This window comes from Glaciecola sp. SC05 (genome assembly GCF_041380235.1).
GTDB lineage: Bacteria > Pseudomonadota > Gammaproteobacteria > Enterobacterales > Alteromonadaceae > Glaciecola.
The window spans coordinates 57,672-114,285 of the sequence record NZ_JBGIYY010000015.1; the positions used below are offsets into that span (position 1 = coordinate 57,672).

Annotated in this window: 58 protein-coding genes (1 of these 58 running past the window's edge); 16 read left to right on the forward strand and 42 right to left on the reverse strand. The window is 42.1% G+C overall.

The annotated features are described in order from the left end of the window. Positions 1-111 carry the 5' portion of a DUF4440 domain-containing protein gene (locus tag AB9H30_RS13990; RefSeq protein ID WP_371195313.1) on the reverse strand. Its footprint begins 384 nt before the window's first position, so only the first 111 of its 495 coding nucleotides appear in the window; it begins with the start codon at positions 109-111; the stop codon falls past the left edge of the window. 643 nt (positions 112-754) lie between these two features. On the opposite strand from AB9H30_RS13990, the gene AB9H30_RS13995 reads away from it, so the two are divergent. Then, positions 755-1,168: a helix-turn-helix domain-containing protein gene (locus AB9H30_RS13995; RefSeq protein WP_371195314.1), complete on the forward strand. Its 414-nt coding sequence runs from the start codon at positions 755-757 to the stop codon at positions 1,166-1,168. A gap of 202 nt (positions 1,169-1,370) precedes the next feature. On the opposite strand, the gene AB9H30_RS14000 is transcribed toward AB9H30_RS13995, so the two are convergent. From AB9H30_RS14000 to rpmH, 26 genes are all read right to left on the reverse strand, one after another. Further along, positions 1,371-1,646 carry an addiction module antidote protein gene (locus AB9H30_RS14000; RefSeq protein WP_371195315.1) on the reverse strand — a complete coding sequence of 92 codons (276 nt, stop codon included), beginning with the start codon at positions 1,644-1,646 and terminating at the stop codon, positions 1,371-1,373. Positions 1,647-1,649: 3 nt separating this feature from the next. After that, entirely contained in the window at positions 1,650-1,949 is a 300-nt protein-coding gene (locus AB9H30_RS14005) for a type II toxin-antitoxin system RelE/ParE family toxin (protein WP_371195316.1), read from the reverse strand. 133 nt (positions 1,950-2,082) lie between these two features. Beyond that, positions 2,083-2,358 (reverse strand): hypothetical protein, encoded by a 276-nt coding sequence (locus tag AB9H30_RS14010; RefSeq protein WP_371195317.1) that lies wholly within the window; start codon positions 2,356-2,358, stop codon positions 2,083-2,085. A gap of 64 nt (positions 2,359-2,422) precedes the next feature. Beyond that, on the reverse strand, positions 2,423-2,998 hold the full coding sequence (locus AB9H30_RS14015) for a biotin transporter BioY (RefSeq protein WP_371195318.1): 576 nt from the start codon (positions 2,996-2,998) through the stop codon (positions 2,423-2,425). 209 nt (positions 2,999-3,207) lie between these two features. Then, a complete protein-coding gene (locus AB9H30_RS14020; RefSeq protein WP_371195319.1) occupies positions 3,208-3,621 on the reverse strand; it encodes a F0F1 ATP synthase subunit epsilon in 414 nt (137 codons plus the stop codon). Positions 3,622-3,669: 48 nt separating this feature from the next. Then, positions 3,670-5,061 carry a F0F1 ATP synthase subunit beta gene (gene atpD, locus AB9H30_RS14025; protein ID WP_371195320.1) on the reverse strand — a complete coding sequence of 464 codons (1,392 nt, stop codon included), beginning with the start codon at positions 5,059-5,061 and terminating at the stop codon, positions 3,670-3,672. Between the two features lie 63 nt (positions 5,062-5,124). Then, positions 5,125-5,985, reverse strand: coding sequence for a F0F1 ATP synthase subunit gamma (gene atpG / locus AB9H30_RS14030; RefSeq protein ID WP_371195321.1), 861 nt, complete (start codon positions 5,983-5,985; stop codon positions 5,125-5,127). A gap of 55 nt (positions 5,986-6,040) precedes the next feature. Next, positions 6,041-7,582, reverse strand: coding sequence for a F0F1 ATP synthase subunit alpha (gene atpA / locus AB9H30_RS14035; RefSeq protein WP_371195322.1), 1,542 nt, complete (start codon positions 7,580-7,582; stop codon positions 6,041-6,043). A 13-nt stretch (positions 7,583-7,595) separates the two neighbouring features. Continuing rightward, the gene (gene atpH, locus AB9H30_RS14040; protein WP_371195323.1) at positions 7,596-8,129 is read right to left on the reverse strand and encodes a F0F1 ATP synthase subunit delta; all 534 of its coding nucleotides are present in this window, start codon (positions 8,127-8,129) and stop codon (positions 7,596-7,598) included. A gap of 11 nt (positions 8,130-8,140) precedes the next feature. Further along, entirely contained in the window at positions 8,141-8,611 is a 471-nt protein-coding gene (gene atpF / locus AB9H30_RS14045; protein WP_371195324.1) for a F0F1 ATP synthase subunit B, read from the reverse strand. 43 nt (positions 8,612-8,654) lie between these two features. Beyond that, entirely contained in the window at positions 8,655-8,894 is a 240-nt protein-coding gene (gene atpE / locus AB9H30_RS14050) for a F0F1 ATP synthase subunit C (RefSeq protein WP_040521001.1), read from the reverse strand. A 54-nt stretch (positions 8,895-8,948) separates the two neighbouring features. Next, the gene (gene atpB, locus AB9H30_RS14055; protein WP_371195325.1) at positions 8,949-9,782 is read right to left on the reverse strand and encodes a F0F1 ATP synthase subunit A; all 834 of its coding nucleotides are present in this window, start codon (positions 9,780-9,782) and stop codon (positions 8,949-8,951) included. A gap of 56 nt (positions 9,783-9,838) precedes the next feature. After that, positions 9,839-10,222 (reverse strand): ATP synthase subunit I, encoded by a 384-nt coding sequence (locus tag AB9H30_RS14060; protein ID WP_371195326.1) that lies wholly within the window; start codon positions 10,220-10,222, stop codon positions 9,839-9,841. Between the two features lie 203 nt (positions 10,223-10,425). Then, the gene (locus tag AB9H30_RS14065; RefSeq protein WP_371195371.1) at positions 10,426-11,337 is read right to left on the reverse strand and encodes a ParB/RepB/Spo0J family partition protein; all 912 of its coding nucleotides are present in this window, start codon (positions 11,335-11,337) and stop codon (positions 10,426-10,428) included. Continuing rightward, entirely contained in the window at positions 11,334-12,146 is an 813-nt protein-coding gene (locus tag AB9H30_RS14070) for a ParA family protein (RefSeq protein ID WP_371195327.1), read from the reverse strand. The genes AB9H30_RS14065 and AB9H30_RS14070 overlap by 4 nt, the downstream gene beginning before the upstream one ends. Positions 12,147-12,157: 11 nt before the next feature. After that, complete coding sequence (rsmG, locus tag AB9H30_RS14075) at positions 12,158-12,796, reverse strand: 16S rRNA (guanine(527)-N(7))-methyltransferase RsmG (protein ID WP_371195328.1); 639 nt, start codon at positions 12,794-12,796, stop codon at positions 12,158-12,160. Next, entirely contained in the window at positions 12,796-14,697 is a 1,902-nt protein-coding gene (gene mnmG / locus AB9H30_RS14080; RefSeq protein ID WP_371195329.1) for a tRNA uridine-5-carboxymethylaminomethyl(34) synthesis enzyme MnmG, read from the reverse strand. Before mnmG ends, rsmG begins: the two co-directional genes overlap by 1 nt. A gap of 535 nt (positions 14,698-15,232) precedes the next feature. Continuing rightward, on the reverse strand, positions 15,233-16,063 hold the full coding sequence (locus tag AB9H30_RS14085) for a DnaA ATPase domain-containing protein (protein ID WP_371195330.1): 831 nt from the start codon (positions 16,061-16,063) through the stop codon (positions 15,233-15,235). Continuing rightward, a complete protein-coding gene (locus AB9H30_RS14090) occupies positions 16,063-16,707 on the reverse strand; it encodes a DnaT-like ssDNA-binding domain-containing protein (RefSeq protein WP_371195331.1) in 645 nt (214 codons plus the stop codon). The genes AB9H30_RS14085 and AB9H30_RS14090 overlap by 1 nt, the downstream gene beginning before the upstream one ends. Further along, the gene (locus tag AB9H30_RS14095) at positions 16,704-17,135 is read right to left on the reverse strand and encodes a flavodoxin domain-containing protein (RefSeq protein ID WP_371195332.1); all 432 of its coding nucleotides are present in this window, start codon (positions 17,133-17,135) and stop codon (positions 16,704-16,706) included. The genes AB9H30_RS14090 and AB9H30_RS14095 overlap by 4 nt, the downstream gene beginning before the upstream one ends. A 49-nt stretch (positions 17,136-17,184) precedes the next feature. Beyond that, a complete protein-coding gene (mnmE, locus tag AB9H30_RS14100; RefSeq protein WP_371195333.1) occupies positions 17,185-18,561 on the reverse strand; it encodes a tRNA uridine-5-carboxymethylaminomethyl(34) synthesis GTPase MnmE in 1,377 nt (458 codons plus the stop codon). Between the two features lie 13 nt (positions 18,562-18,574). Further along, on the reverse strand, positions 18,575-19,057 hold the full coding sequence (locus tag AB9H30_RS14105) for a YajQ family cyclic di-GMP-binding protein (RefSeq protein ID WP_371195334.1): 483 nt from the start codon (positions 19,055-19,057) through the stop codon (positions 18,575-18,577). A 121-nt stretch (positions 19,058-19,178) separates the two neighbouring features. Beyond that, the gene (yidC, locus tag AB9H30_RS14110; protein WP_371195335.1) at positions 19,179-20,873 is read right to left on the reverse strand and encodes a membrane protein insertase YidC; all 1,695 of its coding nucleotides are present in this window, start codon (positions 20,871-20,873) and stop codon (positions 19,179-19,181) included. Between the two features lie 21 nt (positions 20,874-20,894). Continuing rightward, entirely contained in the window at positions 20,895-21,167 is a 273-nt protein-coding gene (yidD, locus tag AB9H30_RS14115; protein ID WP_371195336.1) for a membrane protein insertion efficiency factor YidD, read from the reverse strand. Further along, positions 21,158-21,517 (reverse strand): ribonuclease P protein component, encoded by a 360-nt coding sequence (gene rnpA / locus AB9H30_RS14120; RefSeq protein ID WP_371195337.1) that lies wholly within the window; start codon positions 21,515-21,517, stop codon positions 21,158-21,160. Before rnpA ends, yidD begins: the two co-directional genes overlap by 10 nt. A 16-nt stretch (positions 21,518-21,533) precedes the next feature. Beyond that, the gene (rpmH, locus tag AB9H30_RS14125; RefSeq protein ID WP_371195338.1) at positions 21,534-21,668 is read right to left on the reverse strand and encodes a 50S ribosomal protein L34; all 135 of its coding nucleotides are present in this window, start codon (positions 21,666-21,668) and stop codon (positions 21,534-21,536) included. 519 nt (positions 21,669-22,187) lie between these two features. Between rpmH and dnaA the strand changes: the two genes are divergently transcribed. From dnaA to gyrB, 4 genes are read left to right on the forward strand one after another with little or no spacing between them, the layout of a single operon-like run. Beyond that, a complete protein-coding gene (gene dnaA / locus AB9H30_RS14130; protein WP_371195339.1) occupies positions 22,188-23,606 on the forward strand; it encodes a chromosomal replication initiator protein DnaA in 1,419 nt (472 codons plus the stop codon). A gap of 20 nt (positions 23,607-23,626) precedes the next feature. After that, the gene (dnaN, locus tag AB9H30_RS14135; protein WP_371195340.1) at positions 23,627-24,754 is read left to right on the forward strand and encodes a DNA polymerase III subunit beta; all 1,128 of its coding nucleotides are present in this window, start codon (positions 23,627-23,629) and stop codon (positions 24,752-24,754) included. Between the two features lie 11 nt (positions 24,755-24,765). Then, positions 24,766-25,860: a DNA replication/repair protein RecF gene (recF, locus tag AB9H30_RS14140; protein ID WP_371195341.1), complete on the forward strand. Its 1,095-nt coding sequence runs from the start codon at positions 24,766-24,768 to the stop codon at positions 25,858-25,860. A gap of 2 nt (positions 25,861-25,862) precedes the next feature. Continuing rightward, a complete protein-coding gene (gyrB, locus tag AB9H30_RS14145) occupies positions 25,863-28,277 on the forward strand; it encodes a DNA topoisomerase (ATP-hydrolyzing) subunit B (protein ID WP_371195342.1) in 2,415 nt (804 codons plus the stop codon). Between the two features lie 107 nt (positions 28,278-28,384). Here gyrB and AB9H30_RS14150 read toward each other — a convergent pair whose 3' ends face one another. Beyond that, positions 28,385-29,602, reverse strand: coding sequence for a cation:proton antiporter (locus AB9H30_RS14150; protein ID WP_371195343.1), 1,218 nt, complete (start codon positions 29,600-29,602; stop codon positions 28,385-28,387). A gap of 271 nt (positions 29,603-29,873) precedes the next feature. Between AB9H30_RS14150 and AB9H30_RS14155 the strand changes: the two genes are divergently transcribed. Beyond that, complete coding sequence (locus AB9H30_RS14155; RefSeq protein WP_371195344.1) at positions 29,874-30,533, forward strand: DUF1707 and DUF2154 domain-containing protein; 660 nt, start codon at positions 29,874-29,876, stop codon at positions 30,531-30,533. A gap of 18 nt (positions 30,534-30,551) precedes the next feature. On the opposite strand, the gene AB9H30_RS14160 is transcribed toward AB9H30_RS14155, so the two are convergent. The 7 genes from AB9H30_RS14160 to AB9H30_RS14190 form a co-directional block, all read right to left on the reverse strand. After that, positions 30,552-32,381, reverse strand: a complete 1,830-nt coding sequence (locus AB9H30_RS14160; RefSeq protein WP_371195345.1) for a cation:proton antiporter — start codon at positions 32,379-32,381, stop codon at positions 30,552-30,554. Beyond that, positions 32,381-32,827 (reverse strand): hypothetical protein, encoded by a 447-nt coding sequence (locus tag AB9H30_RS14165; RefSeq protein WP_371195346.1) that lies wholly within the window; start codon positions 32,825-32,827, stop codon positions 32,381-32,383. The genes AB9H30_RS14160 and AB9H30_RS14165 overlap by 1 nt, the downstream gene beginning before the upstream one ends. Before the next feature lie 28 nt (positions 32,828-32,855). After that, a complete protein-coding gene (gene glyS, locus AB9H30_RS14170; protein WP_371195372.1) occupies positions 32,856-34,943 on the reverse strand; it encodes a glycine--tRNA ligase subunit beta in 2,088 nt (695 codons plus the stop codon). Between the two features lie 10 nt (positions 34,944-34,953). Then, a complete protein-coding gene (gene glyQ, locus AB9H30_RS14175; protein WP_371195347.1) occupies positions 34,954-35,886 on the reverse strand; it encodes a glycine--tRNA ligase subunit alpha in 933 nt (310 codons plus the stop codon). A 159-nt stretch (positions 35,887-36,045) separates the two neighbouring features. Beyond that, the gene (locus AB9H30_RS14180; RefSeq protein WP_371195348.1) at positions 36,046-36,486 is read right to left on the reverse strand and encodes a DUF2489 domain-containing protein; all 441 of its coding nucleotides are present in this window, start codon (positions 36,484-36,486) and stop codon (positions 36,046-36,048) included. A gap of 9 nt (positions 36,487-36,495) precedes the next feature. Continuing rightward, the gene (yihI, locus tag AB9H30_RS14185) at positions 36,496-37,002 is read right to left on the reverse strand and encodes a Der GTPase-activating protein YihI (RefSeq protein WP_371195349.1); all 507 of its coding nucleotides are present in this window, start codon (positions 37,000-37,002) and stop codon (positions 36,496-36,498) included. Positions 37,003-37,412: 410 nt separating this feature from the next. Continuing rightward, a complete protein-coding gene (locus tag AB9H30_RS14190; protein ID WP_371195350.1) occupies positions 37,413-38,036 on the reverse strand; it encodes a cytochrome c in 624 nt (207 codons plus the stop codon). A gap of 173 nt (positions 38,037-38,209) precedes the next feature. Here AB9H30_RS14190 and yihA point away from each other — a divergent pair, with 173 nt between their 5' ends. After that, on the forward strand, positions 38,210-38,830 hold the full coding sequence (yihA, locus tag AB9H30_RS14195) for a ribosome biogenesis GTP-binding protein YihA/YsxC (protein WP_371195351.1): 621 nt from the start codon (positions 38,210-38,212) through the stop codon (positions 38,828-38,830). A 150-nt stretch (positions 38,831-38,980) separates the two neighbouring features. On the opposite strand, the gene polA is transcribed toward yihA, so the two are convergent. Beyond that, entirely contained in the window at positions 38,981-41,767 is a 2,787-nt protein-coding gene (gene polA, locus AB9H30_RS14200) for a DNA polymerase I (protein ID WP_371195352.1), read from the reverse strand. Between the two features lie 462 nt (positions 41,768-42,229). Between polA and AB9H30_RS14205 the strand changes: the two genes are divergently transcribed. Beyond that, positions 42,230-43,681, forward strand: a complete 1,452-nt coding sequence (locus AB9H30_RS14205; RefSeq protein ID WP_371195353.1) for a TrkH family potassium uptake protein — start codon at positions 42,230-42,232, stop codon at positions 43,679-43,681. Between the two features lie 17 nt (positions 43,682-43,698). On the opposite strand, the gene trkA is transcribed toward AB9H30_RS14205, so the two are convergent. The 4 genes from trkA to def are packed head-to-tail and all read right to left on the reverse strand — an operon-like array spanning position 43,699 to position 47,937. Beyond that, positions 43,699-45,078 carry a Trk system potassium transporter TrkA gene (trkA, locus tag AB9H30_RS14210; RefSeq protein ID WP_371195354.1) on the reverse strand — a complete coding sequence of 460 codons (1,380 nt, stop codon included), beginning with the start codon at positions 45,076-45,078 and terminating at the stop codon, positions 43,699-43,701. A 33-nt stretch (positions 45,079-45,111) separates the two neighbouring features. After that, positions 45,112-46,473 carry a 16S rRNA (cytosine(967)-C(5))-methyltransferase RsmB gene (gene rsmB, locus AB9H30_RS14215; RefSeq protein ID WP_371195355.1) on the reverse strand — a complete coding sequence of 454 codons (1,362 nt, stop codon included), beginning with the start codon at positions 46,471-46,473 and terminating at the stop codon, positions 45,112-45,114. Continuing rightward, positions 46,474-47,400 carry a methionyl-tRNA formyltransferase gene (gene fmt, locus AB9H30_RS14220; RefSeq protein WP_371195356.1) on the reverse strand — a complete coding sequence of 309 codons (927 nt, stop codon included), beginning with the start codon at positions 47,398-47,400 and terminating at the stop codon, positions 46,474-46,476. Positions 47,401-47,424: 24 nt separating this feature from the next. Then, positions 47,425-47,937: a peptide deformylase gene (gene def, locus AB9H30_RS14225; protein WP_371195357.1), complete on the reverse strand. Its 513-nt coding sequence runs from the start codon at positions 47,935-47,937 to the stop codon at positions 47,425-47,427. Between the two features lie 211 nt (positions 47,938-48,148). Here def and AB9H30_RS14230 point away from each other — a divergent pair, with 211 nt between their 5' ends. The 8 genes from AB9H30_RS14230 (at position 48,149) to aroE (ending at position 54,938) form a co-directional block, all read left to right on the forward strand. After that, on the forward strand, positions 48,149-49,249 hold the full coding sequence (locus AB9H30_RS14230; protein ID WP_371195358.1) for a LysM peptidoglycan-binding domain-containing protein: 1,101 nt from the start codon (positions 48,149-48,151) through the stop codon (positions 49,247-49,249). A gap of 23 nt (positions 49,250-49,272) precedes the next feature. Further along, positions 49,273-50,409, forward strand: a complete 1,137-nt coding sequence (dprA, locus tag AB9H30_RS14235) for a DNA-processing protein DprA (RefSeq protein ID WP_371195359.1) — start codon at positions 49,273-49,275, stop codon at positions 50,407-50,409. Between the two features lie 2 nt (positions 50,410-50,411). Beyond that, positions 50,412-50,891 carry a DUF494 family protein gene (locus tag AB9H30_RS14240; protein ID WP_371195360.1) on the forward strand — a complete coding sequence of 160 codons (480 nt, stop codon included), beginning with the start codon at positions 50,412-50,414 and terminating at the stop codon, positions 50,889-50,891. Positions 50,892-50,897: 6 nt separating this feature from the next. Continuing rightward, positions 50,898-51,473 (forward strand): topoisomerase DNA-binding C4 zinc finger domain-containing protein, encoded by a 576-nt coding sequence (locus tag AB9H30_RS14245; RefSeq protein ID WP_371195361.1) that lies wholly within the window; start codon positions 50,898-50,900, stop codon positions 51,471-51,473. 14 nt (positions 51,474-51,487) lie between these two features. Beyond that, the gene (locus tag AB9H30_RS14250) at positions 51,488-52,042 is read left to right on the forward strand and encodes a Sua5/YciO/YrdC/YwlC family protein (RefSeq protein ID WP_371195362.1); all 555 of its coding nucleotides are present in this window, start codon (positions 51,488-51,490) and stop codon (positions 52,040-52,042) included. Further along, on the forward strand, positions 52,039-52,968 hold the full coding sequence (gene hemF, locus AB9H30_RS14255) for an oxygen-dependent coproporphyrinogen oxidase (RefSeq protein ID WP_371195363.1): 930 nt from the start codon (positions 52,039-52,041) through the stop codon (positions 52,966-52,968). Before AB9H30_RS14250 ends, hemF begins: the two co-directional genes overlap by 4 nt. Before the next feature lie 256 nt (positions 52,969-53,224). Further along, positions 53,225-53,932: an OmpW family outer membrane protein gene (locus tag AB9H30_RS14260; protein WP_371195364.1), complete on the forward strand. Its 708-nt coding sequence runs from the start codon at positions 53,225-53,227 to the stop codon at positions 53,930-53,932. Between the two features lie 130 nt (positions 53,933-54,062). Then, positions 54,063-54,938 carry a shikimate dehydrogenase gene (aroE, locus tag AB9H30_RS14265; RefSeq protein ID WP_371195365.1) on the forward strand — a complete coding sequence of 292 codons (876 nt, stop codon included), beginning with the start codon at positions 54,063-54,065 and terminating at the stop codon, positions 54,936-54,938. Between the two features lie 40 nt (positions 54,939-54,978). Here the strand turns inward: aroE and AB9H30_RS14270 are convergent, their stop codons facing one another. Both AB9H30_RS14270 and AB9H30_RS14275 read right to left on the reverse strand, forming a co-directional pair. Beyond that, complete coding sequence (locus tag AB9H30_RS14270) at positions 54,979-55,521, reverse strand: gamma carbonic anhydrase family protein (RefSeq protein WP_371195366.1); 543 nt, start codon at positions 55,519-55,521, stop codon at positions 54,979-54,981. Positions 55,522-55,583: 62 nt separating this feature from the next. Next, positions 55,584-56,204 (reverse strand): LysE family translocator, encoded by a 621-nt coding sequence (locus AB9H30_RS14275; RefSeq protein WP_371195367.1) that lies wholly within the window; start codon positions 56,202-56,204, stop codon positions 55,584-55,586. Positions 56,205-56,614: the final 410 nt, after the last annotated feature.

A 56,614-nucleotide genomic window follows, 5' to 3' on the forward strand; every position in this document is an offset into this window, starting at 1 on the left:
CTCTTTTGACGACGCTTTGATATCATTTAGATCCTGTGCTGATAACTCAGCTGAGCTTGATTGAAAAGCTATAATGAACGACAAAATTATCATTAGTATTGAAGCCTTCATTAGAAATTCCTTTTTTTCTGCAAAGTAAGTGATGTGTGAGTATGCTTAGATTAAAAATCTGTAGCAACTGATTAATTCAGAAGTATTGGCCATAAGTCATTGTGGTTCGCGTTATTCTGAAATTTAGAAGTTCTCAAACCGCATGCTTTTGCAGCCTAACCATCGATATGATGTATTCAGTTTGGTCATCAAGAATCGCTTGAACAAGATTAATTTACCGAAAACCGGCACGCCTCCTTACTTACATTTTCTCTTGATCAACTTGGACTCAAATACGGCAATTGCGGACGTACGAGCATGATTATATCAAATGAGCGATTAGTGCCAGGAGCCGACATATCACCGTCCGATAATACGAATCAAAAATTGATAGCGGACATTTAAATTTTGCCACTTGACTGTCTCTTTTGAGAGCGAAAGCGGAAGTACAAACACCCGTCATGACGTCGAAGGACGGCATCTTTTAAACCTACCTCTGAAAGTCAGTAGTGAGAGCGAAAAGGGGCGTTGGTTATAGCCTTGATGTTTGATTGGACAGAGAATAGTATAAATCTATAGTGTCGCGTGCGTGTCGCCCTAGTTTCGTCACCGACAAATAAAGTTTTTAGTTAGAGTTTGTTATCTCAAACACTAGGAGTGATAAATGATTATAAAAAAATTGCGAGAAAAGAAAAACTGGTCTCAAGAGCAATTGGCTATTATGTGTGGTTTAAGCACACGTACAATTCAACGTATTGAGTCTGGTAATAACGCTAGTATTGAATCTTTAAAATCACTTTCCGCTGTTTTTGAGGTAGATATTCAAACTTTAACAAAGGAAATTACTGTGATAGATAAAGAATCAGCAGCTTGGAAAGCTGAGCCTCTATGGTTTCGATATCAGTTTTTTGGAATCAAAACTAAGCGCCATGCTCAAATAGGCGAATTTGTATTGATAGCATTGGGGTTATATTTGGCCTATTTCAGCACAACTCATCACATTGCGTGGGTTGCATTTGCTGGCGCTTATATTTTTAGCAAATTATTCCATAGAATGGATATTAAGAACTTATGGTAAGCATTAAAAAGCCTGTAGAACAAAACTAATATCTGTAAACGGCTCTGGTGCTAGCCGAGCCGTTTTTTTCTAAAAAATCCATGATAGTTTCGTAAGTTAACAGCTATTTTTTGCAATAAAAACAGTAAGGAAAAAGAGTCGAATTCGTTATATATTCTGAACAGATTAGTCTGAACATCTCCAATGGAAGCGCTGCCGAAAATCAAGCTGCATGCGTAAGATCAACGTTAAGTACTTTCATCACTTTTTTGACCGTATCCCAGCGTGGACTAACTTTACCGTTAAATGATTTATATAGACTCTCACGATTAACACCAATTGTTTCGGCAATATCAGCTACGCCATGTTTTTTAACTAAGTGATTAAGTGCGCCAATAAATACTTTAGGATCATCATCATTGAAACACTCAATTAAAAATTCATTAATTTCTTCTTGAGTTTCCATGTAATCAAATGGGTTAAATGGTTTTGTTTTCATAAACTATACCTCGACTTGCTCATTAATAGACTTTGCATGCTTAATATCTGACGCTTGCGTGTCTTTGTTACCACCACTCAAAAGTAAAATTAGCTTTCCATTTCTTATAGAAAAGTAAACGCGATAGCCCTTTCCGATAAAAATCCGCATTTCACTTACACCAGCGCCAACGGCCTTTATATCGCCAAGATTCCCCGCTTCAGCTCTCAATATTCGTTTGCTAATCGAGTTCACTGCTTGCTTGTCTTTCAGCTTTAATAGCCATCGATCAAAGTGCTCTGTAGTGATGATTTCATATTTCATTACTACATTGTAGCTTAAAAGCTACTTTGGTCAAGATTTGATTTTGTCCATGTTAAAGGACAGAGTTATTGTTTTGGACAATGCTTAATTATTTATAAACAAGCTACGTCCGCAAAGGAGGTGCAGCCGACTGTCAGCAGAAAACCTTCAATGGCGGCTTTAGGGAATTGAAGTTAGAAATTCCAATATGGCCGTTATTCGTAGGCATTGCGGTCATTTTCAGTAAAAACTCAATGGCGGCAATCTGCCCAAAACGGTCTGTCATAGATTGGGTTTTTAATTGCAAAAACCCTCCCAATCTTGAGCCAAAATGTGAACCGGCTACAGCTGCTTTTTGTCTCACAACGGCCAAACTAAAAATCGTTTTCCAAGCAGTGCTAGGTTTATCGATGCAAATCAGAAAGAGCACTTTGTAACCTCACAATGCAAATAGCCCTTATTTTTGACTTAAAGATCTCAAGTTATATAGCGATTTAAAACCTATTTACTAAGGTCTTGATCGAATAAAACACTGGGAAGACTGCTGCACCAAGGACTATTTTAATCAAAGCACCGAGCACAAATGGGTATAGGCCATAAGTTAAAGCCTGATTAATCCCTATAGAGACGCTCAAATGCACAACGCCGAAAAGCAAAATAGTGATCGTACCGACGGTCATAGCGATAATTGCGTTAAATATTCCTCTTTGCGGATATTGTCTACCTATATAGGAGATTAGCCCCGCACCAATTACGAAACCATATAAGTATCCGCCAGTATTACCAATCAGCACTGAAAAACCGCTACTACCCTCTGCAAAAACCGGTAGACCCAGTATTCCTAGCAATAAATATAATACGACGGCTAAAATTGCAACAACAGGCCGATTTGCATAAGCGAACACCAACACCGCAAAGGTTTGCCAAGTTCCGGGAATATCTGTGTCGAGTAGGGGCACTTGAAGCGGCAGCTGTGCCGAAAGAGCAATTACTGCTGCGCCTGCTGTTATTAGAAGCGAACTGCTGCTAATGGTTTGTGATTGCTGCGATGTATTACTCTTGTTCTGCATTTGGATATTCAATACCTATTAGAACCGATTGTGACTTTAGCGCTTCGACAATCTGTCGTTTGTTAATAACATTATAAAGACCGAATCATACCTTCATCTATGCTCTTATAAGGCACCAATAATTGTAACGTCTAATCTATATGGGAAATTTTTAAGAAAAAAAATCCGACAGACGCCGGATTTCTTTATTTGTTATTAAGGTATAGCGCTTATTTACGGATTTTTTTAATCAAACGCAGCTGTGCAATAGCCTCAGCAAGTTCAATAGCCGCTTCTGCGTAATCAAAATCACCGCCAGAATTTGCCATTTTTTCTTCTGCATGCTTTTTCGCTTCAGCGGCTGCAGCTTCATCCAAGTCTTCTGCACGTATCGCGGTATCAGCCAATACAGTAAAGGTACCTGGCTGAACTTCTAATATACCGCCAGCAACATAGATAATTTCTTCGGCTCCATGTTGCTTTACAATACGAACCATACCTGGCTGTATACCTGTGATAAGAGGGGCATGTCCGGGATAAATCCCTAACTCACCTTCTGTACCAGTTACTTGAATGCGTTCTACTAATCCAGAAAATATTTCTGTCTCAGCGCTTACAACATCCAAATGTGCGGTCATTGCCATTTTCGGACTCCTCTATTGCAGCATTACCTGCAATACCTAATTCGATAATTACTTCTTCGCTTTACTTGCTTTTTCAGCAGCTTCTTCAATGGAGCCAACCATATAGAAAGCTTGCTCTGGAAGGTGATCGTACTCGCCTTCGAGAATGCCTTTAAAGCCTGAAATCGTATCTTTTAGGGATACATATTTACCGGGAGACCCAGTGAATACTTCTGCTACGAAGAATGGCTGTGATAAGAAGCGCTGAATCTTGCGAGCGCGAGATACCACCAGTTTATCTTCTTCAGATAGTTCATCCATACCTAGAATGGCAATGATATCTTTCAATTCTTTATAACGCTGTAATACTGACTGAACGCCACGAGCAGCATCATAATGCTCTTGACCAATTACTAATGGGTCAAGTTGACGTGAAGTAGAATCAAGTGGATCAACCGCTGGGTAAATACCGAGCGAAGCAATGTCGCGAGACAATACAACTGTTGCATCTAAGTGAGCAAAGGTAGTAGCCGGAGACGGATCTGTCAAATCATCTGCTGGTACGTATACCGCTTGGATAGACGTGATTGAACCTGTCTTAGTTGAAGTAATACGCTCTTGTAATACACCCATTTCTTCCGCTAGGGTTGGCTGATAGCCTACCGCTGATGGCATACGACCAAGTAGTGCCGATACTTCCGTTCCAGCTAGTGTGTAACGATAGATGTTATCAACAAAAAACAATACGTCACGACCTTCATCACGGAATTTTTCAGCCATGGTTAAACCAGTTAATGCAACGCGCAGTCTGTTTCCTGGTGGTTCGTTCATCTGACCGTAAACAAGGGATACTTTATCTAGTACGTTTGATTCGTTCATTTCGTGGTAGAAATCATTACCTTCACGAGTACGCTCACCAACGCCAGCAAAAACTGAGTAACCACTGTGTTCGATAGCGATGTTACGAATAAGCTCCATCATATTTACGGTTTTGCCTACACCAGCACCACCAAATAAACCCACCTTACCACCCTTCGCGAATGGACAAACTAAGTCGATAACTTTGATACCAGTTTCAAGCAATTCGACAGAACTTGATTGGTCTTCGTAGCTAGGCGCCTCACGGTGAATAGACATACGCTCTTCTTCACCAATTGGGCCTGCTTCATCGATAGGGTTACCCAACACGTCCATAATACGGCCAAGCGTTGCTGTGCCGACCGGAACTTGAATTGGAGCGCCTGTATTTTCTACCATTAGATTGCGACGTAAGCCATCAGTGGTTCCCATTGCGATAGTTCGCACAACGCCGCCACCAAGCTGCTGCTGTACTTCTAACACTAGGCCTACTAAGTCACCTTCGGTCACTTTTAGTGCGTCATATACACGTGGTACGGAATCTTGTGGATACTCAATATCCACAACCGCGCCAATGATTTGGACGACCTTACCTTGACTCATAATTTGTCCTCTTAAACTTAATAATTCTTTACTTAATGGCTCGCACAACGGGGTTTAATCTATTTAAACCGCTGCTGCACCACTTACAATTTCACTAATTTCTTGCGTGATCGCCGCTTGGCGAGCCTTGTTATATATCAGTTGCAAGTCATCGATGAGGTTACCCGCGTTATCGGTTGCTGCTTTCATAGCGACCATTCGCGCAGCTTGTTCAGATGCTACATTTTCTACAACAGCCTGATACACTACAGTTTCAATGTATCTGGCAAGTAAGGCGTCCAGAATTTCATCCGCATCAGGCTCATAAATATAATCCCAACTATGAGCTCTGTTTGCCTCTTCATCTTTAGGAAGTGGAAGCAATTGGTTAATCACTGGCTCTTGAGTCATTGTATTAACAAAGTGATTGTTGACCAGATAGATTTTGTCCAATTCACCGTTTTCATATGCATCAAGCATTACTCGCACGGTACCTATCACTGAACTCAAACTTGGCTTATCACCGAGTCCTGATTCTGCTGCCATAACTTTGCCACCAAATCGAGAGAAAAAACTCACTGCTTTTGCACCTAACGCTGCAAAATAAAGTCCTTTTTCTTGTTTTTGATAATGACGAATGCGCTCACTTACTGCTTTAAATTCATTGGTGTTTAAACCACCACACAGACCACGATCCGTTGATATAACGATAAAACCAACGTTCTTAACCTCGCGCTCTTCTAAGAACGGGTGTTTATAATCTAGGTTACCGTTTGCAATATGCCCAATGACGGTCTTCATACTTTTTGCATACGGGCGACCAGAAGCCATACGTTCCTGCGCTCTTTTCATTTTAGAGGCAGCAACCATCTCCATTGCGCTGGTAATTTTTTGGGTATTTTTAATACTCCCAATTTTACCTTTAATCTCTTTTCCGCTTGCCATAACCTTCTCCGATTACTCTACGACAAGCCCTAATGCATGCATTAGGGCTTCGTGATTACCAGGTTTGAGTTGCCTTGAAAGTATCAAAGGCTTCTTTCAACTGACTTTCAATATCGTCGTTGTAGTTACCGCTTTGGTTGATAGAGTCCATCAGCTCTTTTTTCTCACTTGTCATGTATGAGTGAAGTGCTGATTCAAAATCAAGAACTTTATTAAGCTCAACATCTTGTAAGAAACCCTTTTCAGCCGCAAATAACGATACCGCCATTTCCGCTACTGACAATGGAGCATATTGATTTTGCTTCATTAATTCAGTTACACGTTGACCGTGCTCTAACTGCGCTCGAGTCGCTTCATCGAGGTCAGATGCAAACTGCGAGAATGCGGCTAATTCGCGATACTGAGCCAAAGCTAGACGAATACCGCCACCAAGTTTCTTGATAATTTTGGTTTGTGCAGCACCACCAACCCGAGATACTGAAATACCAGCGTTAACCGCAGGACGAATACCAGCGTTGAACAAATCAGTTTCAAGAAAGATTTGACCATCGGTAATTGAAATTACGTTGGTCGGTACGAATGCAGAAACGTCACCAGCTTGGGTTTCAATAATAGGTAATGCGGTTAATGAGCCGGTTTTACCTTTTACTTCACCATTAGTGTATTTCTCAACGTAATTGGAATTTACGCGAGCGGCGCGCTCTAGTAGGCGTGAGTGCAAATAGAAAACGTCACCAGGGTAGGCTTCACGGCCCGGAGGACGACGTAATAATAGCGACACCTGACGATATGCAACAGCTTGCTTAGACAAATCATCATACACGATAAGTGCATCTTCACCGCGATCACGGAAATATTCACCCATGGTACAGCCTGAGTATGGTGCAAGGTATTGAAGTGCTGCTGATTCAGAGGCAGATGCTGCAACGATAATGGTGTGAGCCATTGCACCGTGTTCTTCTAATTTGCGAACCACGTTAGCAATGGTTGATGCTTTTTGGCCAATCGCGACATATACGCATTTAACGCCTGTGCCCTTTTGGTTGATGATAGCGTCAATGGCTAATGCAGTCTTACCTGTTTGACGGTCACCGATAATCAATTCACGCTGACCACGACCAACAGGAATCATAGCATCTACTGACTTATAACCTGTTTGAACGGGTTGGTCGACGGATTGACGCTCAATTACGCCTGGTGCTATTTTTTCTACCGGCTCAAACAAATCAGCCTCGATAGCGCCTTTGCCGTCAATTGCTTCACCAAGAGTGTTAACAACACGGCCTAGCAGTTGAGGACCAACCGGAACCTCAAGAATACGACCTGAAGATTTTACTTTGTCGCCTTCTTGTAAATCAGTATAAGGACCCATAACAACCGCACCAACCGAATCTCTTTCAAGGTTCAATGCGATGGCATAGCGACCACCTGGTAATTCAATCATTTCGCCCTGCATTACATCTGCAAGACCATTAATACGAATGATACCATCGGTTACACCAACAATGGTGCCTTCGTTTCTGGCTTCACTTACTACTTCAAACTGATCGATACGTTTCTTAATCAGTTCTGCAATCTCTGTAGAATTAAGTTGCATACTTATATTCCCGTTATGCTTGTAACGCGTCGTTAAGACGGTTCAACTGTGAATTTACGGAACCATCTATTACGGTATCACCGGCTTTGATAATCATGCCGGCAATAAGGCTAGGATCCACGCTACAATTAAGCTGTACTTTGCGGTCAAATCGCTTAGCTAAGGCGTCACTCAGTTTGGTTATTTGAGCGTCGCTAAGACTGGCTGCCGATACAACATCAACATTTATTTGTTTTTCATGCTCTACTTTGAGCGTGTTAAACATTTTTGATATCTCTGGCAATAATTTGAGGCGATTATTTTGCGCTAAAATTTTGATAAAGTTTTGCCCATGTTCATCGAGCTGCTCACCACAGACCTTGTTAAATACATCAGTTATTACGTCTGCTGCTATCGCGCCAGATAAGTAATGATGCATACTGTCATTTTTTGACACCTCAGCGGCAAACACTAACATTGCCTGCCAAGCGTCTATGGCCGATTTTGCAATTGCAAAATCGAAAGCGGCAGTGGCGTAGGGGCGAGCAACTGTTGTCAATTCAGACATGGCTCACTCTCCTATAGCTCTGCGACAAGTTTTTCAACAATGTCACTTTGTGCCGCTGCGTCAATTTCACGTCCAAGAATTTGCTGCGCGCCTGATATGGCAAGCAAGCCAACCTGCTTGCGCAAGTCTTCTTTAACTCGATTCTTTTCAGCTTCGACTTCAGCATAACCTTGTGCGATTATTTTCTCGCGTTCGGCATGCCCTCTTTGGGTTTCTTCTTCAACCAATTGATTCGCTCGTTTCTTGGCTAAATCGATAATTTTGCTCGCCTCATCTTTGGCTTCGCGAAGTTTATCTGTAGCGCTTGCTTGAGCTAACTCTAAGTCTTTTGACGCGCGTTCAGACGCAGCAAGACCATCGGCTATTTTTTTCTGTCTTTCTTCAATTGCTGCAATGATTGGCGGCCACACATACTTCATGCAGAACGCAACAAACACTGTAAACGCAATGAGCTGACCTATTAGAGTGGCGTTAAAATTCACGTCCGCTCCTCCTATTGGTTATTCGTTAATCTGAAGAAGCGTGTTAGTAAACACCACCTAAACCAGGAGCAACAACGAATAAGATGTAAAGGGCAATACCAACACCGATCATAGAAATAGCATCGATTAGACCTGCCAATATAAACATTTTAACTTGTAATTGTGGTGCAAGTTCAGGCTGGCGAGCAGAAGATTCTAAAAACTTTCCGCCCATGATTCCGAAACCAATTGCGGTGCCTAGTGCACCCATTCCGATGATTATAGCAACTGCGATGTAGATCATTGTTATCTCCGATTAAGGTTAAATATAAGTAAAAATTAAAGTAAAAAGTACAATCTAGTGGTCTTCACACGCCAAGCTTAAATAAACGATGGTAAGCATCATAAATATAAAGGCTTGCAGAGGAAGTACTAAAATATGGAAAACAGCCCAAGCGAAATGCAGCGGTAACTGCAGGTAACCAATGGTTGCGATTAATATAAAGATTAACTCACTGGCATACAGGTTACCGAACAAACGCAAAGAAAGTGATAAAGGACGCGCTAACAAGGTGACCGTTTCAATTACAAAGTTAAATGGAATAAAAACAGGGTGGTTCAGCGGTTGCATCGTAAGCTCTTTAGTAAATCCTTTTATGCCTTTGATTTTGAGCGAGTAGTAAATAATAAGAATAAACACGCCGATAGAGAGTGCAAAGGTAGTATTAATGTCTGTAGTCGGTACAATTTTCATGTATACGTCTTTGGGGTCCATACCAAAACCATACTGACCAATGAGTCCTGCAATCCATGGGAATAAATCGACTGGGATAAGGTCGGTCAGGTTCATCAGTAACACCCATACAAATATCGTAAGGGCCAATGGAGCGATTAGCTTACTGCTACCATGAAAAGAGCTTTTAACATTGTCATCAACAAATTCAACAATCATTTCTACCAATGCTTGCGTCTTACTGGGTACACCTGTTGTTGCTTTTTTACCGACTCGCCAAAAAAGAAACAAAAAGCTAATCCCAATAAATGCTGACCAACCGATTGTATCGACATGCCAAACCCAAAAACCAGCGTCTTCACAGGCCTTATTAAAGACAATGCCTTCCTCTGTGGAACACATCCGAGCGTTGGTCAAATGGTGATTAATGTATTCTTGCGTTGTTGCGTAAGATGCCATTGTTTAACCTAGTTTGTATAATTTAAAAATCTTTACATATGTTTCGTCAATAATCATTACGACTTTTGGCTGAAACAAAACATGGCCGCCCATTGGCTGACCATTGTTATCACGTATGCACCTAACAAAGGTAACGGGTGCGCATTAAAATGAAAAAACGCAATAACAAATAACAGTACGGTAATAATCAGTTTGAGTTTCATTCCCTGATTAAAACTTTGAGCGACGATATTATTCTTCGTCCCTCCTGCATATCGGAATACCCAATAAGCAAAAATTGTGTGCGGTACTATAAACACTATTACACCAAGAGCGGTCGACACCCATAAACTCGGGTAAACAACGACAGTTAGTATAAGCAAACACAGGCCGATTAAACCTTGGACAATCAAGCCTTTGATAGCGAGTTGTTTACCTGGCAAGGCCAAGTCAGCTTTCATATTTTTTCGTACCTGTAGGCTATGCCCAACAAAAGCGCTCGAAGTATACTTTGAATGCGAAAAAATTCAACTATAAAGGGAAACTATTAAAACTATTTTCATCATTCGTAGACTCAATAATACTAATGGTTAATATCAATTTTTTTCGATGTTTTATATTTAAGCAGATGGAAAAGCTATTTAGCTAAACAAAACTTCAGGGCTTAAATGTCTTGGTCTAATTGAATATGCGTCAAGATCCCTTCGAGTTGTTCAAGGTCCTCAAATGCTATGACTAATTTGCCTTTACCCTTTTGGTTGTGATCTATTTTTACCGAAGCGCCCAATTTTTCAGCTAGGGAGGTTTCCAATCGTTTGACGTCAGGGTCGATCGGCTTGCTGGTATTTGCCACTGTGGATGTTGCTGGCGACTCCTGAGCCTTTTTAACTAATCGCTCAGTTTCTCGAACAGTTAAGCCCTTCTCTGCAACTTGATGAGCAAGCTGTTCTTGCTCAATACCGTCTAATGCAAGTAAAGCCCTAGCATGGCCCATATCAATATCGCCATGCTCCAACAAGGTTTTTACCGAAGATTGTAAACCGTTTAAGCGTAAAATATTCGTAACGGTTGTGCGTGATTTACCTACCGCTTGCGCAACTTGTTGATGAGTAAGGTTAAACTCCACCATTAATCGATCGAGCGCTTGCGCCTCTTCCATTGCATTTAAGTCTTCTCGCTGGATGTTCTCAATCAGTGCAATAGCGACAGCCGCTTCATCAGGAATGGCTTTTACTAGGCAAGGAACGACATCTAACTTAGCAATTTGAGCTGCACGCCAGCGACGCTCACCAGCAATAATTTCATAGTGATTATCATCCAATTTGCGGACTACAATCGGTTGGATGATACCTTGTACGCGAATAGAGGCCGCCAATTCTTCTAAAGCTTGATCAGCCATATCTTTACGAGGCTGATATTTACCTGGCTGCAAAAATTCAATGGGGATCTGCTGTAGCTCATTTTGCACGACAGCGGGGTCAACAGGATTATTTTCATTGTACTTATCGGTGTAGCTTTTACTGGTCGCTAACAGCGCGTCTAAGCCTCTTCCTAAACCTTTACTTTTTGCCATTATGACCTCAATTCATCTTTTGATGCTTGCAGTGCATTTGCGTTAATCTGTTTCTGGCGGCGCAATATTTCACCCGCAAGGGCCAAATAAGCCTTTGCACCAGTAGACGATTTATCATAATACATTGCCGGTGTACCAAAACTAGGCGCCTCCGCTAATCTGACGTTACGCGGTATTACGGTGCGATACACTTGATCACCAAAATGTCTTTTTAACTGCTCACTAACATCATTTGCCAAACGATTCCGAGGATCGTACATCGTACGCAGTACACCCTCAATTTTTAAATTAGGATTAACCACTGACGCTAGCTTTTGAATGGTATCCATTAATGCAGTTAAGCCCTCTAGAGCGTAATATTCACACTGCATGGGCACTAGCACAGAATCAGAAGCGGCGAGGGCATTTACGGTAAGTTGGTTAAGTGACGGCGGGCAATCTATAAAAATATAATCATAATTGTCTTTTATAGTAGCAAGGGCATTGCGAAGTCTAAGTTCACGCGCAAACACTTCCATCAATTTTATTTCTGCAGCAGTAATGTCTGAATTTCCGGCTATTAGATGATATTTGCCGGTAGTTTCAGTAATGATGACTTGTTCCGGCGGTTTTTCTTCTATCAGCAATTCATAGCAGGTATTTTCAACATCATATTTGTCTACACCGCTGCCCATAGTAGCATTACCTTGCGGGTCTAGATCAATTAACAGCACTCGGCGCTTAGTAGCTGCCATTGAGGCCGCGACATTTACCGCAGTGGTAGTTTTACCCACACCGCCTTTTTGATTTGCAATGGAAATGACTCTCGCCAAAATCTGTCCTGCTATTGTTTATGAATACTAACTAAGTGGCGTTCGCCAATTAATGATGGTACGTAAAGCGCGGTTGTTTGTGCCACCGTAAACTGCTTTGGTACTTCGCTCAGTTCATCTTGATGCAGTTGCCCCTTTAAGGCAAGGAATTCTCCATTATTGTCGACTAAATGCTCACACCAATTAAGCATATCGCTCAACGAAGCAAAGGCTCTGCTGATAACCGTGTCAAATAAAGGATCTGACAATAGGTCTTCAACTCTCGATTGAATCGCATTAACGTTGGTAATTTTTAACTCGTAACAAGCTTGTTTAATAAAGCGTATACGTTTACCAAGAGAATCGATTAATGTGAATTGTTTTTCTGGAAATACAATAGCCAGCGGCACACCGGGTAAGCCAGGCCCTGTCCCGACATCAGCAATACGCTGTCCATTAATAAATGGAGCAACTACCAGAGCATCCATAATATGTTTGACAAGCATCTGGTCCGGTTCCCGCACCGAACTAAGATTATAGGCTTTGTTCCACTTATTCATTAGCAGCACGAAACCGATTATGGTGTCTATTTGCTGCTCGGTTACGCACAGTGTTGTCTGCGCGATTAAGTTTACTAACTGCTCTTTGAGCTGTGTTTGTGTGTTATACACTAGGCAGTCTTACGCGCTTGTTTATGCATCATGCTGTGTTTTTTCAAATACACCAGTAATAGCGAAATGGCAGCAGGCGTAATACCTGAAATACGTGAGGCCTTTCCGAGCGTTTCTGGACGTGCTTCACTTAGCTTAGCAACCACTTCATTAGATAAACCGGAAATTTTTGAATAGTCGAAATCTATTGGCAATAGTGCATTTTCATGACGTTGCGATTTTGCGATTTCATCCTGTTGACGACTAATATAGCCAGCATATTTTATTTGAATTTCAACTTGTTCAGCAGCTTTTGGATCGCTTAAGCCCGGTCCTATTGAATCAATACTCATTAGACGTTCATAGGTCATTTCAGGCCTGCGGATAATTTCCTCTAAAGAGTGTTCCTTACTCACCGGTGTTTTGAGCATAGCATTTAATTGCTCGGTAACTGGATGGCTCGGATGAATCCACTGCTGCGCTAATCGTTGTTTTTCTAAGGCAACTTGTTCCATTTTAATTTCAAAAGCAGCCCATCGTTGATCATCGACCAGTCCAATACTCCGCCCAATCTCTGTTAACCGAACATCAGCGTTATCTTCTCTGAGTAGCAAACGATATTCTGCACGACTGGTAAACATACGGTAGGGTTCTTTGGTACCCATAGTGGCTAAATCATCAATCAACACGCCCATATAAGCTTGATCGCGACCCAATTGTAAGCTGTCTTTTTGTTGTACCTGCAGGGCAGCATTTGCCCCAGCAATTAAACCTTGTGCACCAGCCTCTTCATAGCCGGTTGTGCCGTTAATTTGTCCAGCAAAAAATAACCCTTTAATGAATTTAGTCTCTAAGGTTTGTTTGAGGTCGCGAGGATCAAAAAAGTCATATTCAATCGCATAACCGGGACGAATAATATGAGCGTTTTCAAAGCCTTTTATTGACCTAACCAAGGCCATTTGAATATCAAATGGTAAGCTAGTAGAGATACCGTTTGGGTAAACTTCTATGCTATTTAAACCTTCAGGTTCAACAAATATTTGATGCGAATTTTTATCTGCAAAACGTGTTATTTTATCTTCGATAGATGGACAATACCTTGGTCCTACTCCTTCAATAACACCTGTGTACATCGGCGACCGATCTAGACCTGAACGAATGATGTCATGAGTATTTTCATTGGTATGTGTAATATAACAAGGGATCTGCTGAGGATGATCCTCAGTTTTTCCCATAAATGAAAACACCGGTAAAGGTGTATCACCTGCTTGTTTTTCCATGACTGAAAAATCTAAGGTGCGTGCATCGAGTCGGGCAGGTGTGCCGGTTTTCAGTCTATCTACTCTAAACGGCATAGCTCTTAATTTATCGGCAAGCGCGATTGAAGGTGGGTCACCAGCTCTTCCGCCTTTATAATTTTCAAGGCCGATGTGAATCGTTCCCCCTAAAAATGTGCCAACTGTTAAAACTACTGTCTTAGCACGAAACTTCAATCCCATTTGGGTAACAACACCGGTGACCGTGTCATTTTCGATAATTAAATCATCACATGACTGTTGAAATAACGTTAAGTTTTCTTGATTTTCGAGCATATTGCGGACCGCAATACGATACAAGGTCCTGTCTGCTTGTGCACGAGTTGCTCTTACTGCAGGCCCTTTTGACGAGTTAAGAGTGCGAAATTGAATACCCGCTTTGTCGATAGCGTTAGCCATGACGCCACCTAAGGCATCAATTTCTTTGACTAAATGACCTTTACCAATACCGCCAATGGCTGGGTTGCAAGACATTTGACCGAGAGTCTCTACGCTATGCGTTAGCAACAGGGTTGATGCACCCATGCGAGCAGCAGCCATCGCAGCTTCGGTGCCTGCATGCCCACCCCCTATCACAATCACATCAAAATCTTGCTGATAAAACATGTTTTCCACCGTAAACGTCTTGCTAGCTATAAGCCTTTAAAAAAGGGCGCATATTGTATATGAACTTATTCAATTTGAAAATGCTTATTAATTAAGCATTTTTTAATTCTGTGAGGCTGTTTTCGTTTTATAATCTGCAGGTAGCATACAGTAGATTTTAAATCATCAAATCTATATTTTTAAAATTGAATTTACCGATGAATGTGAGCTTTTAAGCCTGGCTAATATATATAAAGATATATACTAGAGATCTTTATTATTACTATTATTAAGGGACGTACTTTCTGTGGAAAAGGTATTTTTAGTTTTAAATATCAGTATGTTAAGTAAATTTTATCCTATGGATAAGTCGCCAATAAGTGTTCAGTAACTTGTAGGTAAATACGCACATTATCCACAGGTCAATATTTCAAAAATTCTATCCAGATCTTATCAGAACGATCTTCACATGGTTGTACAGCTTTTATCCACAGGCAAAATAATGGCATTTTTTTAATCAGAATGGATGAATAGACGAAAAAACAAACAAATTTTATTAAATTTCGTTTGGTCTGTAACCACCGCTTTGCTGATTAGAAGGTTCTGCCTGTCCTTGGTTTATTGCTTCGCGTCGACTCGGTCCTTGGAACCTAACTTTATAGGTTTCATATTCTTTCATTGATTCAAAGCAGTAGCGTCCAAGGGCTTTCTCGAGCTCTGCGAGATTATGATTGGTGATTATTATGCAATTTTTATTATTGGCGGCGCGCTGCCTCAATAGATTGCCTAGCCAGCTTTGTGCGCTCTTTTTTAACACTGTTTCATTTACACAGACTTCATCTAAAATCAGTAAATCAACGTCGTGAAGCTGTTTATTAATTTCTCTAAATTGCTGAGAAGCATTGTCGTCTGCTTGATAATCGTAGGAAAAAAAGCGCATTTCTAATAAGGTTTGTAGTTGACGATAGAGTACCGTAGTTTCAAATTTTTGAATGAGTTGATGTGCAATAGCACCTGCAATATGAGATTTACCACGGCCATAATCACCGTAAAATAACATCATATGTGCATTACTTTTTCGCCACCTAGGATCTTTATGCGCAGCAATAAACGATTCGGCGATGCTAATCGCTTCAATAACATCAGGTGCATCTTTTCTCAAACTATCAAATGTCCAGTGTTTATTGAGCTCTGACTGACCATAGAGGGTCTCGACGCGCTTTTGTTTACTCTGCTGCTGTAGTTTAGTGACTTCAAGATTGGCTAAGGCGTCATACTCTGCGCGCTGTCGTTTATAATCGTAGGGCTGAGCATTCTTATTTAAGGTATCGACGTCTTTACCTAAGGCTCTGCCTATATCGTTCAATCTATCTTGTAAGCTTTTCATTATTTTTCACTGTATTTTTGGACCAATTTTTTGACATTGTCATCAAACTCAATGCCTGCTTTAGGCTCAACCCATTGGTGTCCTACTTTAGATTTGGCGCCTTGCGCGGGCGTTCTGATCCTTCGTTGTTTTAAATGTAACACAAATTTTTGTGTCCATTGATACGGTGTTTGTAGTACTTCTGGTCTTCCTAGCCAATAGGCAATAAATTCACCGAGTTCATCTGCATCAAAATATGCTTCTATGACGCCTACTAACTGGCAAACCTGGGTAAATAATGAAAGATTGGGACGCCAGTTAAGGCTCATTTTTTGATGTTGCTGATGCAGATCCACATCTTCTAGGTCAACATTGATATTACTTAATGGTAACAGTACTGCATGATTGTTTAAGCTACGATTAAAGCTGTAATCGCCTACGATATTAATTAAACCTACCTGATGAAGTTCTTCAAATAATGCACTGATTTCTCTGCCCAACTGTATGCGAGGTTGGTGGCCATTCAAAAGGGCTAATATAAGTTTATTGTTGATGTTGATACCGGTGTTACTTGCGTCAGCCAATGGACGCAGATACAAACAATACAACACGCGTGCTTCGTTAGATAGGGGCTGAGAAAGTGCGTTAATTTCAAGACTATTCACAGGACGGTAAGTACCTTATCTAAATATACTAATGCTTCATCTTCTGGCACGGGATGATGCAAAACATCAATATGAATAGGTGGATGTATTAGATTTGCGCCAACTTGAGTAAAGGTCTCCTCCATGGTTATAGCACCCTGGCAGAATGTGTCGTAGCTACTATCACCTAAGCCAATAACCATAAATTTTGTGTGGGGCAATATTTGTTTAGATAGTTCTTGTTGGAAGGTTTGAATATTATCAGGAAGATCACCGGCGCCGTGCGTGGAAGTGACAATAATAATGATATTTTCAAAATTAATATTAGTTAGTTCTGGTTGAAAGTGCACTATTGCTTCGTAGTTTTTTGCCTTTAATTTTTCTTCAACGGCTTCTGCAACATACTCACTTGCGCCTAAAACCGAACCAACAATAATTTCAAATTTCACAATAGTGTCCTATGTTTTGTTTACTAAAACGCAAAAACTTTACGGCGGCTCATTTACCAATGCAAAATGAGGAAAATATTTTACCGAGTAAGTCGTCAGAGGTAAATTCTCCGGTAATTTCATTTAAGTATTGCTGTGCTATTCGCAGCTCTTCTGCTAACAGCTCACCTGCCATATAACCCTCAAGCTGAGCTTTTCCTTGTTGTATATGTTCGTCTGCTGCTAATAGTGCAGTAATATGACGCTGTCGGGCAATAATCTGATCTTCGCCTGCTTGGTCAAATCCCATACATGCTTTTAGATGCGCTTTTAATGCTTCTATGCCCTGATGTTCTTTTGCTGATATGCGCAAAACCGGATACGTTTGTGTTTCGTCTAGGCCGGCTATCTCTTTTGTTAAGTCACATTTATTACGAATAATGGTTAAACCAATATCGCTGGGAAGTTGTGCAAAAAACTCTGGCCAGATGAGTTCGGGCTGATCAGCTGATTCAGATTGTGCATCGATCATAAAGAGTATTCGGTCAGCTCGATGTATTTCTTGCCATGCTCTTTCAATACCTATCTTTTCAACGGCATCGACACTTTCTCTTAGGCCTGCAGTATCAATAATATGGAGGGGCATGCCATCAATGTGGATATGCTCTTTAAGTACATCCCGAGTAGTGCCAGCAATATCGGTAACGATAGCCGAGTCTCTTCCAGAAAGCGCATTCATTAAACTCGATTTACCGGCATTGGGTCTGCCAACGATGACTACATGCATGCCGTCTCGAAGTAATGAGCCTTGTTTTGCTTGCTGTTTGACTTTTTCAAGTTGAGTGACAATCTCATGTAGGTAGCTTTGGACTTTACCATCGGCGAGAAAATCAATTTCTTCTTCAGGAAAATCAATAGCGGCTTCTACATACATGCGTAAGTGGATAACTTCATCTACGAGTGTGCGGATATACTTAGAAAATTCTCCCTGCAGGCTTTTGACCGCGCTTTTTGCCGCTTGTACAGAAGAAGCGTTAATTAAATCGGCGATTGCTTCAGCTTGAGTTAGATCCATCTTATCATTCAAGAATGCCTGTTCACTAAATTCACCAGGCTTAGCAAGACGAGCTAAACCCGTATTAAGACACGCTTCTAGCAACAATTGCATAACGACTTGGCCACCGTGACCCTGAAGTTCTAGAACGTCCTCTCCTGTAAAAGAGTGTGGGTTATTAAAAAATAGTGCAATACCCTCGTCGATGACTTTTTTGTCAGTGTCATTAAATGGCTGATATACGGCTTGGCGAGGTGCAGGGCATTTGCCCAAAATAATGGTTGCTATTTGTTTGGTATTTGGTCCAGATACGCGAATAATGCCAACACTGCCACGACCAGGTGAAGTGGCTTGTGCAACAATAGTGTCAGTATGTAAGGCAAAGTCAGTCATTAAATAAGCTTAATTAGTCTCGAAAGTTAGTAAATTGAATAGGCAGAGGCAAATCTTCAGCTTTTAGTAGGGCCATGGCAGCCTGCAAATCATCTCTTTTTTTACCGGTAACCCGCAATTGATCACCTTGTATAGATGCTTGGACTTTGATTTTTTTATCTTTGATCAGTTTAACCATACGTTTGCCAAGTTCTTGGTCGATACCCTGTTTAAAATCAATGACTTGACGATATGTTTTACCAGAATGTTCATATGGATTTACTTTCATTGCACGAGTATCAACGTTTCGTTTCGAACAACTGGTTCGTAATATGTCTTGGAGCTGTTGAAGTTGAAAGTCGCCTTCGGCAGACATGATCACCGTTTCGTTTTTATATTCTAATGAGGCATCTACGCCACGAAAATCAAAACGGGTTGATAATTCCCTGCTGGCATTTTCCACAGCATGTTTTACATCGACGCTATTGAGTTCAGAAACAATATCAAATGAAGGCATAATTAAACTTCCTTAAGTTGCTGCTTTAATAAATGTTAGCGGTGTGTTCACCACTTGGATATTATAAACGCAATAGGCACAAAAAAGCCCGCAAAAGCGGGCCATTTAAATAGTAATGCTGTTATGACTTTGCGCTGATACCGCGTTTTTCCATAGATGCATATATTATCTTTGCTTGAACCAAGGTAACCAAGTTGCTGATTAACCAATACAGAACTAGTCCTGCTGGGAAAAAGAAGAAGAATATAGACATTGCGACAGGCATATACTGCAAGAGTTTTTGCTGTAGCGGATCTTGAATCGTCATAGGTTGTAACTTTTGCAGTAGGAACATACTGGCGCCAGTTAATATTGGCAATACAAAGAATGGGTCGGGTACCGATAAATCAGTGATCCACAAGAAAAACTCTGCATGGCGTAATTCAACGCTTTCAAGCAATACCCAGTAAAGGGCTAAGAATATCGGCATTTGTAAAAGAAGCGGGAAACAACCGCCCATTGGGTTGACCTTTTCTTTCTTGTACATTTCCATCATGGCTTGAGACATTTTTTGACGATCATCGCCATAGCGGTCTTTTAATTGTGCCATTTTAGGCGCTAAGTTGCGCATTTTTGCCATTGACTCGTATTGTTTCTTGGTAAGCCAATACATTGCACCTTTTACAACCAGAGTAATGATGATGATGGCTAAACCCCAGTTGATTACATATGATTGGATAAGCTTAAGCAGTTCAAACAGTGGTTGAGCAATCCACCACAATATTCCATAGTCAACAGTCAAATCGAGTCCACGGGCAAGTTGCGCTAACACTTCTTGATCTTTTGGACCTACATAAAGCTGTGATGAGACAGCGCCAGTCTCGCCGCTGTTAATTACAATGCTTTGACCGGTATATCCAATGATTGCAGTATTTTGTACGATGCGAGAATAAAGCGTATTGGTCTCTTCTTGTGGAGGTACCCATGCAGAGACAAAGTAATGTTCGAGCATACCAGTCCAGCCACCAACTGTTGCGATACGCAGGCTTTCATCTTCAATATCACCGAATGGGAGTTTGTCATAAACATCGTCTTGGGTGCCAAAAGCGGCGCCCCTAAAAGTAGGCATAAACATTGAACCACCGCTCTGTTCATTAAGCGTTTGCTTAAGCTGAGCAAATTGCTGCATCTGAACGGTATTTGCGGTGTTGTTCTGGATATTGTAGTCGACACCTATAGTGTGGCTGTTGCTAGAAAAAACAAAGGTTTTTGTTACGCTTAAACCTTCAGCAGATTGCCAGGTTAGAGGTATGCTCAACTGTTGCTGGCCGCTCATTACAAATTCGCTGCTGGTTGCATTAAATTTTGGTCTGCCGCCCGATCCGTCAGGACCATCTTGTCCGATCAGACCGCTCTGCGCGATATATAAGGTTGCATCCTGTGGGCTTAGCATTTGGTAAGAATCATCGGCACCTTGAGTAACAGGAAACTGGATCAAATCAACTTGTACTACATCGCCACCAACCAAATCGATAGTGACATGAAAAGTGTCGGTTATTACATCAATGTAGCGACTGGTATTGGTGTCAGCAACTAATGGGGCAGGTGCGCTGTTGTTTTCAAGGTCTGTGGGAATATCAAGAGAAGACGAGGCATCTGCTACGATATTGTTTACAGAAGGGATACCTGCATTCGCTTGCGCATCGAGTGTTTGGGTGGTGCTCGGCGCGGCTTCAGTTGGCACAGTTTGTGGCGCGTTTGCATCTTGGTATTCTATCCAAAGTAAAAAGCTTACAAGTAATAAACCAATAATCAGGATACTTCTTTGCGATTCCATAAATCTCTCATTTATACAATATTAGTCTTTTTGTCTACGTTCAGGGACATGGTCGATGCCGCCTGGGTGCATTGGGTGACACTTACTGATGCGTTTTACTGCGAGTAAACTTCCTTTTGCCAGACCGTGGGTTTTCAAAGCTTGGTGAGCATAACACGAACAACTGGGATAAAACCTGCAATTTTGACCTAGAAATGGCGATATAAGTAACTGATAAGCGCGAATAATCCAAATTAGCGGCAACGTTAATATCGGTGTGGATTGCTTGCTGGATTCAGACGTGTTTATTGACATCTTTTTACCAACCGGCCCCAGAGTTTGTGCAGTTGCTCATGAATACTTGCATTGTCTAGTTGCCCTATACCCTGTTTTGCGACGACTATAATATCAACATTTGGTAACTGGTGCGCATATAATCGGAAGCTTTCGCGTATACAGCGTTTGATTCTATTTCTGTGCACCGCCAATTTCACTTTCTTTTTGGGAACAGTAATTCCTAAACGTGGGCTTGATGCCTCGTTAAATCTAGCAAGGATAGTAAGAGTGGGGGATACTGCAGGAATCGCTTTTTCGAAAACGAAAGTAAACTGCCGAGGAGTCAAGAGTCTTGACTCCCTCGGGAAACATTTAAGCTGCTCGCTCACGGGAGTGAGTGAACTGTTATGCTGATAAACGTTTTCTGCCTTTCGCTCTGCGGTTTGCTATTACTTTGCGACCATTTTTAGTGGCCATGCGAGCACGGAAACCGTGAGAACGCTTACGCTTTATATTACTTGGTTGAAAAGTTCTTTTCATGACCGTTTCTCATATCATTGTTTAGGGGGTATTCAGCATATCATTTTGTTAAAGTTTAAATGACGCGACCACCGGTATTTATCGGACGCGGAATACTAGTGATCTACGCATGTAAAGTCAAGGCTTAAGCGCCAAAAATAATGTGTTTTTATGCTGTTCAGGTTTTTTCGATGTGATCATTCATTTGCCTTTGGATGTTTTGGTATATCCACAGGCGCATCTAAAGTTAGTGATTTATCCACAAAGGGAATCGCAAGTAGGACGAAATAGAGCATTTTAATTTAATTATTGGTACAAAAAGTGCAGATATAATCTGATTGAAAATCAGATTATATGAAACAAAGTTACTATAACAAATTATAATATGCTTAAAATACAGTGTGTTAATATAATTATGGATACATAGAGGGCATTATAGAGGCTTTAGTTGATATTGGTTGTGGATAAAAACTAGTATTTGCCTTATATTTGCCGGCTACGTTTAGATTTATGTCTCATAATGGAAGCACGGAGTGTATTTTGGCTGTTAGCTGGGAAAAATGTTTAAGCGTGTTAAAGCACGAAATATCTAGTGAGCAGTTTAATACTTGGTTAAAACCCCTAAAGTCTCACTTCGATGGTGAGAGTCTACATTTATTTGCTGCGAATAAATTCGTATTGTCTTGGGTAAAAGATGAATATTATGTATTAATTGTAGAAACACTTACACAAATTTATGGGGCAGATGCGCCACCACTGGTTCTCGAACTGCTGGTAAAGCAGCCTGAATTACTCGAAAAGTGTACAGAGCTTCCTACATATAATCAAAACCCTGGTAATTCGCCGGCCTTATCAATACATGATTTCAGCGCTAAAGAGTTGCTTTCGCGCAACAGTAAAGCATCGTCAACGATGCCTTTGCCTAAACTGAATCAGCACAAAAGTAATGTGAAACCAGAGTATACCTTCGAAAATTTTGTAGAGGGTAAATCGAACCAATTGGCTCGGGCTGCAGCAGTGCAGGTTGCAGAAAATCCCGGTCATTCGTATAACCCATTATTTTTATACGGCGGTACTGGTCTTGGCAAAACCCACCTAATTCATGCGGTTGGAAACGGTATCGTTGCGAATAAGCCGAACGCGAAAATTGTATATATGCATTCGGAGCGGTTTGTACAAGATATGGTTAAAGCACTTCAGAACAATGCGATTGAAGATTTCAAGCGCTTTTATCGTTCGGTTGATGCCTTGCTGATTGACGATATTCAATTCTTTGCCAAAAAGGACCGCTCTCAGGAAGAGTTCTTTCATACTTTCAATGCTCTATTAGAGGGTAATCAACAGATTATATTGACCTCAGACCGGTATCCAAAAGAAATTGATGGCGTTGAAGATAGGTTAAAGTCTCGCTTTGGCTGGGGTCTGACGGTTGTGATTGAGCCGCCTGAGTTAGAAACACGCGTTGCAATTCTGATGAGAAAAGCTCATGAGAATAAAATTGACCTGCCCAACGAGGTCGCATTTTTCATCGCTAAAAGGCTGCGGTCCAATGTTAGGGAACTAGAAGGTGCGCTCAATCGTGTAATTGCTAACGCAAATTTTACTGGCAGACCAATTACTATTGATTTTGTTAGAGATGCTTTGCGAGATTTACTTGCCTTGCAAGATAAGTTAGTTACTATTGATAACATTATAAAAACAGTTGCTGATTATTATAAAATAAAAGTTTCAGATATACTGTCAAAAAGAAGAACAAGAAGTGTTGCTCGGCCTCGACAAATCGCCATGGCGCTTTCTAAAGAACTGACTAATCAAAGCTTGCCTGAGATTGGTAATGCATTTGGTGGGAAGGATCACACCACGGTGTTGCATGCAGTCAGAAAAGTCACACAGTTGAGAGCTGAAAATCACGACGTTAAGGAAGACTATAAGAACTTGATCCGAACGTTATCGTCTTAGCATCTAATTGAGAATAAAAAATGAATTTTACGATCAGCCGCGAAAGTTTTCTACAGCCCTTACAGTTAGTTTCTGGTGCGGTCGAGCGCCGTCATACATTGCCAATATTGGCGAATTTACTCTTAAAGGTAAATGAAGGTTCACTGTGGATGACAGGCACCGACTTGGAAGTCGAGCTTATTGCAAATGTTCCTTTAACGGGTGAACATTCAGATGGTCAAATTACAGTGCCTGCCAAAAAAGTATTGGATATTGTGAGAGGCTTACCAGATGACGTTAGCATTAGTTTTGAGGTTACGGAAAACAAGGCGGTACTGAAGTCTGGTCGCGCTCGCTATTCACTTTCGACATTGTCAGCAGACGACTACCCGAATTTGGAGGATTGGGAAGGTGAAAGTGAATTTGAAATTAGTCAGCATACTTTAAAGCATCTCATTGATTCAGTTCAGTTTTCTATGGCTCAGCAAGATGTTCGCTACTATTTAAACGGAATGAGTTTGGAGACCAGTGAAAATGAAATTCGTACCGTTGCAACAGATGGCCATCGTTTGGCGATGGCGGTACATGATTACTCTGGTGGTCAATTACCGGTTAAACAGGTAATCATTCCACGCAAAGGTGTGATGGAGATTTCACGTTTAATAGATGAATCTGATGCTAATATTAAAGTACAAATAGGCTCCAACCACATTCGTATCTTCAGCACATCTTATATTTTTACGAGCAAGTTAGTTGATGGACGCTTCCCTGATTACAATAGGGTTGTACCGAAAAATACTGACAAGGGCTTAGTGGTTAACCGAGAGGCAATAAAGAGTGCGTTTTCTCGAGCGATGATCTTAACCAACGAAAAATTTAAAGGCGTGAGACTGAATCTTGATCCTGGTGAATTAAAAATAACGGCGACTAATCCTGAACAAGAGCAAGCAGAAGAAATAATAGAGGTCGATTACAACGCTGAGTCTCTAGAAATCGGTTTTAATGTGGCGTATTTAATTGATGCACTTAATGCCATTGATTCACAGTCGGTTATCTTTAAGCTGTCCGATTCAAATGCAAGTGCGCTTGTTCATGGTATGAAGACAGAAAATGATCAATTGGTAGAAGATGAGTCGTCACAATATGTCATCATGCCAATGAGACTCTAGTTAACTAAACTATGCATATCACACAGTTGCGGTTAAATCATTTCCGCAACTTTTCAGAAGCTACGATAAAACCATCTGCATCGTTTAATCTTTTTTATGGATTAAACGGTGCGGGTAAGTCGAGCGTGCTCGAAGCTATTCACATATTGGGTTATGGACGTTCCTTTAGAACAAGTAAAGCTAACACCATCATTCAAAATGAATGTGAAGCAGCAACAAGCTTTTGCAAATATTCAGGGGTAGAAGGGGAGCAAGTGTTAGGTGCAACTCGTTCTAAATCGGACGGTTTCATGTTTAATGTTAATTCTGAAAAAACGAAACGTATTTCTGATCTAGCAAAAGTTCTCCCCATTCAAATATTCACTCCTCAAAGTAGTGATTTAATTTTGGGTCCTCCGATGTTGAGACGTCGATTTATTGATTGGCTTGTGTTTCACGTGGAACATTCATTTATTCATGCCAGTAAATCTTATATGAGCGCGCTAGAACAAAGAAATGCGCTATTAAAGCAGATGTACAAAAAAGGTCCAGCTGCACTTTCTGAGCAAGACGTATGGTCATCAATTATCGCTCGACACGGCGAAATTATCACGGGATTTAGGCAAAGGTATTTAAATGCCTTAAATGCTCAGTTAAAGGCCTTATATAGCGAATTTAAACCTGATGTAGAGATTGATTTAAGGTATAATCTCGGATGGGATAAAGACCTCAGTTTGCAAGATGCTCTAGGTGCCAAAACTGAAAAAGATCTAATAAGAGGCAGCACATCGTCAGGTCCTCATAAAGCTGATATTCAGTTTTTAGTAAACGGTAAGGCCGCTTCCGAATATTTGTCTCGTGGTCAGTTGCGGGTGTTAGTATCTTTGCTGTTAATTGCAGAGGTAAGATTGTTGAAAGAATATACTGGAAAAAGCTGTATTTTTTTGGTTGATGATATAGCTGCAGAGTTAGATGTCGATACAAGAGAGTTTTTTTTGGATACGGTGGTCGCGGAAGATGCCCAAGTATTTGTCACCGCAATTGAAAAAGATCAACTTTCATTTGCAGCAAAATATAACAATAAAAAAGTGTTCCACGTGAAACATAATCGCGTGCAAGAGGAGTAAAGATGTCAGAAAATAGTTATGACTCGACGAATATTAAAGTCTTAAAAGGCTTAGATGCAGTTCGAAAACGTCCAGGGATGTATATCGGTGATACCGATGATGGAACTGGTTTGCACCATATGGTGTTTGAAGTCGTTGATAATTCAATTGATGAGGCCTTAGCGGGTCATTGCAACGATATCGTTATTAAAATTCATTCTGATAACTCTGTTTCTGTTAGTGATGATGGTCGTGGAATACCAACTGACATCCACGAAGAAGAAGGTGTTTCGGCCGCAGAGGTAATCATGACCGTACTGCATGCCGGCGGAAAATTCGATGACAACTCTTATAAGGTCTCGGGTGGCTTACATGGCGTAGGTGTATCAGTCGTAAACGCCTTATCACGCAAACTAAAAATGTCCATTCGTCGCGGTGGTAAGGTATATGAGCAAGAATATTCTATGGGTGTGCCAGTTGCTCCTCTAGCCCCGGTTGGTGACACGCAAAAAACCGGTACGACCATTCGTTTTTGGCCAAGTGAAGAAACCTTTACCAACGTGGTATTCCACTTTGACTTGCTTGCCAAACGCGTTCGAGAGTTGTCGTTTCTTAATTCGGGCGTATCGATCATTCTTGAAGACGAAAGAGATGGTCGTAAAGAGCACTTTCATTATGAAGGCGGTATAAGAGCCTTTGTCGAGTACCTTAATAAAAACAAAACTACTATTCATCCAAATGCATTTTATTTCAGTGTTGATAGGGAAGATGGCATATCTATCGAAGTTGCCATGCAATGGAACGATGGATTTCAAGAAAATATTTTTTGTTTTACGAATAATATTCCTCAACGTGACGGTGGCGCTCATTTAGCAGGTTTTAGAGGCGCACTTACTCGGACCATGAACACTTACATGGAAAAAGAGGGTTATAATAAAAAGAACAAGACAAGCGCTAGCGGAGATGATGCCAGAGAAGGTTTAACCGCAATTATTTCAGTTAAAGTTCCAGATCCCAAATTTTCTTCACAAACAAAAGACAAATTAGTTTCTTCTGAAGTAAAGTCAGCGGTAGAAGGTACTATGGGTGAGGAATTTACAGACTTTTTAGCTGAAAACCCAGGTGACAGCCGCATTATTGTAAACAAGATCATAGACGCTGCTCGTGCACGAGAAGCTGCTCGTAAGGCGCGAGATATGACGCGCCGCAAAGGAGCATTAGATTTAGCCGGCTTGCCAGGCAAACTGGCCGACTGCCAAGAAAAAGACCCAGCACTTTCTGAGCTTTATATTGTGGAAGGGGACTCTGCTGGCGGTTCTGCTAAGCAAGGTCGCAATCGTAAAAACCAAGCAATTCTGCCCTTGAAAGGTAAAATTCTTAACGTTGAAAAGGCACGATTCGACAAAATGCTGTCGTCACAAGAAGTGGCAACTCTTATAACTGCTCTAGGGTGTGGCATTGGCAGGGATGAATATAATCCGGACAAACTTCGCTATCACAGTATTATTATTATGACCGATGCTGACGTTGATGGGTCGCATATTCGAACGCTTTTACTGACGTTCTTCTATCGTCAAATGCCAGAGATGATAGAGCGTGGTCACATATTTATCGCTCAACCGCCTCTATATAAAATCAAAAAAGGTAAACAAGAGCAGTATTTAAAAGATGAGCCAGCATTGACTGACCACCTTACTAATATTGCTGTGGATGGTGCAAGTTTATATGTCAGTGAAGCAGCTCCAGCGATACAAGGTATTGCTTTAGAAAACATGGTTCGTTTATATCAGTCAACATTTACGATGATTGGTAGAATGAGCCGCAGAATGCCGACCTCTATTTTAACACAGCTCGTTTATTCAGATATTCTTGATCAAGGCATGCTAGATGATAAGTCTAAGTTGACTTTATTAGGCGAGGAGCTTGTTACGAACTTAAGTAGCGCGGAAGACACTGGTCAAAGTTTCTTGTTTGAGATTAGGCTCGATGAGTCAAACAAAAACGAGCTTGTTATAATCATGAAACGGCACGGTATTGACTATGAATACTATATAAATCAAGAGTTTATGTCTTCTCCTGAATATCAAAAGATGATGTCTTTAAACCAAACGATTAATAACCTGATGGAAGAGGGTGCATATGTCAAACGTGGTGAAAAAACGCTAGCAGTGACCACCTTTGCAGAGGCACTTGATTGGCTAATGGCTGAGGCCAAACGTGGACAATATATTCAGCGCTATAAAGGCTTAGGAGAAATGAATCCTGAGCAGCTATGGGAAACGACTATGGACCCAGCTTCACGCCGAATGTTGCAGGTCACCATTGAAGACGCAATAGGAGCGGACCAACTGTTTACAACCTTAATGGGCGATCAGGTCGAACCCCGTCGTGAGTTTATCGAAACAAACGCGCTTAACGTCGAAAACTTGGACGTCTAAAAGATCATCATAAGATTAAAACAAATAAAAAAGCGGCGCTGTTAAATAGCACCGCTTTTTTATTGTTCTAGATTGTTCATATCTCTCAACACCGATGATAAACAGGATTAAGTTCTATTTTTATTTGATGGTCTATTAAATACATTTGATAACAGTGTTGCTGACGCGCCGTGTGCAAAAACGCTAATACAGATCGTTAGAACAATGATTGAGAGTGGATATTCAAAACCGACAACACCAATATCAGTTATTACGATGAGTAAGTATAATACAGACGCGATACCTCTAGGCCCAAACCAACCGATGAATAACTTGCTGTAGGTGTCCAAATCGCTTCCCATTAAACTAACAAATACCGGCAACATTCTGATAATCGTTAAACTGAACAAAGCATAGATTAGCGCCCTCACATCCCAAAACGGAAAGAAAAAGGGTACTGCGCTTACACCCAAAATAAAGAATACACCTAAAGACAGCAGCTCACTGTGTGCTTCTCCATATGCGGCGCTTCGCTGTCTTAATATTTCAAGTTTAGAACTAAACATCAGTCCCGCAAAAAAGGCCGCTATAAATCCATTCCCGCCGATTAGTTCAGCGCATGAATATCCGAGTATCGCTAGAGAGACCCCGCTTAACTGTTGAAATGTACTATTCATCCAATCTCGGCTAGCAGCCCAATCGACTAACGTACCGCCAAGCTTTCCAATTAGTGCGCCAATTAAAGGGCCTAATATCAGTTGCATTGCCATGAAGCTAAGCCAGTGCCCGCTGTTACTATCATGTGATTCACTGATACTAACTGCGGCTATGGCCATTAATATAGGTGGTAAGGCAATTCCATCATTTAAACCACTTTCTACGCCAATGGCCCTGCGAATTTTTTCTGGTACGTTGGCATTTTTGATAACAGCTTGCCCCAAGGCAGCATCGGTTGGCGACAAAATCAATGCAACTAATAACGCTAACCATATATCAAATTCTGGGAACAAGACGATAGCAGACAGCGCTCCCAAAAGCATTGTTAAGGGTAATCCGATGCCTAAGAGCCGCCCCGGAATGCCTACTAAAACTTGTTTTAAACGTCTAAAGCGAATCAATGAGGCATCGGTAAATAAAATGATGATTAGGGTAACTTCGGCTATAAACTTAACCTCTAAAGAGCTTATATGCAGCGCAACAAGGTCAGCATTAAAGTATGCGATAAATGCACCAACGAACATAAATACCATCGGTGCGGTGAAGTAGGAACGATCGGCTAACTTGGACACCAATCCGAAAAGTAAAAACAACACCGATAATACGATAAATGGTCCATGATTGTGCACCGTGGAAATATCCTCTAAGAAACTGTCATGAATGAGTGATTTCGATAAAAAACGAACACATATAATTTAACTAAGTAGCTTAATATACATACCAAATAATGGCTAATTTGCTCAACTTATTAACAAAACGACTACTACATAGCATGTTTTTAACTACAAATACCTGAATTTATTGACTATTATTGTAGGCACGAACTATGCATTATTACAAGCTATGGTCATTCGCGTGTGGGAAATTCAACTCATCGCGCTATATTAAAGGAATATTAAGGTGCCGGTAAAACTAGAAGATAGACCCATTGAAACGGTAAAAGAAGAAGTTATTGACGTCCTAGTGCACAACTATAGCCACGGCTTCATTTCAAGCGAAGCATTTGAAAGAAGACTCGATGTTGTGATTGAGACGACGTCGCACCTTGAAATGGTTAAACAGATTGAAGACTTAGATGACGCCCCCGACGCAACTATTAAGCAACATAAGGAACGGCAGTTTTCTGTGAACTATCATGATGAAGCGACAGATGAATCTGACACCATTGTGAATATCTTCGGTGGCTCCGACCGAACAGGGCATTGGACGGTCCCTAAAACAATTACAGTCATTAGTATTTTTGGTGGCGCTGACATTGATTTTACTGATGCTCGTTTTACATCCCCAAATGTCACGATTAAGATTTTAGGCATCTTTAGCGGCGATAATATTTATGTCTCCGAAAACGTTAATGTTGTCTCAAAGATATTCTGTGTCTTTGGTGGAGTCAACAATAAAGCTCCATCTATTGCTTCACGCCAAGCACCTACCATCACTATAGAAGGTTTAGCCTTGTTTACGGGTATCAATATAAAGGTTAAAACCACGATGAGAGAGAAGTTTGTGGCTTTCGCCAATCAAATGAAAACGATCTTTGATAGTCGTAAGCCAAGAGCATAAATATACAATACAAACACCTTAAGCGTCGGCCTTATCTTTACTTAATTGACTTGAGTGCTCAACACCAGGTTTAAGGATCAAGCTGATAATTCTCCAGCCAGGTTTGGGCGTAATCGTTTTATTACCTGAAAAAACACCAACTTTACGTTCAGCCAAATAAACTAGGGGTATAAGTTCGTTTTCATATTGAGCTAGATAGTTTTGATAGGTAAACTCTTCTGTGAGTGCTGTTGTTTTGACTATAGCGCCTCTTTTCATCGCACTAGCTAAATAGCTGTAGGTCACATGAGCATCAAAAAGCGCAAGCTTTTTCGCATAAGCTTCTGAGACCTGATGACTTGTCATCCCTTCACTTTCTTTGGTGTTCAGTCCTAAAATGGTCGCCTCTTTGCCTAACTCATGTTCAAGGTGCATCATCACTAACGGATTGAGCTGTCGGTAAGGAGACAGTATTAGAACTGAGCCAATTGCAGTTAAATCTAAATGGCGCTGCGCATGCTCTGACATGGGGTTACCGAAATACGTTTTAGTATTTGCCATTCGTGCTTCTTTTACCGTGTCCCAGTTCGTATCTGCAAGAATAACTGGCACATTATTCTTTTGAAGTTCAACGGCTAAAGCGCGAGAAAAATGGCTGCCACCAAACAAAAACAAACCATTGGCTTCTGGTGAGCGCAAACCAAGATACTCAGCGACTTTCGCTGATGTAAGGCTTTGTGTTACAACGGTGGCGATAATGATCAGAAATACCATGGGTACAAGCACTTCTGCCTGCGGGTAATTTTCGGCTTCTAACTTTAATGCAAAAAGAGCGCTTACTGCCGCTGCAACAATCCCGCGCGGCGCGATCCAGCTTAATAACAGTTTTTCTTTTAAGCTCAAATTAGTGCCAAGTGCAGAGGCGAAAACGGCGGCAGGGCGGGCAATGAACATTACTACGATCACTACTACAACCGCTCCCATACCAACAGCTTGAATGGCACTGAAATCCATTCTGGTCGCCAATAAAATGAACAAGCCAGAGATCAACAAAACGCTGAGAGTTTCTTTAAACTCTAGAATATCCGATACATCCACATTCTTCATATTCGCCAGGATCATGCCGGCAACGGTGACGGTTAAAAGCCCCGATTCGTGAGCCAGTGCATTAGAGAATGCAAAGCCCGCAAGCATAAGGGTCAAGGTAGCGGTATTCTGTAAATAGTGAGGAATGAGTTTATGACGCAGAGATAAGCCCAGCAGGTAGCCTGTCAGGCCGCCTATTAGCAATCCAGACAGAATAGTTTGGCCGAAAGCGAGCAGGGTGTGGGTTAAGGCATCTTGCTGCGTTAATATAAATTCAAAAACAAGGACTGCCAGTAAGGCACCAATCGGATCGATGACAATGCCTTCCCAACGCAGAATATTACCTATCTTACTCGATGGCCTCACGGTACGTAGCATCGGCACTATAACTGTTGGCCCTGTGACGGTGATAATAGCCCCTAGTAAGGCTGCCAGTCCCAACGGTATATCAAGGAAATAGTATGCGATCGGGGTAACCACTATCCACGTTACAAATACCCCTGTAGAGCACAGATTGCGAACCATATTCCCATGCCCACTAATATCGCTGAATTTGAGTGTTAATGCGCCTTCAAAAAGTATAATCGCGACGGCTAAGGAAACGATCGGGAATAACAGATCGCCAAAGAGCCCGTCTGCAGTAAAAGTGCCGGTCACAGGACCTATAATAATGCCGGCAAGTAACAAAAAAAGTATCGCAGGGAGCTTTACTTTGTGTGCAATAAACTGGCAGCTTATTGAAAGTAAACCAACAGCGACTAATGCGAGTGTTGGATCCAGCACTAGTTAATTGCCGTGACTTTTAATTCTGGGTACTGATTATTTGAGACATCTAGCTCAAATCGATAGGTAGCGGTTTCAGAGGGCGTAAATTGCAGATTTAACGAGTCACTATAACAATACAGCTCAACGTCTACGTTAATACTCATTGCAGCGCTTTGTGTGGCTAAACCACAATTAAACGCGGGCGACCAAGTATTGTCAGCGACTTTAAAGTCATAAGGTTGACCATCGGCAATAAGCTCAACGTCAACACTCAATGTATATTCATCTACTACTTTAAACTTAAAAGCGTCAGTGGCTTCCCACCAGTTAAAGACGCCGCGTAGATAGACGTTGCTATAGTTTTTTTCAGGCGTCGTTGAGAAAAGCTCAGATGTGCTTGGCACTGCGCAGCCGGTAATGGCGAATACGCTGGCAAGAAACAATATTTTGTGTGGTTTTGACATGGGCATTAACTCAACTGCGATCGCATATCTAAATATTCAATACTGAGATATCTGCCACGGATAAAAACAAACCGCGAACATTGGATATCAAACAAATTCGGTTATCTTTCACCGCTTCATCATCTGCCATTATCATAACCTTGTCAAAAAACGCATCTAATGGCTCTTTGAGCGCACTTAATTCGCTTAGTATTTGCTGATAATCGAGATTTACCGAACTTTTCGCTAAGCTTGATTTGGTGTGCAAAAATGCTTCATACAAATCGCGCTCTTCGGCTTGCGTCAGTAATGCAAGGTCAACACTCTGTTCTTGTGCAAACAAAATATCGTTTTTACTTAGGATATTCGCCACCCGCTTGTTTGCAGCAACTAAGCTGGCGGCTGCGCTGTGTTGGCTAAAGGCCGATACGGCTAAGACTCGCTTATCAATATCGCTTAATGAGCCAGTCGTATTTACCGTCATTACCGAATTAACAATATCCGCACCAATACCTTGATCACCATAAAAGGGCTTGCAGCGATCAAACAAGAAGTCGGTGACTTGCTGAGCAGTGTCTTTATTTTTTAGTAAATCACCAAATTCGGCGGTAACAGCGTTAATTAGTTCACCTATTTGTATATCTAATTTAAAGGTAACCAGCATTCTTAAAATGCCGATTGCACTTCGTCTTAAGGCAAAGGGGTCCTTGTCACCCTTAGGGATGAGGTTCACACCAAATATTCCTACTAGGGTATCGAGTTTCTCAGCCAATGAGACTAATAAGCCAACTTGGGTGGCAGGAAGTTTATCGCCAGCAAAGCGCGGTAAGTATTGTTCTTCTATAGCGACGGCTACTTCTGCTGATTCACCATCATGTTCAGCGTAGTGTCTGCCCATCACGCCTTGAACAGAGGTAAATTCCATGACCATGTTTGATACTAAATCAGCTTTGGCAAGTTCTGCAGCTCGCTTTGCATGTGCGAGCGTCGCGGTATCGGCATTGATCATGTGGCCAATGATTTGGGTAATGCTTGCGACGCGAGCGCTTTTATCGGCAACAGTCCCTAGCGATTTTTGAAACAATATATCTTGAAGTTTAGCTGCCTTGTCTGCGAGCGAGGTTTTTTTATCGCTCTCAAAGAAAAACTCGGCGTCGGATAAGCGCGGGCGGATAACCTTTTCGTTGCCCGCAATAACTTGGCTAGGATCTTTGCTTTCTATGTTAGATACAAACAAAAACGTCTCTGACAGCTGACCGTCACTGGTAAGTAAAGGCACATATTTTTGGTCGTCTTTCATGGTGTAAATGAGAGCTTCTTTAGGGACTTGTAAAAAACGCCTTTCAAATTTAGCCTGCAATACCACTGGCCACTCAACCAAAGAAGATATTTCTTCAAGTAGTGTCTGATCGTAATCGGCGACCAAACCAAGCTGGGAAGCATTACTCTGCAGTTGCTCGGCTATTGCAGCGGTTCTTGCTGCGTAATCTGCGATAACATACTGTGCTTTAAGTTGGCTTTCGTAACTATCGGCATGTTCAATTGTAAATCTATGTTCACCATGAAAGCGATGACCTGAACATTGATTCGATGAGTCAATAGTGAGTACGTTTACCGGCAACACTTCTTCACCGTACATAACGCAGAGTGTATGCACGGGTCGTATAAATTCAGCGTCAAATGCGCCCCAGCGCATAGCTTTAGGAATTGGCAACTGTTTGAGGGCTTTTTGAATAATGTCTTCTATTACGGTATCTAAACGCTGACCGGGCACTAGCGCTTTGTGAAGCAACCATTCACCCTTGTCAGTGACGAGGCGCTGGGCATCGGCCACTTCAATGCCGTTTGCTCGCGCCCAACCTGAAGCTGCTTTGGTTGGTTTTCCATCGGCATCAAAGGCTGTCGCCACTGCTGGACCGCGCTTTTCAACTTCTTTGTCGTCTTGTACGCGTTGGCAACGTGTTAGGCGAATTGCCAAGCGACGTGGCGCGCCATAGGCAAATGCTTGTTCGAAAGCGAAGCCTTGCTTTTCGAGTTCGCTGATAATGCCTTGTTCAAAGCTACTGGTAAGCTGTTTTAAAGACTTTGGTGGGAGCTCTTCAGTTCCAAGTTCAATTAAAAGAGTGTGTAATGGCATATTCATTGATTTATTTTGCTCCTACGGCAGCAGGAGTTGAATGAGATTCTTTACAAAGTGGGAAGCCAAGTGCTTCTCTTGAGTCGAAATACATCTGTGCGACTGCTTTAGAGAGCGTTCTCACTCGCAGGATATAACCTTGACGCTCGGTTACCGATATCGCATGGCGCGCATCTAACATATTAAACGCATGGGAGGCCTTCATTACTTGCTCATAGGCAGGTAAGGGCAGTTGTGCTTCAATGAGTTTTTCGCAGGCCTTCTCGCATTGCTCAAAGGTTTCAAACAAAAATGCTACATCAGCATGTTCAAAATTATAAGCGGACTGCTCTTTTTCGTTTTGTAAAAACACATCGCCATACGTTACTGTGCCAAATGGACCCTTCGTCCAAACCAAATCATATATGCTATCGACACCTTGCATGTACATTGCTAAGCGTTCTAAACCATAAGTAATTTCGCCAGTAACGGGTTTGCATTCAATCCCGCCCACTTGCTGAAAGTATGTAAATTGCGTGACTTCCATGCCGTTAAGCCAGATCTCCCAGCCTAAGCCCCAAGCGCCTAAAGTTGGTGACTCCCAGTTGTCTTCAACAAAGCGAATGTCATGAACAAGGGGATCGAATCCAAGCATCTTTAGTGAGCCAAGATAAAGTTCTTGAAAGTTCTCAGGAGAAGGTTTGAGCATGACTTGAAACTGATAGTAGTGTTGCAGTCTGTTAGGGTTCTCACCGTAACGTCCGTCTGTAGGGCGTCGGCAGGGCTGCACATAGGCACTGTTCATAGGCTCTGGGCCAAGTGAGCGTAAAAAGGTCATTGGGTGAAAAGTGCCAGCGCCAACTTCCATATCTAGTGGTTGAATAATCACGCAACCTTGTTGCGCCCAATAGTCCTGGAGGGCAAGGATTAAGCCCTGAAAAGTGTCAAGATCGAATTTCTGCATATCAGACCGCTATTAATGCTCAGTGACGTTAAAATAAAGGCCGTAGTATACATTGCTTTAATAGCAGTTGGTAATTCTTATGCCCTAGAGTTAACAACTCTAGGACATTACACATTGATGATTGGTGTGAATAAGTGGCGGCGCTTTAAATTTGCGTAGTTAAACAGTAAACGATTTGAGTTTTTCTGTCTCGTGTAAGATGGATGATTCTAGCTCGCTCTCAAACTGCCCGCGCTCTTTGTCCTGACCGCGCCGCTCAGCCTTAGATAAGGCGTTTCGCTCTTCGTGAGTTGGGTAGTTTTTTACCTTGTCGAACAAACTATGTATGGCAGGATATTCTTGTTTAAAGTCAGGTAAAGGGTCAAGTGGCATCGCTTCAAGCAAGCGGCATATGCGTATAGTACCTTCAGACAAATCGCACTGCTGTTGGTGCATTGCAAATGCGATGGTTTGAATACTTTCGGTTATATCATCGATACGCTTTTGCTTAGCCACTTGATGTCGACTTTTTTGTGCCTGTAGCAAAAAAAGCAGTCTTCCAGCATATACACTCAATACTACAATGACCACTGCGCCAACGGCTGCTAACGTCCAAACCATGTTTATCTTCTAATCTTTGAAATCATCTAGTCTTATTGCATCTAATTGCGCAAAGGGATCAATCTCTTGTTCAGATTCATCTTCTATCATGTCAATTCCGAGCATGTCACAAAGCTGCTTATGGCGCTTAAGGCTTTTGCTGACATACTCCTGTTCGGCAAGGTTGAGTTTTTTACTTTCTTGCTTTTCAAGTAAGGCTTCTAACTTAGTGTCTTTCTCGATGCTGTCTAATTCTTGTTGCGGCGTTTTAAAGCGAGACTTTTTTTCTTGTACGGGTGTGCTGGTGGATTGATATTTGTTTAAATCAATCGCCTTTTTACTACCCACACGTGGATCTTGCTTGTCTTTTTCGCCGCCATTCACAGGGCCAGTGTTTGCCACTTGTTGACGTGTACCGGCTTTATTTCCTGCAGTATTGGTCGATTTGGCTAGTTGGGTTTTTTTGACCTTTCTAGGGGCATCCGTTTTAGCAACCCCGATTCTACCGACTTTTCGAGATTTTTTTACGCGTGTCATATTATTCTCAATGTTTAATGTAGTGTCAAAACCAGCCTAAGTGCCTCGGCTGGTTTGAATTATATTGGGTATTGTACGGTGTATTGATGATTTACCGAAGATAAATATTGTAGACAAGAAAAAAGGTGATACCCGAAGATATCACCTTAATATTAATCAGTGTCTTGTGACACCTCTCCCGTTTAGCACTTCATGTGCTCACGTTATATGCTAATTTTACTTTTTCTTATTATTATCAAAACAAGCTAACTGATTTTTGGTAATCCGTTACGCTTTCTTATTATAAAATCTTAGTGCAATTGCCTAACTAGTGTTGGTCTGCTTGCTACTGGTTCGAATAATACCTACATAAAATAAATTTACAACTTATTTACAAAAGTTTTTCTATCGAATTTTTCGATTCTTAAATTTTAATACAAACCTTCAAGATAAGCTGATAGCACTTCAATGTCTTTATCTGTGAGTTTAACAGCAATATCGCGCATCATGCCATTTAGATCGTTATGACGGTCTCCTGAACGGAACATTTTAAGTTGCTGCGCAGTATATTGTGCGTGTTGACCGCTAAGAACCGGAAAACCTGCTAAATTCATGCCTTCGCCAGCGGGACCATGACACGCCATGCAAGAAGTAATTCCGCGCTCTGCGTCACCGCCTCTATATAAGGCTTCTCCAGCAGCAATTGCGTCCTCTGGGGCAGAGCCGATTTTTGTGTCTTGGCTTGAGAAATAGGCTGCTAAGTCTTTTTTATCTTGATCTGAAAGTGCCGCTACCATGCCGTTCATCACTGCATTGTTGCGCCCTTCTTTACCACCGGTTTGGCTAGCCAATTTATATTCGGTCAATTGTTTGTATATGTATCCTGCGTGTTGACCTGCAATTTTGGGATTAAGTGGAATAGCACTGTTACCATCTGAACCATGACACGCTGCACATGTAACAGATTTGGTTTTTCCTGCTTCTGGGTCACCATCGATAGCAACGGTTGTTGCGCTTACAAGGATTAGCCCTAGAAGCAAACATAATTTTTTCATACTTAATCTCTCTTAAGATACGGTTTAACAAATCACCATACTGTGATGGCGTGATATTTTACACAAATACACCATTAAAAAAACTCTTACCTAGCAATACTATCGATTTAAATGCATGATCGGTAAATCATTTCATACACTTTTAGTCTGTTTTTTAACGATTTTGGTAACTTATGTCATATTTTACAAAAGCAAAATTTCTCACCAGTGCCCCTGACATCGGGCATCTAGAGCCATTTGACGGCATCGAAATCGCATTCGCCGGACGATCGAACGCTGGGAAGTCTAGCGCACTGAACAAAATTACTCGACAAAATAGTTTGGCTCGTACGAGTAAAACACCGGGTCGAACTCAGTTAATCAACCTTTTTGAGCTTGACGATAAGCGTCGCCTGGTCGATTTACCTGGGTATGGCTATGCAAAAGTCCCTATCGCAATGAAGCTGAAATGGCAGAAGGCCTTAGGAGAGTATCTGCAAAAACGAAATTGTCTGAAGGGCTTAGTCGTGCTGATGGACATCAGGCATCCATTGAAAGACCTTGATCAAGATCTGATATTTTGGGCTGTTAGTGCAAAAATTCCGGTATTGTTGCTACTAACTAAGGCAGATAAATTAAAAGCAGGTAAGCGTAAGCAGCAGGTGCTGATGGTGCGCGAAGCTTCGCTAGCATTTATGGGCGATGTAAAAGTGCAGGCTTTTTCATCGTTAACCGGCGTTGGTTTAGGTGAAGCAGAGGGGATTTTATTAGATTGGTTAGGGGTAGAAAAACCTGAACCCAAAGCTGCGCAGTAAAAAAATTCTATCGAGCAAAAAAAAGAAAGCCCCGAAAAGATTCGGGGCAAACCACTTAGGGAGAACAACACATTCGCTATATATGAGTGGTCGAAATAAAGTTAGTTCAAATATTTCTTTAAAAAATCTAATTTATTTTTACAGCCTCAGTTAGTGCGCCTCATCCCAGTTTTTACCGACCCCAGCTTCAACTACTAAAGGCACATCAATTTTTACGCAGTCCTGCATGACTTTGCATATTTTTGGCACAAAAGTGTCTAACTTATCTTCGCGAATTTCAAACACCAGTTCATCGTGTACTTGCATGATCATAATAATGTCTTTTGTATCCCCTAAACTATCCATCCAAGCCGCCACGTCAATCATCGCTTTTTTAATAATATCAGCCGCGGTTCCTTGCATCGGCGCATTGATTGCTGCACGCTCAGCGCCTTTGCGTCTAGCGCCATTGCTAGCGTTGATTTCAGGCAAATATAGGCGACGTCCAAAGACGGTTGATACATAGCCAGTTTGTTTGGCTCCTTCGCGAGTCGATTCCATATATTTAAGGACACCTGGGTAACGCTCAAAGTAAGTATCCATATACATCTGTGCGTCGTGTCTTGAGATATTTAACTGCTTGGATAAGCCAAAGGCACTCATACCGTAGATCAGACCAAAGTTAATGGCTTTTGCACTACGCCGGTGTTCGGTGGTGACCTCGTTAAGTGGCACCGAAAATACTTCAGAAGCGGTTGCACTATGAATATCTTTACCTTCGCTAAAGGCTTTTAGTAAGCCTTCGTCTTTGCTTAAATGCGCCATGATCCGTAGTTCAATTTGAGAATAATCTGCAGCCACCATTTTAAAACCCGGTTGCGGTATAAAAGCTTGGCGAACTTGACGACCCTCTACAGTTCGAATTGGAATGTTCTGCAAATTCGGATCGCTCGAAGATAGCCTGCCTGTTGCAGCAATAGCCTGATGATATGAAGTATGGACACGATTGGTGCGGTGATGAATCATCTTTGGTAGCTTGTCGGTGTAGGTGTTCTTAAGTTTGGATAAACCCCGATACTGCATAATAAGGGCCGGCAGTTCGTATTCGGCAGCTAATTCTTGCAGCACATCTTCAGAGGTTGACGGCGCGCCTTTAGGGGTTTTCTTCACGACGGGCAAAGACATTTTTTCGAATAAGACGTGCTGAAGTTGCTTGGTAGACCCTAAATTAAAGGGTTCGCCGGCAAGCTCATGGACTTGTGCCTCAAGCTCTATGATCCGCTTGGCTAAGTCTTGGCTTTGTTGCGCAAGCATTTGTGAATCAATAAGCACACCGGTTTGTTCCATTTTTGCCAGTATAGAAGATAAGGGCACTTCTATCTCGTTTAACACGCTACTTAAGCCTTGTTGCGCGCTGAGCAGGACGTTTAGTGCTTCGTAAAGACGTAAAGTAACGTCAGCGTCTTCTGCCGCATAGCGACTGGCAATTTCCAGTTCTAGTTGATTGAAAGTGAGTTGTTTTACACCTTTACCGGCTATTTCTTCAAAGCCGATGCATTTATGACCTAAATATTTTAACGCCAAACTATCCATGTTGTGCTTTGTCGCCACGCTGTTTAAGACATAAGAAGCGAGCATCGTGTCGGACAATATGCCGTTTAACTGTATATCGTAATTGGCTAAAACATTTTTATCATACTTAATGTGCTGACCAATCTTTTTTTGGTCGTCAGCTTCAAGCAATGGCTTTAATTCTGCTAACACCCAGTCGCGGTCAAGCTGCTCTGGTGCTCCAGGGTAATCATGGGCAACAGGGATGTAATAAGCATCATTTGGTGCCAATGCGAAACTAATGCCCACGAGTTCGGCCTGCATGTAATCGAGGCTGGTAGTTTCGGTATCTACGGCATAGTATACCGCCTGCTCTAGTTTTGCTTTCAGGGATGCAAAGGCGCCTTGATCAAGCACTGTAATATAAGCGTCGATATCAAAGTTGGCGCTTGCAACGGTGCTTATTTCAGGTGTTGATGTGTCGGGCGCACTGTTGTTTTCGAGAGCTTCTGCATAGTTGCTTGCGCCGTCACTGACTTCGCTCAGCCACTTTTTAAATTCGAGCTCTGCAAATAAGGTTTTTAACTGGGCCTTATCCATTTCACCCATTTGCAAACTTGTTGGCACATATTCAAGTTTGAGGTCGCAGGCAATGGTAGCGAGTTCGTATGACAGCATGGCTTGTTCTTTATACTCGGCCATTTTACTGGCCATTGTTTTCGCTCCCCGAAAATCTAAATCGGCGATTTTGTCTAGGTTTTCATAGATAGCGTGGACTCCTCCGATGCCGTTTAACATGGCAACAGCACTTTTATCGCCAACACCCGGCACGCCGGGGATGTTGTCGACTTTATCGCCTTTTAATGCAAGAAAATCGATGATCAGTTCAGCCGGGACACCAAATTTTTCGACGACGCCGTCCAAGTCCATCGTGGTGCGGGTCATCGTATTGATGAGCGTCACATGCTCACTGACTAACTGTGCCATGTCTTTGTCGCCGGTGCTGATGACGCATTCGATGCCTTGTTCGGTAGCCTGTTTTGCAAGTGTGCCAATGACATCATCGGCTTCTACGCCCGGCTCGACTATGATCGGGAAACCCATGGCCTTCACGATAGTATGCAGTGGCTCTATTTGACCGCGAAGCTCATCGGGCATTGGCGGGCGGTTGGCTTTGTATTGATCATAAATATCGTCGCGAAAGGTCTTTCCTTTGGCATCAAATATCACCGCCATGTGAGTCGGTGCATAATCTTTTACTAAGCTGCGAAGCATATTTACCACGCCGTAAATGGCACCAGTATCTTGCCCCTTGCTATTGGTGAGAGGAGGCATGCCGTGAAACGCTCTGAACAGATATGATGAGCCATCAACAAGAACTAAAGGTGGCGTGTTATGTTTGTGCATAATTCGTTTACTCTTTTCTCGTTATCGCCGTAAGGGTTTGAATTTACGGGAGTATTTTTATGGTTAATAATTAGTCACTTGTGGATAACTCTGTTAGTAAGTAAAAATAACACAGCAAAAACCTACCTTTTCTCTAAAAGAAAAAGTACGCAATAAATTGGTTTAGGAAAACTACGAAGGCGACAGCCGAACATCCTTTACTATTTTTATTTTTTGATACTTCCTGCTATAACAGCAACAAAGAAATGCGCTGTAACGAGGTTAAAGTTAGCACAAAAATTTAAGTTGCCAAGTAATAAATTTGCTTAATTTTTTTATCTATGAGGTTCAATAAGTTACAAACTAAAATAAATTATTGGCATTGTGTTTGAGTTTTTATTGTTAAAGGCACACAATGCATACAGACAGGTGATATCACCTTTTGAATTAGTAAAGTGACATTTCTAACAAGGCAAATCGACATTGCAATACCGCGCCATTATAAGAATTTTGGGCCTGCTCGTAGCGTTATTTAGCGTTACCATGTTACCGCCTGCGCTTATATCTGTCATCTATCAAGATGGTGGTGGCCTAGCATTCTTGGTTGCGTTTTTTCTGAGTCTGGTGACCGGTTTAATGTTCTGGTACCCCAATAGACGAAACAAAAGTGACTTAAGAGCAAAAGAAGGTTTTCTGATTGTTGTATTGTTCTGGACGGTACTAGCAACCTTTGGTGCTTTACCTTTTGCACTCCTAGATCAACCACAGATGACCATTACCGACGCCATTTTTGAGTCGTTTTCAGGCCTAACCACTACCGGCGCCACGGTTATAGAGGGTATTGAATTTCTGCCCAAAGCGGTACAGTATTATCGACAGCAACTGCAATGGTTAGGCGGTATGGGGATCATTGTTCTGGCCGTCGCTGTGCTACCTATCTTAGGGGTGGGCGGTATGCAGCTCTATCGGGCAGAAACACCTGGGCCAGTAAAAGACTCAAAAATGACGCCACGTATCGCCGATACCGCCAAGCACCTGTGGTACATCTACTTATCCCTGACCATTGCTTGCTCATTCGCTTATTGGCTCGCTGGTATGAATCTTTTTGATGCGGTTTGCCATGCATTTTCTACCATCGCTATCGGTGGATTTTCAACTTATGACGCCAGCCTTGGATATTTTAACAGTGTCGCGGTCAATGTGGTTTGCGTAATATTTTTATGGATTGCGGCGCTAAATTTCTCTCTGCATTATTCGGCGGTAAGCGGTCGAAATATAAAAAATTACTTTAAAGATCCAGAGTGCAAGACCTTCTTTACTATTCAATTTGTGTTAATTACGGTCTGTTTTTTAGTGCTGGTAAATTATTCGGTGTACGACTCAGCGGAAATGGCCCTTGATCAAGCGCTTATCCAAGCTGTTTCAATTAGTACTACGGCGGGTTTTGCAACAACCGATTTTTCTTCATGGCCAGCGTTTTTGCCAATTTTATTGATATTCTCTAGCTTTATTGGCGGCTGCGCAGGCTCAACTGGCGGCGGTTTGAAAGTGATCAGAGTGCTTTTGCTGTTTTTGCAAGGCAAACGCGAAGTTGACAGGTTGATTCATCCAAAAGCAGTTTATGCAGTAAAGCTTGGGGATAGGGCGATGCCATCAAGAGTTGTCGAGGCTGTTTGGGGATTCTTTGCGGCATATGCCATCGTTTTTGTGGTGATCATGATTGGCCTTATCGCCAGTGGACTTGATAATATCACGGCATTTTCAGCCACCGCTGCCACACTAAATAACTTAGGCCCCGGTCTTGGTTCAGTAGCAGGTACATATGCTGAAGTGTCTGACAGTGGTAAGTGGCTACTTGTTTCAGCCATGCTTTTCGGTCGGCTTGAAGTATTCTCTCTGTTGGTATTATTATCGCCTACATTTTGGCGAAGTTAAGGGCACAAAAGCTCCGTTTATCCAAAAAATAGAGCGCTAGGTTGAAACAGTTTTTCGACGTCCCAAATAAACTTTTTGTCGACTAAGAACAAAATTACATGGTCATTCGCCTGAATAACAGTATCGCTGTGGGCTATGATGACCTCGTCCTTGCGCACAATCGCTCCGATGGTCGTGCCCGGCGGTAGTTTAATATCTTGTATTTGTTTGCCTACGACTTTCGATGTTGACTCGTCGCCATGAGCAATTGCTTCAATTGCTTCTGCTGCTCCTCTGCGAAGTGAGTGAACGTTCACTATATCTCCACGCCTTACATGAGTAAGCAGTGCTGAGATGGTTGCCTGCTGTGGCGAAAATGCAATATCAATATCTCCGCCTTGTACAAGGTCGACATAAGCGCTGCGCTGGATCAACACCATGGCTTTTTGCGCGCCCATGCGTTTAGCTAACATTGCTGACATAATATTGGCTTCGTCGTCATTGGTGACGGCGATAAATGCATCTACTTGCTCAACATTTTCTTCAGACAATAAAGAGGCATCAGATGCGTCACCTTGAAATACAATTGCTTTGTCTAACACGGTAGATAAGTATTGTGCTCGTTCGGCGTTGTACTCAATCAGTTTGACATTATGTTTATGTTCAAGTCGTTTGGCCAAGCCAGCGCCTATCAGTCCGCCGCCAGCAATCATAATGCGTTTGTAGCTAGATTCGAGTTTTTGCAGCTCACTCATAACCGCGCGGATATGCTTGGTATCAGCAATAAAGAATACTTCATCGTCAGCTTCGATAACGGTCGACCCCAGCGGCCGAATTGGTCGTCCGCGACGATATATCGCGGCTACTCGGGTATCTACATTGGGCATGTGCTCTTTCAATGCAGATAGGGCATGACCAACCAATAAACCCCCGTAGTAAGCCTTCACTGCCACCAAACTAGCCTTTCCGTCAGCAAATTCAACGACCTGCAGTGCACCGGGATAATCAATTAAGCGTTTAATTGCGGTGGTAACCAGTTGTTCAGGCGCAATAAGGTGGTCTACTGGAATATCTTGATGTTTGTAAAGCTGCTCTTGATAAATAATATATTGTTCTGAGCGTACTCGAGCGATTTTGGTGGGCGTCTTAAATAAACTATAGGCGACCTGACAGGCCATCATATTGCTTTCGTCGCTATTGGTTACAGCGATCAGCATGTCGGCATCTTCCGCACCAGCTTTTTTCAAAATGTCGGGGTGTGAGCCAATGCCGCAAACCACTTGCAGGTCAAGGCGGTTCTGCAAAGCTTCTAATATTGTTAAATCAGAATCGATAACGGTGATTTCGTTTTTTTCACCAACAAGGTTCTCAGCGAGAGTGCCGCCAACCTGTCCTGCGCCTATGATAATGATTTTCATCGTGTTGCTCTTTATTATTCCGCTAATCTTAGCTTACGTTGACTTTAGCAGTCTCGCGTAAAAGAAACCATCCATGTTTTGTTCTCCAGGTAATATTTGCCAGCCCTGTAGGTAGTCTTTGTCACCATGTTCAATGGGTATAAGTTTCGCCTCAGGATGCGCCGCCAAAAACCTAAGAATTTGCTCGGTATTTTCTTGAGGCAAAATAGAGCATGTCGCATATAGCAACAGGCCCCCGGGCTTTAACGCTCCCCAAGTAGATTCTAATATTTGCGATTGCAGCTGGGTTAGGACCTCAATGTCTTTCGCTTTACGATGCCACTTTATGTCGGGATGTCGTCTTATTACGCCGGTGGCTGAGCATGGCGCATCTAACAAAATTTTGTCAAATTGAGGGAGCGTTTTAAAGCTGAGTGGGTTGCTTGCATCGGCGTTGATGATCTGTAGTTTGTCGCCTAAACGCTGACTATGTCCAAGGCGTGCTAAGTTTTCGTAAGTGCGGGCGTTTCGCTGCTCAGCGCTATCCATTGCGAAAATCGCCTCAAGATCTGGGCAAGCTTCAATAATCGCTGCGGTTTTGCCGCCTGGCGCTGCACATGCGTCTAACACTATGTCATTTGCCTGTAAGTTTAATAAGCCTGCAGCGTGCTGCGCCGCAAGGTCTTGTACAGAAAACCCACCTTCGTCAAAAAGAGGCAGACCCGTGACATCAGCATATCGCTCTAATTTAACTGCAAACGGAGGATAGGTTTGATGGGCAATTTGTTGCTCTGTTAGCACTTCGCTATAGTCTAAGAGGCTTATAACAAAAGGATTTACTCGCAACCATAACGGTGGTTTGTTTTGCATCGCATCGCAAATTGATGTGAGCTGTTCAGGGTATGCAATGACTAGTTGTTTATAGAGCCATTTAGGCAAGTTTGCAATAACGTGTGGCTCGCTTGATGTCTGTTCAACAAGTTTTTCGCGGTCGAAGTTTCTTAGCACTGCATTGACTAATCCGCTTAACTGCGGCTGCTTCAGTATTTTGCTGGCATTTACCGTCTCGGATACAGCTGCATGAGAAGATGTTCGCATGAATGCTTGTTGAAATAAGCCAATCATGATCACGTGCTCAATGATTTTTTGTTGTTTCTTTAAGGGTGATTTTAATAGATGGCGAAGCCAGCTTTGTAACGTGGGTAGCACTCTTAGGACCCCAAATACGGTTTCTTGCAGCCAGGCTCGGTCTTGAGCTTTGTGATGACGTTCAAATATCATTGGCATGACTTCTCTTGATGATAATCCGAGTTCCAATATTTGCATGAGCGCCCAGGCCGCATCGGCTCTTAATTGCGGTGGATGTCTCAATACCAATTTAACTTGAGCAGAAGATTGTAGATTGTGTGAAGGCATCTAAAGCTCGCTGCCAGAAACAAATTGATTTGGATTACCGTTCACGAGTTGATTGATTGCTTGTGCTTTTTTGCCAGGCATTTGCAAACTGGTGATACGTAATATGCCGTCAGTACACGCTACATCTAGGCCTTCTTTGTCGTATCTAACAATCGTCCCGGCTACTATATTGTGAGCTTGCTCAATTGCCATTGCCTGATGAATTTTGATGTTCTTGTGCTCTGATTCAAACCATGCCATTGGCCATGGGTTAAATGCTCGTACATTTCGGGCGAGTTGATGACAGCTTAACGACCAGTCGCACTTGGCTTCTTCTTTTGATAGTTTTTTAGCATAAGTTGCCGCTGCATCGTCTTGTTTGACAGGCCTTAGGGTCTTGATCTTGCTCAAGCATTCTAAAAGTGTTGCTGGACCAAGTGTCGCAAGCCGCTCGTAGAGGTCTGCAGAAGTTTCCGTATGCAGAATGTCTGTAGATTTCATTAGTAACATCGGGCCGGTGTCTAAACCTTCGTCCATCTGCATAATAGTGACGCCAGTGCTTTTATCGCCCGCCCAAATCGCTCGCTGAATAGGGGCTGCCCCTCGCCATTTTGGCAAGAGTGAACCGTGTACATTAATGCATCCTAATTGAGGAGTATCTAACACTGCTTTTGGAAGTAACAAACCATATGCGACTACCACCATTAGGTCGGCATGATAGTTTTGCAGTTGTCGCAGTGCATCGTCAGATTTTAGGCTTGGCGGTTGCTCTACAGGAATATCGTGTTTTAGGGCTAATAGTTTCACCGCGCTAGGAGTAAGTTTATTGCCACGCCCAGATGGCCTGTCTGGTTGGGTATAAACTGCGATAATATTGTGACCTGCGTGAATCAAAGCCTGCAGATGTGCGGCTGCGAATTCGGGTGTGCCAGCAAAAATTATTTTCATGCTAGCGCTCCAGTCATCAGTAGTCTAGCTCTCACGAGCGGCCAGGCGGGCTTCTTTTTCAAGTTTTTTGCGGATTCTCTCTCTTTTCATCGCCGATAAATAATCTACAAATAATTTACCTTCTAAATGATCAAGTTCATGCTGAATACATATCGCGAGCAAACCGTCTGCTTCAAGTTCAAATGGTTTACCGGTTTTATCCAATGCTTTTACTACAATGTGCTCAGCGCGATCAATTTTTGCGTAATTGTTAGGAACCGATAAGCATCCCTCTTCGCTCACCGTTGTGCCATCTTTGTGGGTAATTTCAGGATTAATGAATACAAGAGGTTCGTTCTGATCTTCGGATACATCCATCACTACAACTCGCTTGTGCACATTCACTTGGGTTGCGGCAAGACCGATACCTTTTTCATCTCGCATCGTCTCAAACATGTCTGCGACGAGGGTTTTAATATCGTTGTTAACTTCCTTAACGGGCTTAGCGACGGTTCGCAAGCGCTCATCTGGAAAGGTTAGTACTTCTAATACAGCCATAAAAACTACTCTTTTAGTCAGTATGTTTATTCATACGGATAACGCACAATGCGTGTTTAATTTCATCGAAAACTTCGTAAGATGCGACGTTACCAGAGATATTATCGCCTCTTAATTACTATTTAAGGTTAATTTTATCAAATTCAAACCGATAACGAATTATACAACAGTCACTTTATTAATAAACTGATATTCGTACAGGAATAGAATCATGCGTCTAAAAAGCCTCATTACGTGCACTCTAGCCATCATCTTGGTGGGCTTAAGTGTTTTCAATTTTGCGCATGCAGATGTGGTAAACATCAGAAACGATGCACCGCAAACTTATGTTGTTAAAAAAGGCGATACGCTTTGGGACATTTCCAGCCTGTTTTTAAATCAGCCCTGGCGATGGCCAGAGCTATGGCGCAATAACACGCAGATTGCCAACCCGCATTTAATATACCCAGGCGATATGTTGCGTTTACGGTGGGAAAACGGCGTACCGATTTTAGAAGTTGTGCGCGACAAACCTTTAATTACCCTAACACCAGAAAGCCGTCGAATTGAAAAACCTTCGCCGATAAATGTGTTGCCGTGGGAAAAAATACAGATGTATATTAACAACGATAGCATCATGTCTGTAGATGATTTTTATGCCTTACCTGCGGTGCTAACCGATCGCGAAGGAAGCTCTCGTTTTGTTGACGAAGACTACATATTAACAAAAGCGATAGCGAATGCTGAAGCCGCTAACTTTGACTCGTTTGAAATTGTTCGCAAAGAGCGCGAAGTCTATGACAGCTTGGGTGCCTTACTAGGAATACAGGTGATTCAGCTTAGCGATGCCGCTTTCTCTACTGATCTTGACAGCACCTATGTCGTCAAAGTGGCACAAAGTATTCGCGAAGTTAAGAAAGGCGATAAACTTCGTCCAGCGATGACATTCAATAACAATGATTTATCTCTGAAAGCGGCAACTCGAGAAAAAGGGGAGTTGGTGTCTAATATTAATGGGAACAACATTATCTCAAAGCACGACGTTGTAATTATTAATATCGGTGCTCGTAAGGTAGACCCAGGCACCGTGTTTGGCATTTATAAGCAAGGCCCAGATGTGCATTATAAAGCTGAGCCAACACGCAGCTCTGATGAAAGTGGCATTAGCTCATTTTTCAATTTTGGGGAGACTATCTCGCAACCGGCGTACAAGGTAGGCGAACTTGTTGTAATACGTGGATTTGAGCATGCTAGCTATGCTTGGGTAACAAAGGCAACTACGCATCTTACTGGCGGTGAAATTATTGCTAGCCCAACGCCTCCAGAAAACTAACATTATGTAAAAGGAACTAATCAATGACCAAGGATTCGGTCTTTCGCAATATTTCATGTACTAATATCAATCAATATTTGCTGCTCGATAGTATCCCCAAAATGGGAATATCGGGCTTGATGCAGACCGCTAGTTTGTATCAATGCGATTTGCTGCAAATACCTCTGTTAAGCAATCAAGATCTCGCTAACGCCGCTTGGAAAAGTGAGCAAATAAGCGCATTGCGTTCACCTCAAGCAAGCTATTTTAAAACAAAGCGCTTAGTCCATGATTGGTTAGACTTATCTGATCAGCATCATTTTGTTACCTTAGATGACGCGCGTTTTCCGCCACTATTAACTGAGCTAAGCCGCCCGCCACTTTTTCTTTTTGTGGCAGGTCAATTGGACATTCTCTTACAGCCTCAGCTTGCTATGATCGGCACTCGAAACCCTAGCCAGTATGCAAAAGAAGTTGTGGATGACTTGGTTAGAGGGATTAGTCAAGAATTGGATGTTGCTATTACCAGTGGTATGGCGCTTGGCATAGATGGCTTAAGTCACCGCGCTAGTTTGCATTATGAGGTTCCCACTATCGCAGTCCTCGGCTGCGGAATCGATAGGGCTTATCCGGCTCGCCATCGGCAGCTGTATTGCGACATTCAACAACATGGTGCGGTTGTCAGCGAGTTTGCGCCGGGCACTGCTCCTCATGCTAGCTTGTTTCCAAGGCGAAATAGAATCATTAGCGGCTTATCCTTAGGCGTATTGGTGGTAGAAGCGAAAATAAAAAGTGGTACGCTCGTTACTACCCGCTATGCATTAGAGCAAAACAAAGAAGTATTTGCGGTACCCAGCGCAATTTACAATCCCAATGCTCAAGGTTGTCACTTCCTTATTAAGTCGGGAGCAAAATTGATTGAAAATGCGGCTGATATTATTGATGAACTGCCTTTTCTGGCAAAACCGGTAAAAACTTCTGATAAAGACCAAAATATTCGCAATCAAGACTTGGCATCTGATCCATTGTTAGATAGTGTTACTTACAGCGCTCAATCAGTTGATCTGATTGCAAAACGCACCGGCATGGCAGTTTCAGAAGTGCTGATAAAATTATTACAATATGAGTTGCGTGGCATTGTAGCCTCAACACCTGAAGGCTACGTTAAATTGAGGGGCTAAACATGTTTGATATCCTCATGTATCTATTTGAAAACTTAGTGCAGAATGAATCAGATATTATGGTTGACCAAGACGAACTAACGGAAGAGTTAATTCGCGCAGGTTTTCACCATGGTGAAATTTATAAAGCATTAGCATGGCTTGAAAAGTTATGCGAATTGCAAACAACAGACGCAAACCCGTACCTGCAATACACTAGCCAGCTTAGCACCACAACGCGGGTTTTTACTTTCGAAGAACAACAGAGGCTAGATACAGAGTCTAGAGGGTTTTTGATGTTCCTAGAGCAGATCAACGTGCTTGACGCTACAACCCGTGAAATGGTCATCGACAGAGTCATGGAGATTGAAGTAAATGAGTTTTGTGTAGTCGATCTAAAATGGGTTGTGCTGATGGTATTGTTTAATGTTCCAGGTAAAGAGCTGGCCTATGAACAAATGGAAGAGTTACTGTTTGAGGCTCCAGAAGGATTATTGCACTAGCTTGGTATGGTTAAAATTAATAACGAGTTATTTGTATCAGCCCATGGTGCAAATCAACTGGCTTATGGTGACTGCCCTAAGTGCCAAGCGCATTTAGCCGTAAAACATGTCGGCAAATCAACGTTTTTAGGTTGCACAGCTTACCCTAACTGTGATTATACCCAATCACTCAGTACTAACGATGTTGCGGTAGTCAAAGAAATGCCCGACAGCCAATGCCCTCAGTGCAGTGCAGCGTTAGCGGTAAAGAAAGGCCGATACGGAATGTTTATTGGTTGTACAAACTTTCCAAGTTGTCACTTTATTTCGAATAATCATTCAGCTAAAAAAACGGCACAATACACCCCGGTTTCTTGTCCTTCCTGTAATAAAGGAACGATTAATAAGAAACAAAACCGGTTTGGAAAGTTTTTTTATGCGTGTGATAATTATCCAAGTTGTAAATTCGTGCTCAATTTAATGCCGATAACGCGACTTTGTGAAAAATGCAATTCAACCATAATGCTTGTTCATGCCAAAGACAAACTTCAGCTAAGCTGCGCTAACGACAAGTGTGACCATCAGCTTACGCTTGAAAAATAGAGACATTATCCACCATGCAATTTGCACCCATTCAGTTTAGGCAAGACTTTGCACAAGGCAAAGTATTTGCGTACCCAACAGAGGCGGTTTTCGGCTTAGGCTGTGATCCCTTAAACGAAGCCGCTGTTTTCGAAATATTAAGATTAAAACAACGACCTGTAGAAAAAGGCATGATTTTAATTGCTCAGAGTATCGAGCAGATTCTGCCTTTTGTCGATTTTGCGAAGCTACAAGAAAGCACTCAACAGAAAGTGATTGATAGTTGGCCTGGCCCGGTCACATGGTTATTGCCTAAATCTCCCCATACACCAAATTTTATTAGTGGTGATTCTAATATGGTCGCGGTTAGGGTAACTAATCACCCATTGGTTCAGCAAATGTGCTGGGCAATTAACGGGCCGCTCGTCTCTACCAGTGCCAACCCCGCCACTGCAGAGCCGGCTAGAAGCGCCGCTCAAGTAACACAGTATTTTGGTGAGCAAGTTGTATTAATTGAAGGGGATTTAGGGCAGCAGAAAACGCCCAGTAAAATCATTCATAGTTTAACCATGGAAACTATCCGCGTATGACAAGTAGCAGTGTGACAGACGTTCAAATCAATACAGTGAAAGCATTTTTACTGCAGTTACAAGACAATATCTGTCAAGCGCTGGCCCTTGCCGACGGTGAGGGTAAATTTACAGAAGATTCTTGGGTGCGCGAAGAAGGCGGAGGGGGTCGCTCTCGAGTGATGAGTAAAGGAGCTGTGATTGAGCAAGGAGGCGTGAATTTTTCGCATGTGTTCGGCTCACAAATGCCGCCTTCCGCAACTGCTGCTAGACCAGAGCTCGCCGGCAGAAACTTTCAAGCAATGGGGGTCTCGCTGGTGATTCACCCTCACTCACCGCTGATTCCAACCTCACATGCCAATGTCCGTTTTTTTATTGCTGAAAAAGAAGGCGAGGAGCCTATTTGGTGGTTTGGAGGTGGGTTTGATTTAACACCTACTTATGTTTTTAAAGAAGACGCTAAACACTGGCATCAAGTCGCTAAGGATTTATGTTTGCCATTTGGTGAGCAAGTGTATGCGAAATATAAAAAATGGTGTGACGAATATTTTTACCTGAAGCACAGAAATGAAACCCGTGGCATTGGTGGTTTGTTTTTCGATGATTTAAACGAATGGGGTTTTGACCAGTCTTTTGCCTTTATGCAGGCTGTTGGTAACGGGTTTATAGATGGGTATGTGCCAATAATAGAAAAGCGTAAAGCTTTGCCGTTTACTGAGCGAGAACGACAATTTCAATTATATCGGCGCGGGCGCTATGTAGAGTTCAATCTTGTTTATGATCGAGGCACATTATTTGGCTTGCAAACAGGCGGGCGCACAGAGTCAATCTTGATGTCGATGCCACCTTTAGCAAGATGGGAGTATGACTATCAGCCCCCGCCAGACTCCCCTGAGGGTAATTTGTATCAATATTTACGGGCGATTGATTGGGTAGGTATCGACTAAAGCTCTACCTTGCGCTTTTTCACATTTGCTATGAGCTGCTTTGCGTTGTGCTCGCTATAAATCAGGTTTTTCCGAGTAATTCACTATATACATTTAGAATATTCGAAATAGCTTGATTTAGATCAACGGTTTAAACGACTAAAATCAAGCATTTATCTAAACTTAATCTAGATCAATATTTTCATTTCTGCGTATCTTACTCTATTGCACAATGTATTTCGTCCAATTTAACTTTAACCAAAATAGTGAGTTCGCAATGAAAAAAACAATACTTTCAACTGCTCTAGTTTCTGCCTTAGCTTTGTCTAGCGTCAATGTATCAGCATTTGAAGCTGGAGATATCGTCGTAAGAGGCGGTTTGACCATGGTTGCCCCTGATGCAAGCAGCACAAACATCTTGGTTGGTGGCGCAAACTTTGCTCTACCTGAAGTTGGTGTGGTTGGTGGTGTAGATGTTGATAATAATACGCAAATCGGTTTGACGGTTTCGTATTTTTTAACAGATAACTGGAACATCGAAGTTCTAGCCGCAACACCGTTCTCTCACGATATCGAGATTTTAGGTGGAACTAAGCTTGCATCTACTAAGCACTTACCTCCTACGGTTACTGCCAACTACTTTTTTGCGGATTCTGATGCAAAATTCCAGCCTTACGTTGGTGTTGGCGTAAACTATACAGTTTTCTTTGATGAAGAATTTGACGATGCAGCAGTAGGTCTTATTCAAGGTTTAGCCGAGGGCGCGACGGTTTCTGATCTTAGCTTAGATGGTTCTTTTGGCCTTGCAGCTCAAGTAGGTGCTGATTTTGAAATATCAGACGGCATGTATTTAAACGCATCCGTTCGATACATTAACATCGAAACCGAAGCAAGCTTCCAAGTAAATGGAGCTGACCTTGGTTCAATTGATACAGTGAAAATTAACCCTTGGGTTTACACTATTTCACTTGGCTACAAATTCTAAAATAAGCTTTTATTTGTATAAACCCTCCGCGAGTTGCAAGCTTGCGGAGGGTTTTTTGTTTACCAGTCAAGCGATCTTAAAAATTTCTGTTCATGCATTACGTGAAAAGCTGCGGTAACATTGTAGCCTGATGTATTTTTTTAAGGTTTCTGTATTGTCCTCTGAGCACCATCAGTCTGCTATTTTACGTGATGCACATGTCGCTTGTGTTTTCGGCAACCCGATTGAACAAAGCAAGTCGCCTATCATTCACGAGCTGTTTGCTAAACAATTTGATATTGCCTTGAACTATCAAAAGCGCTTAGCGGATGTAGATGCCTTTTCTTTATCGGCAGACGCTTTCTTTGCTAATCCTTTAGCAATTGGTGCAAATGTCACTATGCCCTTTAAAGATGACGCACTGAAATGGGTAGATACTCTTTCAAAACAGGCTCGCCGAGCCGGAGCTGTGAATACAATAATTCGAAGTGAGGCAGGTTTCATTGGCGATAATTCAGACGGAATTGGCCTCACTAACGATCTGCGAAATCATAAGGTTGAGCTGTTAGGTGCTAATTTGTTAGTTATAGGCGCTGGTGGCGCAGCAAAAGGCGCATTGCCTGCGCTAATTGATGCCGGTGTTGCTGGTATTAGTTTGTATAACCGCAGTCAAAGCAAAGCGCTTGAACTAATAGAACATAGCAATGGCTATTCGTTTGGTTTAGTAAAGCCATACAAGGCAGGCAAAGAGGTGTTTGATTTGGTTATTAATGCCACTTCATTAAGCTTAAGTGACCAGTTGCCCGAGATACCCGACACGGTTTTCTATGGCAACCCATCTGTTTATGACATGGTGTACAAAAACCAAGAAACGGTATTCTTGCAACATGCTAGGAGTCTGGGATGTGTTAATAGCATAGACGGTTTAGGTATGTTGATTGAGCAAGCTGCACACAGTTTTTACTTGTGGTTTGGATTAAAGCCAAACACAGCGCCGGTATTCAAATATTTACGGGGCGCGATGTAAGTTATGCCTTGCTGATCTTAAATATAGTTGATGTTTTTACTTAACATTCCTGTTCGTTTTGTAAATAGGTGTTTTTTAAAATCACATAATTTTTGGCAGATTGCGCTAAAAATGTAATTTCGTGTGGATGTAATTTTCGTTTCTGTGTGGCGGGGTTGCCTACATACAAAAAGCCGCTCTTTAAGGTTTTGTTCGGTGTGATAAGTGAACCAGCTCCAATCATCACATCGTCTTCGACTATTGCACCATCCATCACAATTGCTCCCATCCCCACAAGTATTCGATTGCCAATTGTGCAACCGTGCAACATACACTTGTGACCTATAGTGACATCATCACCAATGAGCAAAGGAAAACCATCGGGCTTGTTAGCGCTGGGTCGGCTAACATGCAATACGCTGCCGTCTTGAATATTGGTTCTTTTACCAATCCTAATTATATTAACATCACCTCTAGCCGCTACTATTGGCCAAATGCTGCTATCGGTCCCTATTTGAATATCTCCGACCATTACCGCTGAGTCATCTATATAAACAGTTTCATCAAAGCTTGGGTGAATGTTATTAAATGATTTTATTGGCATGCAGTGCATCCTAGTTCTGTTTAGTTACAGCCAAAGCTGCTTGAAATGAAGAGCATAGACGATTATGCAATGGCTAACCAGATACCAACAAAAACAAGTAAGCTTCCGCCAATTCGATTAATCCACTGAGCCTTGTCGCCTTTATTTAATAGCCTGCTTAGTGCCTTCCCGCCGTTCGCGTAGATTAACATGCATACTAACTCACTTAGCATTATTAGTATCACTAACACTGACATTTGAGGTACTAATGCTTTTTCAATATCGAGAAAAGGTGGCAGTAAAGTGATCATAAATGCCCATCCTTTTGGGTTGCCTACCGCGGTTACAAATCCCTTGCTAATTAACAAATGCTTGGCAGGTATATTTGAAAAGCTGTGTGACTCAGAGCTTATTTGAACCTTTGTGAAATAAAGCTGGATACCAAGGTACAATAGGTATAAGCCTCCGAGCCATTTGAAGATGAGAAATACCTTTGGATACTGAAGCATCATGCTAGCAATGCCAATTACAGCCAAAATTGCTACTAAGGCTACACCAATGATCTCCCCTAGCATCATCCACAGTGTTTTTCTAACCCCAATGGTCATGCCTAAGGTCATCGCTAGAGACATGCACAAACCTGGGCTGATAGAGATAAAAAAGAACGTGGGGATAAATATAGCTAGTACAGATAGTTCGGGCATGATGTTGTTTAACTAATTAAGCGTTTAGCGTTGATTCCAATAAGCGAAGTATACTTGTTCATCTCGTAAAATACTCTGTGTATATCTTTGGCATCATTAATCTCTTTTGATAGCCTCGTCATTTTTGTGGCTAGATTTTGCACATATTGATGTAAAAATAAACGTTTAAAATTTTTAAGTATCGTTTTAATTAGAATTTGTCAGCAAGCACTTGATATTGGAACTTTACTGTGTAAAATCCGCCTGCGCTCAAACATGTGCCAACACGAGGATTAATATTAGACAGTGTTGCAAGGTTGAGTGCAGGGGGTGCAAATTAGTTTCTTAGTTTTTGTCACAAAAAACATTTTAAATGTGTTGACAATGAAACTGAAAAGCGTAGTATTCGCATCCCGCTTGAGAGGCAACTC

Coding starts and splice junctions, on each gene's coding strand:
- trkA (WP_371195354.1), bottom strand. CDS start 45,078: ATGAAAATCATTATCATAGGCGCAGGACAGGTTGGCGGCACTCTCGCT.
- fmt (WP_371195356.1), bottom strand. CDS start 47,400: ATGAAAATAATTTTTGCTGGCACACCCGAATTCGCAGCCGCACATCTG.
- rpmH (WP_371195338.1), bottom strand. CDS start 21,668: ATGAAAAGAACTTTTCAACCAAGTAATATAAAGCGTAAGCGTTCTCAC.
- gyrB (WP_371195342.1), top strand. CDS start 25,863: ATGTCAGAAAATAGTTATGACTCGACGAATATTAAAGTCTTAAAAGGC.
- rsmB (WP_371195355.1), bottom strand. CDS start 46,473: ATGCCTTCACACAATCTACAATCTTCTGCTCAAGTTAAATTGGTATTG.
- mnmG (WP_371195329.1), bottom strand. CDS start 14,697: ATGTTTTATCAGCAAGATTTTGATGTGATTGTGATAGGGGGTGGGCAT.
- yihI (WP_371195349.1), bottom strand. CDS start 37,002: ATGACACGCGTAAAAAAATCTCGAAAAGTCGGTAGAATCGGGGTTGCT.
- AB9H30_RS14060 (WP_371195326.1), bottom strand. CDS start 10,222: ATGAAAGCTGACTTGGCCTTGCCAGGTAAACAACTCGCTATCAAAGGC.
- AB9H30_RS14250 (WP_371195362.1), top strand. CDS start 51,488: ATGCAATTTGCACCCATTCAGTTTAGGCAAGACTTTGCACAAGGCAAA.
- atpD (WP_371195320.1), bottom strand. CDS start 5,061: ATGAGTCAAGGTAAGGTCGTCCAAATCATTGGCGCGGTTGTGGATATT.
- AB9H30_RS14190 (WP_371195350.1), bottom strand. CDS start 38,036: ATGAAAAAATTATGTTTGCTTCTAGGGCTAATCCTTGTAAGCGCAACA.
- dnaN (WP_371195340.1), top strand. CDS start 23,627: ATGAATTTTACGATCAGCCGCGAAAGTTTTCTACAGCCCTTACAGTTA.
- def (WP_371195357.1), bottom strand. CDS start 47,937: ATGGCTGTATTAGAAGTACTAACCTTTCCAGATGAGCGCTTGCGAACC.
- AB9H30_RS14005 (WP_371195316.1), bottom strand. CDS start 1,949: ATGAAATATGAAATCATCACTACAGAGCACTTTGATCGATGGCTATTA.
- AB9H30_RS14165 (WP_371195346.1), bottom strand. CDS start 32,827: ATGTCAAAACCACACAAAATATTGTTTCTTGCCAGCGTATTCGCCATT.
- yidC (WP_371195335.1), bottom strand. CDS start 20,873: ATGGAATCGCAAAGAAGTATCCTGATTATTGGTTTATTACTTGTAAGC.
- recF (WP_371195341.1), top strand. CDS start 24,766: ATGCATATCACACAGTTGCGGTTAAATCATTTCCGCAACTTTTCAGAA.
- AB9H30_RS14245 (WP_371195361.1), top strand. CDS start 50,898: ATGGTTAAAATTAATAACGAGTTATTTGTATCAGCCCATGGTGCAAAT.
- AB9H30_RS14000 (WP_371195315.1), bottom strand. CDS start 1,646: ATGAAAACAAAACCATTTAACCCATTTGATTACATGGAAACTCAAGAA.
- yidD (WP_371195336.1), bottom strand. CDS start 21,167: ATGTCAATAAACACGTCTGAATCCAGCAAGCAATCCACACCGATATTA.
- AB9H30_RS14260 (WP_371195364.1), top strand. CDS start 53,225: ATGAAAAAAACAATACTTTCAACTGCTCTAGTTTCTGCCTTAGCTTTG.
- polA (WP_371195352.1), bottom strand. CDS start 41,767: ATGCACAAACATAACACGCCACCTTTAGTTCTTGTTGATGGCTCATCA.
- atpE (WP_040521001.1), bottom strand. CDS start 8,894: ATGATCTACATCGCAGTTGCTATAATCATCGGAATGGGTGCACTAGGC.
- AB9H30_RS14180 (WP_371195348.1), bottom strand. CDS start 36,486: ATGGTTTGGACGTTAGCAGCCGTTGGCGCAGTGGTCATTGTAGTATTG.
- atpH (WP_371195323.1), bottom strand. CDS start 8,129: ATGTCTGAATTGACAACAGTTGCTCGCCCCTACGCCACTGCCGCTTTC.
- mnmE (WP_371195333.1), bottom strand. CDS start 18,561: ATGACTGACTTTGCCTTACATACTGACACTATTGTTGCACAAGCCACT.
- AB9H30_RS14020 (WP_371195319.1), bottom strand. CDS start 3,621: ATGGCAATGACCGCACATTTGGATGTTGTAAGCGCTGAGACAGAAATA.
- AB9H30_RS14085 (WP_371195330.1), bottom strand. CDS start 16,063: ATGAAAAGCTTACAAGATAGATTGAACGATATAGGCAGAGCCTTAGGT.
- AB9H30_RS13995 (WP_371195314.1), top strand. CDS start 755: ATGATTATAAAAAAATTGCGAGAAAAGAAAAACTGGTCTCAAGAGCAA.
- yihA (WP_371195351.1), top strand. CDS start 38,210: ATGTCATATTTTACAAAAGCAAAATTTCTCACCAGTGCCCCTGACATC.
- glyS (WP_371195372.1), bottom strand. CDS start 34,943: ATGCCATTACACACTCTTTTAATTGAACTTGGAACTGAAGAGCTCCCA.
- dprA (WP_371195359.1), top strand. CDS start 49,273: ATGACCAAGGATTCGGTCTTTCGCAATATTTCATGTACTAATATCAAT.
- AB9H30_RS14240 (WP_371195360.1), top strand. CDS start 50,412: ATGTTTGATATCCTCATGTATCTATTTGAAAACTTAGTGCAGAATGAA.
- atpA (WP_371195322.1), bottom strand. CDS start 7,582: ATGCAACTTAATTCTACAGAGATTGCAGAACTGATTAAGAAACGTATC.
- glyQ (WP_371195347.1), bottom strand. CDS start 35,886: ATGCAGAAATTCGATCTTGACACTTTTCAGGGCTTAATCCTTGCCCTC.
- AB9H30_RS14270 (WP_371195366.1), bottom strand. CDS start 55,521: ATGCCAATAAAATCATTTAATAACATTCACCCAAGCTTTGATGAAACT.
- atpB (WP_371195325.1), bottom strand. CDS start 9,782: ATGGCATCTTACGCAACAACGCAAGAATACATTAATCACCATTTGACC.
- aroE (WP_371195365.1), top strand. CDS start 54,063: ATGTATTTTTTTAAGGTTTCTGTATTGTCCTCTGAGCACCATCAGTCT.
- AB9H30_RS14275 (WP_371195367.1), bottom strand. CDS start 56,204: ATGCCCGAACTATCTGTACTAGCTATATTTATCCCCACGTTCTTTTTT.
- AB9H30_RS14015 (WP_371195318.1), bottom strand. CDS start 2,998: ATGCAGAACAAGAGTAATACATCGCAGCAATCACAAACCATTAGCAGC.
- atpG (WP_371195321.1), bottom strand. CDS start 5,985: ATGGCAAGCGGAAAAGAGATTAAAGGTAAAATTGGGAGTATTAAAAAT.
- hemF (WP_371195363.1), top strand. CDS start 52,039: ATGACAAGTAGCAGTGTGACAGACGTTCAAATCAATACAGTGAAAGCA.
- AB9H30_RS14230 (WP_371195358.1), top strand. CDS start 48,149: ATGCGTCTAAAAAGCCTCATTACGTGCACTCTAGCCATCATCTTGGTG.
- AB9H30_RS14105 (WP_371195334.1), bottom strand. CDS start 19,057: ATGCCTTCATTTGATATTGTTTCTGAACTCAATAGCGTCGATGTAAAA.